This is a genomic window from uncultured Victivallis sp., from assembly GCA_944389935.1.
GTDB lineage: Bacteria > Verrucomicrobiota > Lentisphaeria > Victivallales > Victivallaceae > Victivallis.
The window spans coordinates 1-57,671 of sequence record CALXOE010000015.1 but is presented as its reverse complement, the minus strand read 5'-3'; the positions used below and the strand labels follow the sequence as shown (position 1 = coordinate 57,671).

The following is a 57,671-nucleotide window of genomic DNA, read 5'->3' as shown; positions in this document are numbered from 1 at the left end:
GATCATTTCGCCGCAGGCGACGATCAGCAGAGACAGCGGGAATGCTACGTTTATTGCGGCCAGACCGGTATCCCCGGCCCCCCAGCCGACGAAAAATCCGTCGACCAACGTGTACACTCCGGCGGTCAGCATGCTGATTGTCGACGCAATCGCATAGCGGAAAAACAATTTCCCGTTTCTGGTTTTCGAGTCGTTTCTGAACATTTTAGACCTCCGCAGGTTTTCCGGTACTTCCCTGTGAAGTACCATATAGTATAATCCGAGTTGGTATTATATGAAACTATACATCTTTTTTTCAAAAAGTCAAGTCCGTGGAATTTGACCGGAAACATCGTTAGTTCAGCCCGGCTCGGAGTTGAGAGACGGAGATGAAAGAGGTGAGGGGGGATCCGGCGAATAAAGCGGAATCGAAGAGCGGAAAAGAGAAAGCGCCGGACGCGAAGACCGCATCCGGCGCTTGAGTTTCCGTTGGAAAAAGTCACATCATGGCGGAGAGCCGATCGAAAGTGCGGCAGAGCGTTGCGATCGGAATCTGGTTGCCGATGGAGTCAACTTCGTTCTGGAGGCATCGCAGTTTCGGGGCGCGGGCGAGTGTCGACATGACGTGCTGCCAGTCGATGTTGCCGTTGCCCGGGAGGTTGTGATTATCGTACTGCCCGAAATTGTCGTGCAGATGGCAGGTCACGATGCCGGGCAGGAGTTTTTCGAGAATCCGGTCATCCCACGGAATCTCGTCCGTCCAGCCGTTCCATCCGTCCCGCGCGGCTGATTCAGGAAAGTTCATCCCTTTTGCCATGAGATTCGCGTGTCCGGCATCGTAACAGATTCCGAGGAACGGTGAGCGGAAATGGTCGAGGATCGCAAGCAGTTTTTCCGGCGTGTTGGTCGGAAACCAGATGTTCTCGATCGCGATGACGACTCCGCACGTTTCCGCCGTCGGCAGCAGCGCCTCGAGCGACTGCAGAATGCAGTTGTGATAATCGTCGAGCGAATATTCCCGGAACGGCACGTTGCCGACGTGGATCGTACAGCTCTCTGCTCCGAAGTCGCGCACGATTTTGAGCACGAGTTTCAGACGGTCGATCATCATGGGGCGTTCGTCCGCAAGCGGATTGTCGAGATCCTCATGGATGCCGAACGGCGCATGTGCGCCGCAGAACGTCAGTCCGGCTTCCCGGGCTTCTTTCCGGAGTGTTTCAGCGAACTCAAATCGCTGCATGACTCTGCGCAGCAGGCAGTCGGCCAGAACCAGATGGTCGGCTCCATTCACCGAGAATTCCTGCATCAACAGCGGACGCAGACGGTCGGAGCACTCCTGCCAACTGAAAAAATGAGAAACCGGTATTGATTTCACGATCATCCTCCCGGGATAACAAAATCAGGGCGGATGTCATCATCCGCCCCCGTTCGATCTTCAGATCAGTCCCTCGGCCTCGTCGAGTCCGAACCGGATGTTCATGCATTGAACCGCCTGACCGGACGCCCCCTTGGTCAGATTGTCGATGCAGCTTGTGACGATCACCTTGTTCGTGTGCGGATCGAGATTGTAGCCGATCTCGCAGGTGTTGGTCATAAAGACATATTTCGTGTCGCTCGTGCGCTTCGGCGGCAGGATCCGGACGAACTGTTCGCTGCCGTAGGCCTGATGGTAGACTTCGCCGATCTTCTCAAGCGTGGTGCCCGGCATGGCATCCATGACGATGGTCGAGTTGATGCCGCGATTCATCGGCGCGAGATGCGGGATGAAGTTGATCGCCATCTCGGGCAGCCCGGCCGCAAAGGCCATCTCCTGCTCGATCTCGGGCAGATGGCGATGACCGACGACGCCGTAGGCTTTCAAACTCTCGTTGCACTCCGGGAAGATGTAGGGCAGATCGACCTTGCGGCCCGCACCGGTCACGCCGGAGCAGCTTGCGACGACGATCCCTTTCGGGCTCACGAGTTTCGCCGCGAGCAGCGGGGCGGTCGGCAGGATCGAACTGGTGGGGTAACAGCCCGCACAGGCGACGAGGTCGGCGGTTTTAAGCTGTTCGCGATAGCGTTCCGGCAGTCCATAGACCGCTTTTTTCAGCAGTTCCGGAGCGGGATGATCGACCTTGTAGTACTCCTTGTACTTTTCCGGACTCTTGAGCCGGAAGTCGGCGGAGATGTCGAACACCTTGATCCCGGCATTCAGCAGCGGAATCGCATATTCGGTCGCGAGCCCGTGCGGCAGCGCGAGAATTGCGGCGTCACATTTTTTCGCGATCTCTTCGACGTTCGGTTCGCAGAACACCAGATCCGAACCCGTGAAACGCGGAAACACGGTCGAAACCGGTTCTCCGGCGCTTTTACGCGAAGTGATCGCCGTCACCTCCGCATTTCTGTGCCGCAGAAGAATCCGCAGCAGTTCCTCTCCCGCATAGCCGGAGGCTCCGAAAACAGCAACTCTGACTTTCATTTTCTGTATCCTTGCTCTCTTGAAAAAAAGGCCGCTTTCCCGGCGGCCGGTTCATTGGTCGAATTCAACGGATTTTGCCGTAAGCGTTGTCGAACCGCTCGAAAGACGCCTCGAGCGCGTCGCGCTCAAGCAGTCCGGCGTTGGCGAACTCCGCCAGGAGCTGCTTCGGGTCGATGCTCTTCGGACGGCTTTCGTGCGCGCTGGAGGCGGCGAAGTTCCCGGCGATCGCTGCCGTGAGTTCGGCGGCGAGGGCGAGGGCGTCATCCACAGCCGGTTTCGACTCCCCGGGCGACTCGATTCCCACAAGTTTTTCGAGTTCCGAGATGATCCGCTTGTGTTCTGCCGCGGCACTCTCGAACGATTTGAGGAGCTTCGCTTTCGCCTTGTCGTCGCCCGCTGCCGCCTGGCCGATCAACGCGGCAGCGGCGGCGAGTTTCGGGAAACGGTCGAGGTGGTCGATCGCGAGCCTCCCTTCGGCGAGCGGAGTTCCGGCCTTAACCTCCTCCCAGGCGGAGGCGAGCGAACGGGCAATGCTCTTCGCCAGCGTGAGTTTATCCGCGATTACGCGGGAACGGGCGGCGGCGAGGGCGTTCTCGAATTTTTCCCCGGCTTTGATCTCCTGCTGGAACGTTTTGCGGCAGCCGAGCTCCTTGAGTTCGCGCCGGATCGCCCGGTAACGCGAATCGGCCGCTGCCGCGTCTGTGAGATTGGCGGCGAGGGCATCGATTTCGGCGATGAGTTTCTTCGACTGCTCTTCGCGTCCGGCGAACACTTCACGCCGCCCGGAGAAGAACTTGTCGAGTGCGGCATTGAACTGTTCCGAGAGCTGCGGTTCGGCGCGTCCGGCGCGCCCGGCGCTCATGAATTCGCTGCGGAGCTGTTTGGCGCGCTGTACGGCGGCGGGGGAGTCCCCGGACTCGCCTGCGAGCTGTTCTGCCTCGGCGATGAGTTTGCGCTTGACTTCGGCGACCGCCTCGAACTTCGCGTTGCGCTCATCGAACCACGCGCTGCGGGCGTTGAAGAACTTGTCCGCGGATGCGCGGAATGCGGTGAACAGCGCTTTCTCCTGCGCGCCTGCGCCCGGGATGGTCTTCCATGCGGCCTGAAGTTCCTTGAATGCCGCGGCGGTCGCGTTCCACTCGGTCGAGTCGGCCAGGGCGGCGGCCTTTTCGCAAAGCTCCTGCTTGGCGGCGGCGGCCTGCTTGTGCTGCTGCCGGAGATGGGCGTAATATTCGTCGATGCGGTGCTGAAGTTTGCGTGTCGACTCCAGATAACGCGGATTGATCTCCTCGGCTTTCACTTTCGGGACGGAGCCGAGCTGTTTCCACTTTTCGCGGAGTTCCTGCAGACGCCTGGCGGCTTTCGGCAGTTCGTTTTCCGGCAGTTTATTGAGCCGGTCGAGTTCGTCGCAGAGATCCTGTTTGAGCGTAAAGCTCGCCCAGCGGGCGAGATCGAGCGTCTGATAGTGCTGTGCGAGCCGTGCATCCGCCTTGTGACGGGCGTCGTTGTACTGGTCGGCAGCATGTTTGGCGACTTTGCCGAGGGCCTTGTATGCCTCATCGATGGCGGCTTTGCGTTCCTTGAGCAGATCCATATCTTCGCCCGCGGTCAGCGCAATGAGCTCATCGGTCAGTTTGGCCGCGGCTTCGGAACGGGCGTTTTCGGCGGCCTGTTCGGCCTCCATGCGTTCCTTGAGCGGCTGGAATTTCGCCAGAAAGGCCTCTGCCGCGGACTCTTCGGAAGTGAGACCGGCGGTGCATGCCTCCCACTTCTTCCCGAGCGCTTCGACTTCGGCGGGCGTGACGAGCTCTCCCGCTGCGAGCAGAGCGTCGAGCTTCTGGTGCAGTTCGACCGATTCGTTGATTTTCGCAAGGTGTTCTCTGCGGCGCTGTTCCACGGCTGCGGCGCCCTCTTCCGCATTTTTTACCGCGGCGGCGAATCGTTTGTCGAGGATCTCGGCATATTCGGGCGGAATCTCCGGGAGGTTCTGCCATTCGGTCCGAAGTTCTTCCAGCCGGGCCGGATAATCTTCCGTCGCGCTCTGAGGCAGCGCCTCGAGTTTGCAGCACACTTCCTCCCGCTGGTGAAGTTGTTCGCGCAGTGTGTCCGACATGCCGCCGGATGCGGCCCGGGGATTTTCGATTTGTTCGCTCATGACTCCATCTTTTCCCGTTTTCGCGGCCGGACCCGATGGACGGGCGCGGCCGGTTGCAATGCTGGAAATCCGGTATCCCGGTTCCTTTTTAGAATGCTCCCGAATTTATGAACTTCATAGATTATAATCCCTTTTCTGTTTTTTTCCAACCGGGAACGGCTGCGGGACTTGATTTTTCTGCAAAAAAAATTATATTTCATTTAATTCAGTTGTAAAGTGCCGGTATTTACCTGCCGGATTTGATTTCACAGAGAGGATTGAGAGATATGTCGAAAAACATGGAATTCAAAACAGAAGTGCAACAGCTGCTGAATCTGATGATTCACTCTTTGTACTCGAACCGCGATATTTTCCTGCGCGAACTCATTGCGAACGCGGCTGACGCGATCGACAAGGCGCATTTTGAGAGCCTGACCCGGCCGGAACTCGTGCGGGACTGGCAGATTCGCCTCGCGGTGGACAAGGATGCCAAGACGCTGACGATCAGCGACAACGGCATCGGTATGACCGAGGAGGAGGTCGTCGAAAACATCGGTACGATCGCCAAGAGCGGCACGAAAGCGTTCCTCAAAATGCTCGAGGAGCAGAAAGATAACAAGGAGCCGCTGCCGGAACTGATCGGCCAGTTCGGTGTCGGATTCTATTCGGCGTTCATGGTCGCTTCCCGGGTCGAGCTGATCACGAAGAAAGCCGGCAGCGACCTTCCGGCGGTGAAGTGGTCGAGCACGGGGGAGGGCACCTACGAGATCGACGCCGCGACCCGCGACGATCAGGGTACGACGATCACGCTTTTCCTGAAAGACGACGCGCTGCAATACCTCGACAGCTGGAAGATCAGCGAAGTCGTGCGCCGTTATTCGGACTTCATCGCCTATCCGATCATTCTGCCGATGAAGAAGATCAACGAGGACAAGAGCGAGACCGTTGAGGATAAGGTGTTGAACTCCCAGAAAGCGATCTGGCTGCGCAAGCCGTCGGAGATCACCGAGGAGGAGTACAAGAGTTTCTACAGCCATCTTTCGCACATGGGCGGCGATTATCTGAAAGCGATTCACATCGCTGCGGAGGGGACGAGTGAATTCAAGGCACTGCTGTTCCTGCCGAAAGAGGCGCCGTTCAATCTCCTGATGCCGGAGATTCAGAAGCGAGGTTTGCAGCTTTACGTGAAGCGTGTGTTCATCACGGACGAGTGCAAGGAGCTGATTCCGGACTACATGCGGTTTGTGGCGGGTGTCGTCGATTCGAGTGATCTGCCGCTGAACGTGTCGCGTGAGATTCTGCAGGAGAATCCGCAGCTGCGCCGGATTGAGAAAGCGATTGTGAGCCGGCTGCTTTCGGAACTCAAGAAGATGCTTGAGAACGAGCGCGACACCTATGCGGGATTCTTCCGTGAGTTCGGCCGCATCCTGAAAGAGGGGTTGCACACGGATTACGCGAATGCCGAGAAGCTCAAGGATCTCGTGATGTACGAGTCGATGAACACGGAGCCCGGCAAGATGATTACGCTCGGCGAATACGTTGCGGCGATGCCGGAGAGCCAGAAAGAGATCTACTATATCACGGGTGAGAAGCGCGAATCGGTCGCCTCGTCGCCGGCGCTGGAGTATTTCCGGTCGCAGGGATATGATGTTCTTTTCATGACCGATCCGATCGATGACTGGATCATGCAGCAGATGTTCCAGTACCGGAAGAAGAACTTCAAGTCGGTTGCGAAAGGTGATTTCGAGGTGGAGGGTTCTGCCGATCTGCTCAAGAGTGCGCAGGAGAAGTTTGCGAAGCTGCTGGAGTTCCTGAAGACGACGCTCGGGGACAAGGTCAGCGAAGTGCGTTTTTCGGCGCGGTTGACGGACAGTCCGTGCTGTCTCATCACGGAGGGGAACGCGCTTTCTCCGCACCTGGAGCGGCTTTTCAAGGCGATGCACCAGGAGATTCCGGAGAGCAAGCGGATTCTCGAGTTGAATCCGAAACATCCGCTCATCGAGGCACTGTTCAAGGTGTACACCGCCAACGAGAACGCGCCGGAGCTCAAGACGTATGCGCGATTGCTGTTTGATCAGTCGCTGTTGACGGAGGGCAGTCCGTTGCCGGATCCGGCGGCGTTTGCGAAAGAGGTGACGAACCTGCTGTTGCGCGGACTTGGCGGCGGCAAGCCGGAGGATTCTTCCGAGAAATAATCTGGAATGCGCTTGAAAAATCGGTTTTTCGGGCGCATATTATGCAAATCCGGAGAAATGGTCGAGTGGTTTAAGGCAGCGGTCTTGAAAACCGCCGTGGCGCAAGTCACCGAGGGTTCGAATCCCTCTTTCTCCGCCAATATCGAATTCTTGGAAAGGCAGGTGGTTGTGGATGAAACAGCCGCCTGTTTTTTTTCGCGGTCTCCGAGCGCGCTTTGCTTTTTCCAGTCGGAATAGAGCCGGTAGAGATCCAGTTGTCCGTAAATGTCGTGGCGCCGCGGTAGATGACATCCCCCTGAAGCAGCTTGACATTTTTCAAAGATGGTGCTACATTAGTTCCCGCCGACGGAGAGTAGGGAGCGTCCCCGCTTGATTCTCCGGTTGACGGAGACTGGGGAGACCGTTTTCCCCCTTCTTCTTTTGAGGTCAATGCGGAGGGGTCGTTCCCCTGAGAACCATTGACTGACGTGGGGGCCGACGATGAGTCCCCATCTGTTCTTTGCCGCGAACAGAGTGATGAGAGCGTGATCAAACGTTTCCGCGTGACGATAATGAATTGAATCGCCCCCTTTGAACAGTCATGTACGTAAACCCGGTTCGGCTTCCGGAAGTTGTTCTGCATTCGTTCGATTGCCCGCTTGATTTCATCCGGCGTCGGATATATATTATTATCAGCTACCGGTTCCGTCGAGTCAGACTCGGTCAAGGAATCGGCAGTGATCGCCGACGTGTCTGACATTTCGGTTGAGGTAGACTTCGGGGACGCTGAGTCAGGTTCAACCAAGGACCCGGAGCCAACCGCCTGACCTGACGGGGCGGCGATTCCCGGCATCTGGTCCGTTGAGTCAGATTCAGCCAAGGACGCAGAGCCAGCCGCCCCATCTGACGGGGCGGCTACTCCACTTTGAAGCATACCGCCTCTTTCCTTTTCCACAGTAAACCGATCTCTGGTACCAACCCGCCTATCGTTCTCAGGAAATTGTGTAATGGCGGAGGTATCGTACTCTTTCTGGCCGATAAACTTTCCTTCCGCGCTGGTGACGACCAGGTGCATTCCCTCCGCGTAGTTCCGTACATAAATCCGGTTTCGACTCCGGAAATCGCGCAGCATCACCTGGGCTTTCGCCACTGTTTCCGCAATCCTCGGAAGCCACGGAATACGGGAGGGGTCAAGATCGCCCTGACCACGCCCCCCGGTATCCGTATCGCTCGTGATATAATGCACCAGACGCATATCACCACGCCGATCTTCTTTCAGATATACCGAATCGCCCCAGGCGTCCGTAACGGAACTCGGAAGCGCTCCATACGCCTCTTTGATGTCGGAAATAACCGGCTCCGGAAGCGCGGTAATCCGGTTCGGCAAATTTTTCGGAATCGAAAGCAGCGGAGTCTCCCCCGTTTCTTCCGGCAGAGCGTCCCGAATCGTCCGGAATTTATCCCCGACCGCCTGGAACATGATATGCTCGTCAACGCGGATATCCTGGTCGGAAAAAGCGACATAGTTGCGCACGCGGGAGCTGTCCCCGATGTAGGTTACGCCATCGATCCCAGCCCGATACAGAAACTCACTCGCGGCTTTCGGGCTGCCGAGGTTGAATGGCTTCGCAAGTTCATGATACAGAAGCTCTCCGCTTGTGGCACTTCCGTTGAAAAAGTTTTTCCCGTTTTCAGTGTATCCGAACGGCAATCCCTCCTTGACCGCCTGATCGGCGATCTTCTGAATCTGCTTTTTCGGAACTTTTTTGTCCCAGTCGAGCAGATTCTCCTCTTTCCCCGGCCAGAATGTCTGCTGATAGAGATTATGAGGAAGTCCTCCAGTTGTCAGCTCTTCCCGGGAAAGGGATGGCAGTTTCGCAATCGCCCGCTCGTATGCGTCCGCTTTTCTCTGATTGATTTCCCGGATGCGGACGCTCTTGTTTTTGGAGGCCAGTTCCTGATAGAATTTCCGCTTGCGTTCCAGTACATTTCGCAAATCAGAGCGTAACCGCTGTTCGATATCTGCCGTGCTGTGTCTTTCGGATGGCTTCATCCGCGCGCTGGACAAACCGGAAACAGCGTCCCAGATCAGCGGGTCCTCATTTTCCTCGATTTTGATCCGGTCCAGAAGCTCCAATGTTTTTTCATCACGCTCCTGATTTTTTCCGGATTCATTGCGCATTTCCGGATTGGCGTCACGCATTCTGGAGTACTCTTCGAGTCCGCTGTACGAGAGTTTTGCGTTTTGCTCCGCAAACTCCCGCACATACGTTTCGCCAAAATGAAACACGAACCAGACCAGATCCGAAACATCCTTGTCGCTGTTCGGATCATTCAGCTTTTTCCCGTCCAGATAAACCACGAGATCATTTTGAGCGGGATTCCGTTTCCGGGCAACGTCTGCTTTGGCGTACCACTCCGCCACCTCCCGGCTGCTTGATCCATACAATCCCCAGCCGAAAACCTGCTGCCCCTCTCCCGTGCCGATGTATTGGAGACTGGGCGCATCGTAGCTGGCGGCGCTTCCCGTCCAGACCGAATCAACCGAATAGACAGCTCCGGTATTCCCGCTTGACTTTTCGCCGGAAGAGGTTATATTATTGTTAGTTTGGATTCCTCGATCTTCTAGCGGTGGCTGCAACCGTTGATCGCCACTGAGCGGTTCAAGGGACTGGGTTCGTTGCTTGCTCTTGGTATGAGCTGATCCCTCATACGTCCAAATCTTATTACCCCGAAATTGATGTGAGTCTTTTTCGATCGGAAACGCCGTTACGACGGAGTAGAATCCATCCTTTTTCCGAAGTTCCAATACGCCAATATTGCGCGGCCTCGATTTCGTGACAAGTTCGAGCCGGATATTATCGCCTTGTCTGGAGGCATAAATCTGATTGGGCTTCCCGAAAACCCCGGTGAGAAAGTCGGAGAGATCATAACCGCGCGCTTCTAGTTCCGCGCCATGCTGATTCCAGAGATGAGCAAGTCCGAACCCGGCATGATTTCCGAAATGTTTCCCCTTGAGGAGTTTGATCGGCAGCGCTTCGAGTCCGAGTTCCTTTCCGGCTTCGGCCATTTCCGGAGTGATTTCTCCCCACACCTCCGACCCATCGGAAGTCAGGATCGGGGTGTTTTCGGAGATGGTTTTATCCTCCATAATCTCCCGCGCGGTGAAATCCCCATCCCTCCCGGCAATCCCGAAAACCGTCTCGCCGTTCTCGTTTACCCTGAACCGGATCATCGATTCCGGCGCGATGACTTTGCCGTTGCCGCGCCGGTTTCTCCGGGCGGCGCGCGCGGAGCGTGCGAGCAGAGTTTCGATCTCTCGGTCGGTCATGCGGACTTGCCGCGCGTGCGGGAAATGGTCGGCAATCCACATGCGGACGGATTGCAGGAACTCTTTCCACCAGTTCGGTTTCGGCGCTCCCGATTCCGCGATGGAGGCGACGTACTCTTCGGCGGCAAGCCGCTGGTCTTCCGCCGTTTCGAGGTTGACGCGGCCGCTTCCGCTCTCCTCCCCGGTTTCGACGTCGGTCGCGAAAACGCGCTCGTGGAACGGGAAATTCAGCTGCGCAACCCGGTCGAATCCTGGTTCGTTGAAGTGTTCGCGATAGATGTTGTCGAGAATTGCACGGTATAGAGGAAGAATCGCTTGTGACAAAATATTGAAATAATAACAAAGTTTTCCCTTGACATAATCTTTTGAGCTATTATAGTATAGCAGTTCTTGCAGGTGCAAGTAATAAAAAGGCTGGACAAAACAAGGAGAGTCAAATGAAAAAATTTTTCTTCCTGGCACTGTGTGCAACGGCGGCGCTGTTTTTTGCCGGCTGTACCTCCATCAACACCAGTGATGCCGGCAGCATGAACGTCTATCCTGCCACGGTCGGTCCGGTCGACAGCTATCGGCCACTGTACAAGGTCAATGAAAAGGAACGTGTCAGCGGTCAGGCTCAGGTCAATGTTTTGTTCGGTCTTTTTGCCTGGGGAGACACCTCTGCGTTCGCCGATAACGCGACTCTGGCTGCGAACGACAGCATCTGGAGTGCGCTTCTGGCCTGGCTGCCGAATGCCAAGGAGATTGCGGCCAAGGCGGCGTTCTACAATGCCTGCAAATCCAGCAAGAGCGATGCCGTCGTCGCGGCCCGTTACGAAATTCAGACCGACGATTACTTCGTGTTCAAGAAGATGAATGTCAAGGTCACTGGCTTCCCCGCGACGTTGACCGGTGTCGAGATCGTCAAGCCGATGCCGTTTTACATCAACGGCAAAGGTGAAGTTGTCGTCATGGAGAAATTTGTCGTCCCCTACAAACTTTTTGATGTGACTGCATCGAAATCGGGTTGGTTGTTCTGAGTGACGACATTGTCTCGGATGTGTTTCCAGCCCGCATCCAGATCGAAGGAGCGAAGTTTTCTCGCTCCTTTGTTTTTTTGATTCCGATCACAGGGGAGACCGATTCATGAAATTCCTGCTTTATTTTTTCTTGCTGTCGGCAGCCGCCGTTTCCGCAGTTGCCGATCAAATTCCGGGGGCGAGTCTGCCGAATGATTTTGCCGGCGAATGGGATGTCTATATCGTCAACCATCAGGAGAAAAATCTGCTGGCGGATTATCATTGCCGCATTCTGGCCGACGGTACGGTGGAATCCATCACGCCGGGAGCTGCGGAAAAAACTCTCCGGGGCAGACTGACGTATGTTCAGAAAAAGTGGACTCTTCTTCTCCCGGAAAAGAATCCCGACGCCGGAAAAGACGAGATTCAAAAAGAGAAACGCGGCTTGATCGCCTGTCGGGTCAGTCGTGACGCGATTGAATTCCAAAATGATTTTCAGCCGGATCTGATATTGCGTCTCGAGCGCCGTAATTCCGGGAATCGTCTGACTCCGGACTGGTTGGTCGGCTCCTGGTCCCTGATTCAGAAAAACCTTAAAAGCGGGGAAGAAAGAGTCGCTCCGTTTCAGCTGATCTTTTCTGCGGACGGCAGTTATTCCTTTGCCGGAAAAGACGCGGAACATCTCAACGCCGAGTATGCCGGCTCCAGCAAGATCGAAAACAACCGGCTCTATTTGAAAAATCAGTGCAGAACAGCGGACAGCCTCTGGTTCCAGACCGTCTTTTTCCGGGATCGCGACCGCCTTGTCCTGAACCGCCTCGACGTGTTTCTCCGCGCGGAAAAAGTATCTGACGCCGGCGGAAAAACGGAATAGTCTCGAGAAAAATGTGATGTGAACGGTTCATCGCGCCGGAGTCGCTCCTGAACGGCATGATCGGAATCGCCCTGAATTCCCATGAAGAAAAAAAGAAGTTTTTGCAGCCGCAGAAACTAAGAAAAGGCTCGGCAGAGGCGTCTTAATTAAAAAAAAAGACGAACAGGGACACGCATGAACCGGGATGACATGTGGAAAACTCTCTTTGCGGAATTGATTCGGGAGAAACTCGGATTGTTCCGCTCCATTTCGTTCCACATCGTCAACTCTTCCGTCGATGCGGACGATGCTGTTCAGCGCGCGTTGCTCAAGGCGTGGGAGCGGCGAACCCAGTTCCGGAATCGGCCGGATGCGCTCGCGGGATGGGTATCGCGGATTGTCGTCACGGAGAGTTACGATTTGCTGCGCCGGCGGGCGCGCGAAGCCCGCACCCGGGAGGCGTTCTCCCGACTGCAGGCCGACGGCCCGGACAACACGGCAGAACCGATGCTCGACGAACTCGACCGGGCGATCGCGGAACTGCCGGAGCTGTATCGCGAAACGGTCCATGTGGCGGTTTTGAGCGGAATCCCCGGTGCTGAGGCGGCGCGCCTGCTCGGGTGCAGCACCAACACGCTCTATCAGCGGATTCATAAAGCCAAAGCTCTGCTCCTGGAAGCGATGAGGAGATTGCAAGATGAATGAAACACGACTCAATTCCCTGTTGGAACGGAAGAAATCGGCGCAGGCGCATTTCCCGCAGAACGAAACCGAATTCGCCGAAACCCTTTTCCGACGGATTGATGAGCGCCGGAAAACCCGCCGCACCGCGTTGCTCCGGTTTGCCGCATGCTTTCTGGTTCTTTCGGTGGCGGCGGTGAGCGTGCTGCTGCTGCCGCTGACCCGGAAAGCGTTCGTCACGTACAACCCCTATACCGGACTGGCGGAGACGGTGCGGCTTTTCGGGGAGGATGCAGCGGTGCTCTTCGTGAACGATGAACTTTACACGGGGGCGCGTTCGGAGTCTCCGCCGGACAACCTGGTCATTCTCACGCTTCTGGACGGAAACGGTAAGATTATCCGGCTTTCGCTCGCCTGTTCCGATCAGGACACCATCTATCTGGACACCCCCGGAATTTCCGGCGAGATCGTCTCCTCACGCTGCGACGGGGAGACGCTGGTTCTGGATCTCGATTTGAACTGGAACGGCAGGCGGATCCGGACGGATCTGCCCGCGATTCGGCGCAGCGGCAATCATTACGACGGCCGGGAGCAGGGATGACCGCCGCAACGATGTCGCGGTATTCTCCGGAACACACATGATGAAACACTCCGCAACACTGTTCTTTCTGGTCGGCGCAATCACGCTCTGCGCCGCGCCGCTGAAGGTCGCCCTGATCGGCGAAAAAGAGCCGGTCGCGCTGCTGACGGCGGAACTCTCCGACGCGCCGGAAATCCAGCTGCTCGAACGCACGGAAATCGAAAAGATTCTGCAGGAACACCGGCTGCACGCCGCAGCGCTTTCGCCACAGGAGTTGCTTCGCTGTTTTCCGCACGCGGATTACTTCGCCGTCGTGTCGGGAAAACGGCTGATTGTGTTCAACGGAAAAAACGGATTTCTGATCCGGAGCGGAGAGTCGGAACATCCGGCGGACGATCTCCGGCGCGCGATCGCCGAAAGCCGCCGGGGAATCCCCCTCTATCTGGCCATTGTCTCCGTGCGGATGGTGGGAATTCCGCAAAAACGGGAACCGCAACTCGAGGCTCTCGTTCCGCGGCTCGAAGAGCGGCTGCTCCGGATTCCCGGAGTCCAGATTCTGGAACGTTCCCGGCTCGGACTCGTGACCGCTGAACGGGAACTGACCCGGCAGACATTCGCACTCGCCCCCTCCGCGCTGCTGCTGAGCATTGAATTCGAGGCGAAAGACGATGGCGTCAACGCGAAAGTTCTCGTCCGCGATCTCGACGGGCAACTCGCCGGACGCTGTGAGAAAAACGTGGCATTTGCCGACCCGGATGGATTTTGCGAAGCGGTGTGCGGCGAACTGCAAACCGTGTTTCAGCCGGAGCGCGAACAGCGGCGCAGCCGGCGGACGGAAGCTGCCCGGTTCTTCGAGGAGTTCTCCGCTCTGGAAATGAGCGATGCGAAATTCACGCCGGAGTGCCGGGAAAAACTCGAAGCCGCGCTGGCGCTGGCTCCGGACAATCCCCGCTACCGCTTCGCCGAAATCCGCTACCGGGCGGACGATCTCCGCAGGAACGTCCCCTGGCCGGAGCTTGCCGAAGAGTGGCCCGCGCAATGGGAACGGTGCCGGAAGTTCCGGCAGGAGTTCCCCCGAGAGACCGACTCCGGCGGCGTCATGTACACAAGTTACGTTCTGCCGGGCCTGAACCGGCGGCGCTGCCGCCCGGGAAGCGCCGAATACCGACTGGCGGAAGGGATTCTGCGCGAAATGCGCCAACTGGCGGGGGAGGAAGCGCGGCTCCGGCATCCGTGCCCGGCCACGGAAACCATCTCCACGCCCGAAGAACTGAACAACTTCAGCCGCGTCTGCCTCAGCAGCTGCCGCCTCGAATCCTACCTCTCTCTCGAACAGTGCCTGAAGGAGCAGCTGAGTCTGGAACTGCAATTTTTCCGGATCGCGGAGAAACTGCACGCCGCTCATCCGGAATGGAACAAGCAGATCGCATCGATCATCTCGCGCAACGGACACGGGCTGGCACTGGATTTTCTGAGCGCCGGAGAATTTTGCGATTCGCCGGAAATCAGACGCCGGATCATCCGCAGCCATCTGACTTCACCCCTTATGACGGAATATCTGGAGTTCATCCGGCGAAGTTCCATTCCGTTTCTTCAACGGCAGTTTCTGCTGCTGCGTTACATGCGGAAAGTGTGCGCCGTTCCGCAGGAGGATGAGGAGGAGCGCTATGCCGAGGTGTTCCGGGAGTTTTTCGCGGAGGCGAAGCATCACTTTCCCCGGATGCTCGAACCACCGTCCGGCCCGACCCACTATGGCAGCGTCGGAGCGGCAGGAATCTTTGAAAATTTCGTCGCCCAGACCACCGGCGCGCTTGCGCTCTACCGCCGGGAACTTGCCGCCTGCCGGCGGGAACACTATGCCGTCGGCGACTGGACGATGCTGGAAATGATGATCCGGCAGGGGGAGAAGCCCGAAGCGTTCGTTCCACAGGTCAAAACCCTGCGGAAATACAATTATGACCGGCTCACGAAAAACAAAACCGCCAATCTTTATGCGTCGCTCCTCTGGCGCCTCTTCGACCGGGAGGGCAATTTCCGCAGCCGGGCGGCGGAACAACTCTTCTTCGACGCGAATTGCGCCTTTCGCATCGAGACCGGGCGGTATCGGGATCTGTTCCGCTCCGGCCCCGCGTCCGGAACGATCGAAACCCTGCTAGGCTCGGCGCGCACGGACGACGAAACCTGGCTGCTGTTCCGCCGCAGCGGTGACGCCCGGATTCTGCTCGGAGCGATGCGCGACGACGGAACTGTCATTCCCTGCGTGGAAACTCCGTTGAAAAACGGAGAATTCGACGGCAACGACGATGTGATCGCCCGCCGTCCGGCTCCGTTCACCGTCAGTGAAACGCTCGCCGTGATCGGCGACAAACGGGGGAATCTGCACTGTTACGACCGGACAACGCAACAATGGACGCAGATTCCGGAGTTTCTGCCGGTGCCTCCGGTCTCGCTCGCGGTAGCTTCCGACCGGATCTGGGGACTCGGCGGCGGCAATCTCTACAAAGGGGAGTTCTGCACGCTGGTCTCCTGCGCGCCGGACGGTTCCGGCCGGAAAATCCACTTCAGCACCGCCCGCGTCGAACCGCAGAATGAACTCGACCATCTGAAGATCCGCGAGGTGAACTCCCTCCTGGAGCACGAAAACATGCTGCTCTTCGCCGTCACCACCCCGGGAAACACCATGGTCTATGCCGTTTCCCCTGTCTCCGGGGATTTCACCCGCCTCGTCCGCTTCCCCTTCTCCGGCGCCGGAATCGACATGCTGTGGCGGCAGCGGGATGAAGTCTACTGCTTCACGATGGCGCACGGAGAGCGGATCTACCGGATCGATCCGGCGCAGAAACGGGCGCAGTGGCTGTTCAACCAGAGCGGCGAACGATACCGGTTCGACGATCCGGCGGCCCGGCCGGTCGTGCTCAAGGGGGGATTCTGGCAGATGAACCGCCCCTGGTGTTTCCGCGGGAAACTTCTTTTCAGCGCGAACTGCACGCCGGGAGTGATCGATCTCGCCTCCCCGGAGCGGTCGCCGCTGCTGTGGCTGCCGGCCTGCTCCGCTCTTTTTGAACGGCCGGACGGGGTGCTGTTTCTCGGATATCAACGCTATTTCATCGTCAAGGAGAAGATATGAGGACGCTGACGCTGTCGATCTGCTGGTGTGTGCTTACGTTGGCGTTGTGCGGAACGGAAGTCGTAAACCTGTGGTCGGGGCGGCCCGTCACGCTGCCCGGTTGCGGCAAGTGGGAGATCTCCGCCGGGAACGGGCGGATTCTCGCCTCCGGCGACGGCGAAATCCGCCTGGAACTCCCGGCGCTGGAAGCCGGAACCGCTCTCGATACCGAATTGACGTTGAACGGGGAAAAACGGAAACTGCGGTTCCACTCCCCGCAGCCTCTGACCGGATGGAATCTGGTCAGCGACAACACCCTGCCGCCGCGGCAGCTGCGCCGGTTGATCGAGCTCGGAATGGGGATGCTCGCCGAGCCGCCGTCGCTGCGACCGGACGAGATCGCCGTGTCGGGCGGATTTTTCCTCTCCCCGGGCGGGACGGAGTCCCCGGGCAGTAAACTTACGCTCTGTTTCCCCGACAAACGGGATTTCCCGCTCGTGATCGGCGGAAACTGGGAGGAGTTTTCGGGGGGACGCGCTAAGAATCCCGGCGTCTTGAGCGTCTATTACGACAGAAAAGAGCTGAAACTCGATCTGAGAGGAGACTTGACGTACCTCAAACTTGAGTCTCCCGGCCGGCGAATCGTCATCATCACGCCGGATCTGGATTGGGACAACATCGATAATGTACTTTTCATCAGGCAGCTTATGGAGGAAGCAAAATGAAGAAAATCACGTTGATTCTGCTGGCGGCTCTCGCTGTTTCGGGCGTATGGGCGGAGAGTGTACAAATTCCGACCGTCGCGGTGCTGCCGTTTGAGGTGAGAGCCCGCTCCGGCGGGCAGGCCGCCGACGGCAGATCGATCGCGGAACTGGTCGGAATCGCCCTGCTGGAGACCGGTTCGGCGGAACTGGTCGAGCGCGCCGAACTCGACAAGGCTCTGGATGAACTGCAGCTCTCCGCCGTCGGACTCGTGGAGAAAGAGAGTCAGCTCAAACTCGGCAAACTCGTCGGCGCCCGGATCATCATCACCGGCTCGATGTTCCGGTCCGGCGAAAAACAGTACCTCGTCGCCAAGATTATCGGCACGGAAACCAGCCGGGTGATGGGGTGCAGTGTCTCCGGCACGGGCGAATTCGCCGAAATGACCGGGGAGATCGCACCGAAAATCGCGGCGATTCTGGAGAAACAATCGGAAAAGCTGCTGCCCGGACCGCAGAGTGTCAACTCCGTTGCGAAACAGCTGGCCGACACAGTTGCAGGCAGACAGCGCAAGGTGTTCGTCCGTGTGAAAGAGGAGATTCAGGTCGCGGTTCCCGACCCCGCGGCGGAAACCGCCCTGAAAGCGTTGCTGCTCGAACTCGGATTCGAGGTCGTGAAGCGGGAAGACCAGGCCGATTTCATCGTGACGGGCGAAGCGGTTGCCGCCCAGTCCGGATTTTACCGGAAATTCACTTCCGCCTCGGCGCGCGTGGAGCTGTCGGTCTCGGACGGCGGAAAGAAACTCCTCGCAACCGGAACGGCGAAAGAGACTCTCGCCGGCGCGACCTACGTGATCGCCGCCAAGGATTCCATCGAACAGGCGGCGCTCCGCCTCGCCGGAGAACTCTTCCCGGCCATGAAGTGATCGGACCGGGAAGCCGGCGGTGGAGAACGGCGTATTGCCGTTTCTCCCGCCGGCGGCCTTTTCTCCGAACGGCGGCTCACTTTTTCCGGCGGGATTTCTGCCGGATGGAGAAACTGCGTTCGCACAAATATGCGGTGACGCCTTGAATTCCCGTCGGGGACGCGCAGAAATTCATGCAGCTGTCCGAGGAGAGCCCCAGCTCCGCGCCGGTTGCAAAAGCGTCCTGATTCGCCGCCAGATAATCGAACTCCCAGCTGTAAACTTCCGTCTGATGCCTGATGCGATTTTTGACATCTCCGGCGGAATACTCCCGACTCGCGTTTTCCATGCCGTCGGTGATGATTACGAAAAGCACGTGTTCGGGGCGTTCGGACTCCGGCATGGCTGCCAGTTCCTGTCCCAGAGTGTCGATCGCGATGCAGACCGCATCGTTCAGAGCGGTGCAGCCGTTGCAGTGATAGTTCTCCATCAGATCGTCCTGAAACGTCGACAAATCGACGCGCTCGACGATTCGTTTCGCCCGGTCGGAGAATTGATACAGGTCAAAAACCGTTTTCCCGGGGAATTCGCGCTGTTTATTCAGAAACTCATTGAAATTTTTCTTCGTCTCGGTTTCAAGCCAGCTCATGGAGCCGGATGCGTCCAGTACGATGCAGATGTGGGTGCAGTCTTTCATGATTCCCCCCTTTTTGATTGAATTTCGTTTGCGGGCCGGTTCTGGAGATAATATGTACGCCCGCCTGTGACAAAATATGTCACAGCAACCGCGTCCGGCGGATTTTTTTCCCGAAAAATCAATCGGCGAGAGCCGCGCATCCCGCACCTGGAAACGCGGAAACGACCCGCGAAAGCGGAACGGAGAAATCGGCCGTGCCTGTCATCTGCGCACAAAACTCAAAATCCGGATCTGAGCCCGGGGATATCTCGCCCTCAGCTGGTTTTTCGCCATGGACTGGGTCAGAGCGTTGTTTAAAGTGGTGGTCGAAGTCGTCCAGGGGGCGTTCCCCTGTTTCATCTGGTATCGTACCAGATGGGAGACCGGCGTTCCCCAGGAGGCGGAGAGAATGCGGACTTTGCTGCCGGGATGCCCGGCCGAAAGCTGGTTGACCATCATCGACTCCGTCACCGCGCCGCGGAGGGAGGTGGTCACGCTCCTCCATGAACTGCTGCCCGGGGTCTGGATCTGATACTGAACCCGGACGGAGACATCCGCAGGAACGATCGCCTCCGCGGCCTTTCCCATCAGCGCACTGCCCGGGAATATCACCGCCGCCAGAATGATTCCAACCAATATTTTTTTCATGATTGCACGCCTCCTGTTCAGGTTTCAGGTTGAATCAGAGCGAAAAACAGCTATCAAAGTTACTATACAACATCGATAGCCGATTGCAAGCACCGGACGGGATTTTTCGAGGACATTCCTTCTTGTCGACCGGGGAGGGGCAAAAAAAACGGGAACCGGTTGTCCACACCGATTCCCGTCCGGATTGCCGGGATGTTCAGGAGCACTTCCCGGCTCTCCGCGGAGAATTACTGATTGCTGAAGAACTGGAATCCCGGATAAGCCTCCATTCCATGTTCCCCGAGGTCGAGTCCGCGCAGCTCCTCCTCTTCCGAGACCCGGATTCCCATCGTATGCTTGAGCACCCAGAAGATCAGGAATGCCGCAGGGAATGCCACCACGCCGACCGCCAGCACGCCGACCAGCTGCGTCCAGAAGCTGTATCCGCATTCCGGGAAAGCGAAGATGCCGACCGCAAGCGTTCCCCAGATTCCGTTGACGAGATGGACCGACAGCGCACCGACCGGGTCATCAAGCTGCAACCGGTCGAACATCAGCACTGCGGGGACCACAATCACACCGCCGACCAGGCCGATGATGATCGAGGAAGTCGGGCTCACGCAGTCCGCACCTGCCGTGATCGCCACAAGTCCGGCCAGACAGCCGTTCAAGGTCATCGAGAGATCCGGCTTGTGGAGGAAGAACATGCTGCAGAGCATCGCTCCGAGCACTCCCGCCGAGGCTCCGAACATCGTCGTGCACAGCACGAACGAGATCTTCGTCGGTTCCGCCGAGAGAATGGATCCGCCGTTGAATCCGAACCAGCCGAGCCACAGGCAGAACACACCGATCGTCGCCAGCGGCATGCTGTGACCCATGATCGGCATCGCCCGGCCGTTTACATACTTTCCGATTCTGGGCCCGAGCAGGATCACGCCCGCAAGCGCTGCCCAGCCGCCGACGCTGTGAACAAAGGTCGATCCGGCAAAATCATGGAAATTCATCCCGGCAAGCCAGCCGCCGCCCCATCCCCACGAACCGATCACCGGGTAGACGAGCATCACGTACACCAGGGTGAATACCAGGAATCCCTTGACTTTCACCCGTTCCGCCACCGCTCCCGAAACGATCGTCGCGGCGGTTGCGGCGAACATCCCCTGAAAGAAGAAGTCCGCCCAGTAGGTGAAGTGGCCGTTGTAGGCCATCGCCTCGGCGATCGTCGCGTCCGGATTCGAGCCCATCCCGAATCCCGCAAAGCCGAGGATCTTGCCGATCTTCCACGCCTCACCGGGGTACATGAGCGAGAAACCCATCACCGCGTAGGTCAGGAACCCGATCGCCGGAACGAGCGTGTTCTTGAAAAGAATGTTCGTACAGTTCTTCGCCCGGCAGAGTCCCGACTCCACCGTCGCAAAACCGAGGTGCATCAGAAAGACCAGCATACCGCCGATCAGCACCCAGAGGTTGTCAACGTAAAAAAGCGCCTGTTCCACTGTCGCTGGTTCGGCGGCCGCCTCTTCTGCTGCCGGGAGCGCCGCGGCGGCAAACAGCAATGCCGCTCCCGAAAAGATTTTCCACTTGTTTCTCATCATTTCCTGTCTCCTGCCTGTTTCATTCCGGGTTATCCGATCGCCTCCGGGCCATGTTCGCCGGTGCGGATCCGGATGCAGTCCTCCATCGGCAGAACGAAGATCTTGCCGTCTCCGATGTGGCCGGTCCGGGCTCCGGCGATGATGCCGTCGATGGTGGTTTCGACATATTCGTCGTTCACTCCGATCGCGAGTCGTACTTTCTTGAGCAGATTCACTTCGGAGATCGCACCGCGGTACGCCTCGACGTACCCTTTCTGCTGACCGCAGCCGAGTGCGTTGCTTACTGACATCTTGAAAATGCTGCGCTTGTAAAGCTCCTGCTTGACCGCATTCAGCTTTTCCGGTTTGATGTAGGCGATAATGAGTTTCATAAGCACCTCCTGGTTGTTTCGGGTTCGGCACAGTGAAAGCAAAAGGCGTGCCAAAATCTCAAAAGTGTGCTCCGGAGCGTGAAACCACGATTGCGACTCACGATGCCCCGAAACAGGGTTTTACAATTTTGTTCATATTGGAACTCGATATGACAAAAAATGTAAAACCGCTCTTTTCGCCGCGGAGGTTGAAAAAATATCGATGTCGGGCTATGTTACCACCCGGACGGAAACGCTCACACAAAGGAGGAGAGGCGGAGACGGTGGCGGAGAAACTCGGTATTTTCACCCGGTACGGAAGGCGCGGCGCATCGAGTCGTCTGCGCTATTTCGACTACAAAGACGCATTCGAGGCGGCCGGATTCTCTCCGCATTTCCACCCGTTTTTTCCGGATGCCTATCTGAAGCGGCTCTACGCGGGCAACGGAAAATCCCGTCTGCTCGCCGCGGAGGCGTTGCTGCGGCGGCTCGCAACGATGAGCGCACATCTGCCGGAGCGGCTGCTCATCGAATATGAACTGCTGCCGGAACTCGCTTTCGGGATCGAATCGCACTTCCTGCGCAACCGCCGCTACGTGTTGAATTTCGACGACAATGTCTGGCTGAAATACGAGGGCCGCGGGAGACTTGCGGAGAAATATGACCGACTCATCGCCGGTGCGGCCGGTGTGGTCTGTGCGAACGATCTCTTGCTCGAAAAGGCGCGAAAGCATAATGCGAACGTCATTAAAATTCCGACGGCGGTGAATCTGGAGTCCTACCCGGCACAGGCGCGGAAATTCCCCGATTTCACGGTCGCCTGGATCGGAACGCCGGTCACTTACGAATATCTCGAATCCCATGCCGATGCGCTCCAGTCGATGGCTCTCGCGGTGGATTTCGAGCTGCTGGTCATTGCGCGGAAAGAGCTTGCCTCGCGGGCGATTCCGGGCGTGAACATGCGGTTTGTCGACTGGTCCGCGGCGAGGGAGGGGGAACTCCTCGCCCGTTGCCATATCGGAATCATGCCGCTTCCAGCCGGAGATGCGTTCGCCGCCGGGAAGTCGGCATTCAAATTGATCGAATATCTGGCGGCGGGAGTTCCCGCCATCGCGAGTCCCGTCGGAGAAAACACGAAAGTTCTGCGGGACGGCGAAACCGGCTATCTCGCGGAAACCCCCGAAGAGTGGACCAATGCTCTGATTCGTTTGAAAGACGACACGATCCGGGGACGGTTCGCAATGAACGCCCGCCATCTGGCTTTTGAATACTCCCAGCAGAAATTCGGCCCCATCTACGCGGATTTTCTGCGCCGCGTCCTGCGCTGAAACCTCTCCCCGCAGGCAAAAAGCATCTTTTTTTCAAAACACAGCTTGACTTTATCTGTATAATTGGGTATAATATATTCAAATTATAAAATCATTTGTTCACATTTGAATAATACGGGGATTTGATGGCAGGAGACAACACCATTCCGGCGGTGGAGAAAGCTGTGGCGATCCTGAATCGGCTCGGAGAGAGCGCCGATGGGATGACGCAGGCGGAACTCGCTGCCGCTTTGAAGATCACGCCGAGCAGCTGTTACCGGATTTTGCAGACGCTGCTGGTGGCTGGTTGGATTCGGAAAACCGAGGGGAGCCGCTATGATCTCTCGTTCGGACTGCTCGGAACGGTACGCAAGCTGACGGATGGAGCGGCACATTTCCGGGCGATGATGCCGGTGCTCGAGGAGCTCGCGCAGACGACGGGTTTGTGTTGCAAGCTGTCGGTGCGGCAGGGGGAGTTTCAGATTCCGCTGCTGCGCGCCGAGTCGCCGCGGCCGATGGCGGTTTCGGGGCGGATCGGGGTGCAGTTCCCGGTTGCGGAGGGATCGGTCGGCGCGGCGCTGCTCGCTTCGACTCCGGCCGCGGAACGGGAGAAGCTCGCGCAGATCTGTGCCCGGGAGACCGGAGTGGCGGAGTCCCCGAAACTGCTGCGGGACGGGGTCGAGGCGATCCGGCGCGACGGTTACTGCTTCAACCGCGGCCGCAACCGCTGGCGGATCGATGCGATGTCCGCTCCCGTATGCAATGCCCGGGGGCGGGTGGTTGCGGCGCTGACACTGCTCGGGTACGATGAGGATTTTTCGGAAGAACGGCTCCCGTCGGTTGCGCGGGAGCTTCTCGATAAAGCGGAACAATGCGGGCGGATTTACGCACGCGCATAAAAAGAAGGAAACACTCCGGCAATGGGAAAGATCGATCCATCGACACTGAAGATCACCGACATGCGTTTTGCCGACATCGACGGCGCGCCGAAACGGTGTACGCTTCTGAAACTCTACACGAACCAGGGGCTGGTCGGTTACGGCGAAGTCCGTGACGCCTCGAGCCGCACCTACGCGGCGATGCTCAAGAGCCGCATTCTCGGAGAAAATCCGTGTAACATCGACCGGCTCTTCCGGCGGATCAAACAGTTCGGCGGCCACTCGCGGCAGGCGGGCGGCGTCTGCGGCATCGAAGTTGCGCTGTGGGATCTCGCCGGCAAGGCGTGGGGAGTGCCGGTCTGGCAGCTGCTCGGCGGGAAATTCCGCGACCGGATCCGGGTTTACTGCGACACCGACTCCGAGGGGGGCGGACGCGACATGGGCAAAGCGCTCCGGGAGCGCATGGCGCAGGGGTATACGTTCCTCAAGATGGATCTCGGGATTGAGCTGCTCATGGGGAGAGAGGGGTGTCTCTCCGCGCCGCTCGGATTCCTCGAAAAGATGCGGGAATACAAAAAAACGGTCTTTTCGACGCCGCACGGTTCGATCGATCCGCGCGCGATGCGCGGCGAGGCCTACGACCTCTTCAACACTGCGCACGGATTCACCGGCATCCATCTGACGGAAAAGGGTCTGGATTTTCTCGACGAATACATGGGGGAGGTTCGCGCCGAGATCGGGTATGAGATTCCGCTGGCGATCGACCATCTCGGGCACATTCCGGTGGAGGATTGCATCCGACTGGCGAAACGGCTTGAGAAATACAATCTCGCGTGGATGGAGGATCCGGTTCCGTGGCAGCTCACCGGCCAGTATCAGCGGATGGCGGCCGCGACGACGGTTCCGCTCGGAACGGGTGAGGACATCTATCTCAAGGAGAACTTCCGGCCGCTGCTGGAATCCGGCGCGCTCGCGATGATTCATCCGGACGTGCTGACCGCGGGCGGCATCCTGGAAACGCACAAGATCGGCGATCTTGCCGAAGAGTACGGCGTGCAGATGTCGATCCACATGGCCGAGAGTCCGATCGCGTGTCTGGCGGCGGTGCACGTTGCGGCCGCAACGCGGAACTTCATGGCGCTCGAGGTGCACTCCGTCGACGTACCGTGGTGGGCGGACCTGGTCGTGCCGCGCCTCGAGATCAAAGCCGGTGAGATCGCCGTCCCGGATGCGCCGGGGCTCGGCATCGAGGCGTTGAATGAGAAACTCATCGCGGAGAAACTCCATGCCGACTTCCCGGTCGCATGGGCCTCCACGGAAGAGTGGGATAAAGAGTGGGCCAACGATCGGCAGTGGAGCTGAAAAAAAGGGAGTGGATTTGAAATGTTCATCAAAGGGGTCAGTTTCGGGTTCATGGGGAAGAACGGCTACTACCGTTCCGAGGTCGGGCAGCGCGAGGCCGACAACATCTGTGCGACCGGTGCGAAGTGGGTCGCACTGATCGTGACGGTCGCACAGGAGCGGTACAGCTCCACGCGGATGTTTGCCGACTATGTCTACACTCCTTCCGACGTGGAACTCGCATCGATGGTGCGCAAATTTCACGCCGCCGGAGTCAAGGTTATGCTCAAGCCGATGATCGAGTGCCTCGACAGCGTCTGGCGCGGAAACATCCGTTTCCCGGAGAAGCAGATGATGATCCAGGGGATCTGCGTGGACTACTGGGCGGAGTGGTTCGGTCACTATGCCGACTGCATGGAACACTACGGCCGCTTCTGTGAAGAGAACGGAGTGGAACTCCTCTGCATCGGCTGCGAACTGCTCGGCACCGAGGATCAGGAGGCGTTCTGGCCGGGCGTGATCGACCGGGTCCGCAAAGTCTACCGCGGGCCGGTGACCTACAACGCCGACCAGCTCTGGGCAAACCGGGAGAACTGCCACGACTGGTATTCGAAACTTGATTTGCTCGGCATCAGCTTCTACACCGGGACGGAGCGGCCGAATCCGACTCCCTCCGAGATTGCCGCCGATTTGAAGGAGGCGGTGGCGCGGACTGCGGCGGTTTCGCGCAAGCTGGGAATCCCGATTTTCTTCGCCGAGTGCGGCGCACGTTCGGTGGTGGACGGTACGCGCCTGCCGTGGGCGTACACGAACAGCGGCGACTACGACGGCGCGGCGCAGGCGAACTACCTCGCCGGTGTGATCAAGGCGTTCTCCGGCTGCGACTGGTGGCGGGGACTCATGTGGTGGAAATGGGATGAGCAGCAGAAACGGCCGCACTATACGCAGCCCGGCGGGGACACCGGATTCACGATCCACGGCAAACCGGCGGAAGAAGTGTTCCGGAAGTGGTGTGCCGAATCATGAAACTTGCGATGATGCTTCCGGCGAAGCCGGATCTCAAGTGGACGCTGGCGCGTCAGGTGGGCGTGGAATACGCCGTCACGAAAGCGGCCCCGGATCTCTCCGGGCTGCCGCCGCCGTGGGAGTTCGATTCGCTGCGTGAAACCGCGCGCCGTTTCGAGGAACAGGGGTTCCGCCTCTGCGCGCTCGAGGGAGATGAGTTCGACATGAGCCGGATCAAACTCGGGCTGCCGGGGCGCGATGAGGACATCGAACACTACCGGATGCTGCTGCGCAACATGGGGCGGCTCGGAATCGGGCTGCTCTGCTACAATTTCATGGCCGGAGTCGGCTGGTTCCGAACCCGCTTCGACCGACCGGAGCGCGGCGGCGCACTCACAAGCGAGTTCAACCGTGCGGAGCTCCCGCCGGAGCCGGAAGAACCGGTCGTGACACATGAACAGATGTGGCGCAATTACGAATATTTTCTGCGCGCGGTGCTCCCGGTCGCGGAGGAGGCGGGTGTGAAACTCGGACTTCATCCCGATGATCCGCCCATTCCGCAGCTGCGCGGCTACAGCCGGATCTTCACGTCGGCCGACGCATACCGGCGCGCGCTCGCCCTTGTGGAGAGTCCGTGCCACGGCGTGACGTTCTGTCAGGCGACATTCCTGGCGATGGGGGAGGATGTCTTTGCGCTGGCGCAGGAGTTCTGCCGGAAGAAGAAGCTGTTCTTCTTCCATTTTCGCGACATCGAAGGGAGTGCGGAGCACTTTCACGAGACGTTCCATGACAACGGACCGACCGACATGCCCGCGCTGCTCGCCCTGCTGCGCGCCAACGGGTTTGACGGTCTCGTCCGTCCCGACCACACGCCGACCCTCGCGGGCGAGCGCAACGACAACCCCGGCTACGAGATGCTCGGAAATCTCTTTGCCGTCGGCTATATTCGCGGAATACTTGACACCTTGAACCTCAAATAACATAAGGATTGCAGTCATGACACACTATCAGAAGCCGCAGCTTTCCCGGGAGGAGATCGATGCCGCGTTTTCGGACGCCTACCGGGCACTCTGGAATGACGACGAACAGCGCCGGATCGACGCCGACATCGAGAAGAATCGCAAGGCCGACGGCGAGTTTCAGCTGCCGGCTTCCGCCGCCGGACGCGAGGTCCGGGCCGAACAGCTTTCTCACGACTTCATCTTCGGCGCGCACATCTTCAACTTCGATCAGCTCGGCAGCGACGAGTGCAATGCGCGTTACAAGGAGCTTTACGGGACGCTCTTCAACTCTGCGACGATCGCGTTCTACTGGAAAACGCTCGAACTGGAGGAGGGTCGTCCCCGTTTCCGCCCGGAATACCGCGATACGGCGGAGTTCTGGAACCGCTGCCCCGATCCGAAACACCAGCCGCACTGGCGGCGTCCGGCGGTCGATCCGGTTGTGGAGTTCTGTCTCTCGAAAGGAATCCGCCTGCACGGACATACGCTCGTATGGGGGAACAACCGCTGGCAGATTCCGGACTGGCTCATCAACCGGATTCCATTCAAATTTTTGAAGAAAGCGAACCTCGAACGCAATCCGAACGATGACACTCTGCTTAGTGAGGCGGCCGCCTTTGCGTTCGAGGGGATGACCGCCAGCGAGATGGAGCGGGCTCTCCCCGAGTACACGACGCTTCTGAACACGCTTATGGCGAAACGGATCATCGAGATCGCCATGCGTTACGGCGACAAAATCGACAGCTGGGACGTCGTCAACGAGAGCGCCACCGATTATGGCCGCGGCAACATGATCCCCGGTGCGAAGCTCTGCAAAAGCTGTTACGGTCCGATGCCGGGCGACTACACGTATCGCGGGTTCAAATTCGCCGAGGGCGTGTTCCCGGCGGAGGCGAAACTCAATATCAACGACTACAATCTCAGCGAAGACTACGTGAAGCAGGTTCGCAATTTGCGTGCGCGCGGCTGCAAGATCGACATCATGGGCGCGCAGATGCACCTCTTCGATCCGCAGACCTGTCAGGACATCGCCGACGGGAAGAGTCTCGTGCAGTCGCCGCGTGAAGTCCGCGAGACGATGGAACGCATCTCCCGCGCAGGATTGCCGATCCATCTTTCGGAGATCACGATCACTTCTCCCGGCGGCGACCGTCGCGGCGAGATCGTACAGGCCGGGATTGCGCGCAACCTTTACCGGCTCTGGTTCAGTCTTGAGCCGATGATGGGGATCACCTGGTGGAACGTCGTGGACGGCTGCGGGGCGCCGGGCGAACCGGCGGTCTCCGGACTCTTCACGCGGGCGATGAAGCCGAAACTCTCGTATTTCGCGTTGGAAAATCTGATTCATCACGAATGGCACACGGACACGGTCAGCAGGGCCGATGCGGAAGGAATCGTCTCATTCCGCGGTTTCCGCGGCAACTACCGGCTCAGCTGGACCGCCGCGGACGGCAGTGAGGAGTCGATGGTCTGCCATTTGAAATAACAGCAAGGAGAAAAACAATGCCCTCTCTTCAAGACATGAGACAGAAAGCAAAAGAAGCCGGACTTATGAAACTCGACCGGCTGATTGCGACTCGCCAGCACATTCCGTCGAACGATTTCCCGATTCCGGTCGCGGAGTTGTGCGAACGCTACGAAAAACTCTACACCGGCTGCATCAACGATGTTCTGCGCGAGCTGTGTTTGTTGAATCAGGCGCTGCCGTCGGACATCATGCCTTTGCGCGATGAGATGACCGTCTGCGGGGAGGCGTTCACCGTTAAGAGCGCTCCGAACGTGATGATCGAGGGCGAGATGACGTTTCGGGCGCAGATGCTCGACGACATGAAGCCCGGCGGGCTCGTGGTCTGGGATACCTCCGACGATACCGAGGCGTCGCTCTGGGGCGGCGTGATGACCGCCACGGCGATCTCGAAAGGAATCCGCGGAGCGGTGATCTCGGGCGGGATCCGCGATACAAAGCAGATCCTCGAGCAGAATTTTCCGCTCTTTTACAAATATCGCACGAGCAACGGCTCACTCGGCCGCTGCATGATCACGCACTACCAGGTTCCGGTGCGGATCGGGAAAGTGACGGTCCGTCCCGGCGACATCATTTTCGGCGACATCGACGGCGTGCTCTGCATTCCGCGTGAAATCGCGTATGATGTTCTGCTGCGCGCCGAGGGAATCGGTCGCAACGAGATCGATATCTTCTCCTGGGTTCACCAGGGGGATACGATTTCGGAGATCATCGAGAAAGGCGGGTACTTCTGATGACCGGGTCGATCGAAGCGATGTTCCGGGTGGATGGCCGCACCGCGCTCGTGACCGGTTCCTCGCGCGGAATCGGCCGCGAAATCGCGCGGACGCTTTCCCGTGCGGGGGCCTCGGTGCTCGTTCACGGCAGCCGGGAGAGCGACGCGCTCCGGGAAGCGGCGGCGGAGTGCGGCGCGGTTCCGGTCGTTGGAGACCTCACCTCGCCGCAGGGGGTCGAAGCGGTGATTCGCACATGCCGCGAGAGGGGCGTCGATCCGGATATCCTCGTATTGAACGCCTCCGTCCAGAGATATGTGGAGCTCGGAGAGTTCGACGAAGCGGAGTTTCAGCGGGAGTTTCAGGCGAACACGGCTGCGTCGTTCCGGCTCATTGAGGCGTTTTCCCCCGCGATGCGCGAAAAGCGGTGGGGACGGATCATCACGGTCGGGAGCGTGAATCAGCTCCGGCCGTCGCCCCGGCTTACGCTCTACTCCGCGACGAAAGCTGCGCAGATGAGTCTGACGGCGAATTTTGCGAAGACGCTCGCCCCGCATGGCGTGACGGTCAACTGCCTTGTGCCGGGAGTGATCCTGACCGACCGCAACACGGAGGCGCTGAAAGACGCCGCCTATCGGGAGAAAGTGCGTTCCGCCATTCCGGTCGGTTTCTTCGGCGAATCCAGTGACTGTGCGGGAGCTGCGCTGCTGCTGGCATCCGATGCCGGGCGCTATATCGCCGGGATTGAACTTCCGGTGACGGGCGGCATGCATTTGTGAATTTTGTGCGGTTCCCGGTTTGATTCCGGGGGATTTCATGCTACTTTATAAGGAGCGTAACATTCACTTATTCAAGGATCATTCATGAAACCGCATGCCATAATTCTCTGCCAGTCTGAAGAGCGTGTCCACTATGTTTATACTCCGGAACAGATCGAACGGATCGCCGGATTGACCGAATTGCGTCCCGGGGTTTTCACGGAGGAGATGCTCGCGCAGGGAGATTTCAGCGATGTTGAGCTGATTTTTTCGACCTGGGGGATGCCGGCGCTCTCCGTCGAGCAGATTGCGCGGATGCCGAAGCTCAAGGCGCTTTTCTACGCGGCCGGGGCGACGGACGGATTTGCGCGGCCGTTCTTTGAGCGCGGTGTGAAAGTGGTGAGCGCCTGGCAGGCGAACGCGATTCCGGTTGCGGAGTTCTGCTATGCGCAGATTCTGCTCGCCCTGAAAGGGTATTTCCGCAACACACGCAATTTGAAGTGTCGCGCCGACTGGGAGAAAGCGCACAAGATGGCCGGTCCCGGCTGTTACGGAGAAACCGTCGCCCTCATCGGCGCCGGCGCGATTTCCACGTTGACGAAGAAGATGCTCGAGCAGAACAAGGTCAATGTCATCGTCATTCCGTCGCGGGCGGAACATCGGACGATTTCACTTGAGGAGGCGTTCTCCCGGGCGTTCGTCGTGAGCAACCATCTGCCGAACCGGAACGACAACATCGGCGTTCTGAACGGAAAACTGTTCGAGTCGATGCGTGAGGGTGCGGTTTTCATCAACACCGGCCGCGGCGCGCAGGTCAATGAGAGCGAGCTTATTGCCGTGCTTGAGAAACGTCCGGATCTGACCGCGCTGCTCGATGTGATGCACCCGGAGCCGCCGGAGGAGGGGTCGAAACTCTACACGCTGCCGAACGTCCGGCTCACGACTCACATCGCCGGATCGATCAACGATGAAGTCCATCGCATGGCCGACTATGTGATCGAGGAGCTTGAGCGCTTTCTGGCGGGGGAGAAACTGTTGTATGAGGTTTGCGAGTCGATGCTTCTGACCAGCCGCTGACGCGGTCCGGATAACCACGGAGGAGGCGCCATGAGAAAACTCTTTTCCGCGCTCGTGTCCGCAGTTGTGCTGTTTTGCGCGGCATATGCGGCGGAGCTTGATCCGCTGCTCCGCGACGGGGCGGGGGAACTCTGGAAGATGTCCGGCGAGTCGGTCGTACGCGCCGTTCCGGACACGTTCACGTGGATGGATCAGGCGCACAGCCGCCTCCGGTTCAATGCCCGCACGAGCCGGAAAATCCTGTCGCTGTTCGGTAAAAATGTGCAGGAGGCGATTTTCGATTTCCGGGGCGGTCGGGTCGTTTCGCTGAGCGTCTCCGTCTACAACCGCGGCGATGCGGGCAATATCGGGAAGAAACCGTTCGAGAAGATGCTCGAGGAGCTGCGGGAACAGATCCAGAACGTCGCCGGCGCGAAGCTGCGCCCCATGAGCCAGAATGCGACGGTGAGCGGTTCCCGGCTGCGGTCGCTGGTCTGGAAAACGGGCCGGAGCGACATCGTGCTGCGCTGGAGTCTTTCGCGCAATCTGCCGGAGTATATTGCGGTCGACTTTTATCCGCCCGGCCGGGCTCCGAGGAGTCTGAAAGACGGGATCAAGACCACGGTCGGCAGTTCGGAACTTGAGGCGAAAGTGAAAACCGATGCCGATGGTTCGCGTTATATGCTCATTCCGATGGTCGACCAGGGGGCGAAAGGATATTGTGTCGCTGCGACGGTTGAACGGGTGCTGCGTTACTACGGGTCGAATCTCGATCAGCATGTGATTGCGAAACTTGCGGAATCCGATGCCGACCGGGGGACCAGCATCAACAAGCTCGTCGATGTGCTTGAGAGCAATCAGAACAAGCTCGGGATTCGCTTCAAGCAGCTCTACCGGTATGAGCTCGACAACTTCAACGATCTCAAGAAAGTCATCAAGGACTACAATTCGATTGCCCGGCGCAGAGATCAGAAGAAGATCGATCTGGACGACTATCTTTTCGTTGTCGGACGCAGCCGCTACCTCGATTTCGGAAGTCTGATGAAAGCGTTGGATTTCAATATCTTCCGTGAAGTCCGCATGCAGGAGAGCCGGGATTGCCGGGAGTTTTTCGAGACGGTTCGGGAGAATATCGACAATGGCGTTCCGCTGTGCTGGTCGACTTTCATCATTCCCGGGGTTGGAGATACCAACAGCTCGGAGTTCGGCATGCACATGCGCATCATCACCGGATACAACGACAAGACCGGGGAGATCATCTTCTCCGACAGCTGGGGCGCCGGACACGAGAAGAAGAGCTTGAAGAACGAGGATGCCTGGAGCATCACCGTGAATCTCGTCTCGCTTGAACCGCGCCGCAAGTGAGCCCGGAGCGGAGCAGGGAGGTGGAGAAATGCTTGGATTCATGAAAGCGGTCGCGCGCGAAGCGGGCCGTACGGCCATGACCTATTTCGAGGGAATCCGGCCGAACGATGTTCATGCGAAAGCGTCGCCGAAAGATCTGGTGTCGGCGGCGGACGTCGCCGTGGAACAGCTGATCGTCAGGCGGATTCGGGAACGGTTTCCGGGGCATGGAATATTCGGAGAGGAGTCCGGAGTCAGTAATTCCGGTTCGGAATTCTGCTGGATCATCGATCCGATTGACGGGACGCAGTCGTTCGTCAAGCATCATCCTTTTTTTGCGATTTCGATCGCGTTCTGCCGGGGGCGAAAGCCGCTTGCCGGGGTGGTTTATGCGCCTGCGCTCAACGATCTTTTCGCCGCGGAATCGGGGCAGGGGGCGGTGTGGAACGACGAACCGATCCATGCGTCGCGCTGCCCGACTCCCGGAGAAGCCGCCTGTGTGACGGGTTTCGCCTGCGTCCGGGCCGGGAGAAAGGTCAATAATCTGCCCTATTTTTCGCGGATCGTCCCGCAGGTGCGCGACATCAAGCGTTCGGGTTCGGCCGCGCTCGATCTGGCGATGACCGGTGCGGGTGTCTACGATGCGTACTGGGAGATGGCGCTGCAGCCTTACGACGTCGCCGCCGGGGCGCTGATCGCGGAGGAGGCGGGGGCGCTCGTGCGCGACCTGCGCGGCGGATTCCGGTATCCGGAACAGGGGATCATCGCCGCGAATCCGGCTCTGCTGGTGAAGTTCCTCGACTTTTTCTCGGATCTGCCGGAGAGCCTATGCTGACCAGAGAGCTGCTGCGGTTCCGGAAACGGAATGGTTTTCAGCCAGCGTTTCTCAATCCGGCCGACCCGAAACTTCTGGAATTCGCCTCGGAGCTGCTGGCGCTCTATGCGGAGGCGGCCGCGGGGAATATGCGTCGTTCCGAGCTGGAGGAGCTGGTGAGCGTGCAGCTGCAGGGCGCGCGGGATCGGAAACTCGCGGAGGGGTTGAATAAACTCATTCTCGACCGTTGTTCATTCGATCCGGTGCGGTTCATCGACTACCCGGCCGAACGGAAACGGCTTTTTCTCGCCGCCTCCGAGGCGCTGCCGCAGGCGGAGGGAAGTCTGGAACTCTACCGGGAGAAACTGCTTGCGACAGAGGGTGCGGCGGAGTTCATGGCCGCCGACATCTACGGCGATCTGCCGGACAACGAACGCATGACGGGCTGGAAAGCGCTTTATCCGGGCGAGCTTCTGAACCGTTACAATCTTGCGCTCGTGCAGGGGCTGCTGATCTATTCCGATGAGCTTGAAATTGCGGTGTCGGACTCGAATCCGGCGGAGTTGCGCCGGCTCTTCAAATATCTGCGTTTTTTCCGGCTGCTGGCTGAAATTTCGCGCCGGACGGCGGATGGTCGGTCGATGGAGATTCTGCTGCGGATTTCGGGGCCGTTTGCGATTTTCGCAAACACGCGCAAGTACGCGCTGCTGCTGGCGGAGTTTTTTCCCGCGGTCGTGAATCTCGAGAAGTGGAATCTTGCCGCGAAGATCCGGATCGGGGAGAACCGGGGGGAACTCAGACTCGACCAGAAGAGCGGGCTGGTTTCGCATTACCGCAATTTTTCGAGTTACGTTCCGGAGGAGATCCGGATGTTTCACCGTCTGTTCCGGGAGCAGTCGGAAGAGTGGCGGATCGTCGGGGAGTCGCCGTTCATCGACGGCGGCGGGCAGGAGATCGTTTTCCCGGATCTCTCGTTCCGGCGCGAATCCGACGGGCTCACGCTTCATCTGGAGCTGTTCCACCGCTGGCACCGGGGGCAGCTCGACCGGCGGCTCGAGCTTCTCGAGCGTGATCCGGAGATTCCGCTGCTCCTCGGCGTCGACCGGGCTCTCGCGGACGATGAGGCGTGGAAGTCTCTGACGGAGCAGCAGCACCCCGCTCTGGCCGGGAGGATGTTCCGTTTCCGCGATTTTCCCGGCGTGGAGCGTGTGACCCGCCTGCTCAATGCGTTCGCCGCGGCGGCGCCTGAAAGGAAAAAGACGCAGAGCTGAGGCGGCGCGGCGTTTTTGTCGACGGATTCGATCTCAATTTACCGAAGTCGGCTTGAAAAAACGGGTTTTTCATGGTATTTTAAAAGAACACGCTCTAATCAATTTCAGGAGGGTTCATAAAATGGCGGTTTACAATTTTGCGGCCGGTCCGGCGATGTTGCCGAAGCCGGTTATGGAAAAGGCTCAGGCCGAATTCACGAATTATCAGGGCAGCGGCAGCGGTCTTATGGAACTCTCTCACCGCGGCAAGCTTTTCGAGCCGGTTCTGCACCGTGCCGAAGCGAATGTCCGTGAGCTGCTGAACGTTTCCGACGACTATGCGGTTCTCTTCATTCAGGGCGGCGCGAGCATGCAGTTTGCGATGATCGCGATGAATCTCCTGAACGGCGGCGTCGCGGATTACGTCGATACCGGTGTCTGGAGCTCCAAGGCGCTGAAAGAGGCGAAGATGTTCGGGACGGTGAATGTCGTTGCGTCGAGCAAGGAGACGAAGTACGATCACATTCCGGCCGAGTCCGAGTGGAAGCGCACCGCGGACGCTGCTTACATGCACATCACGAGCAACAACACGATCGCCGGTACGCGCTACACGAAGCTGCCGAAGCCGACTCCGGGTGTTCCGCTGCTCGCTGACATGTCCAGTGACATCATGTCCCGTCCGTTCGATATGAACGACTTCGGTATGGTTTACGCCGGTGCTCAGAAGAATCTCGGTCCCTCCGGCATGGCGTTGGTCATCATGCGCAAGGATCTGGCGGCGCGCACCGACGACAGCAAGGTGCCGACGATGCTGCGTTACAGCACCTACATCGACAACGATTCGATGTTCAACACCCCGCCGACCTTTGCGATCTACATGCTCGCACTCGTGACCGACTGGCTCAAGGAGCAGGGCGGGCTGAGCGTCATGGAGAAGATCAACAACGAGAAAGCGGCCTATTTGTACGACTTCCTCGACAACTCCACGTTCTACAAGAGCCCGGTCGCGAAAGCGGACCGTTCGATCATGAACGTCGTTTTCCGTACGCCGAGCGATGAGCTCGACGCGGCTTTCGTGAAGGAGGCGAAGGAGAACGGGCTGACCGAGCTCAAGGGGCACCGTCTTGTCGGCGGCTGCCGCGCGAGCATCTACAACGCGATGCCGCTCGAGGGCGTGAAAGCGCTGGTCGAGTTCATGAAGAAGTTCGAGCTTGCGAACAAGTAAGCGGCGGAACTGCAAAAAAAGCCCGGATGCGTGAAAGCGTCCGGGCTTTTTTATGCTCAAAACAGCGGGAGCGGATAGGATTCCGCCGGTTCGACCGGGGTTTCGGGCGGCCGGTCGAGAAAGGCGTTCACCGCGATCCGGAGATCGTTTGCGTAAATGCTTCTTTTCCGCGGATCGGACTCCTGCCGGATCAGTTGAGTGACCGGGAAGACGACTGCCCGGCCGTCTCCGCGCACCACGGAGCGCATCAGTCGGTACGCGGCGCGGGTGGCGCGGGTGACGCCGTCCGCTTTTTCAAGTTCGACGGTCAGCAGCAGTGAGGTTTCGGAAATCGGATTTTTCCGGCTCTCCGGCGACTCGCCCGGATAGCCGGCGAAATTTCCGAGGGAATAGAAGAGCGGCGCGCCGCCGGTAAGATCCGCTTTCTGTACGACATGCGGATGGTTGCCGACGATCAGATCGGCGCCGAACAAGCGGAGTTGATTTGCGATGAACTCCGTGAACGGGTCGGGCAGAGGATTGTACTGGCCGCCGCAGTGCAGCAGAACGATCACGAAATCCGCATCGGCTTCGCGGCAGTTCCGAATCTGCGCCCGGAGCTGCTCAAGCTGTGGCGGCGGACACTCCCGTGTCCGGTTGAGCCGCATGGCTTCGGCGATTTTTTCGGGAGAGTCGAGCAGATGGATCGCTCCCGGCCGCGTCTCCTGAGGCTGGAGCAGATTCACCGCATACTCCTCATCATCCCGGAGAAAGATCCCGTTGGCAAAACTGTTGGTCCCGTAGGTGCAGGAGAGGAACGCCGTGCGTATGCCGTTGATCTCCCGGAGGCAGACGCGCTCACGCTCCCCGGGGGAGCGCGCGGTTCCGGTGTGGGAAATCCCCTCCCGGTCAAGAACGTCGAGCGTTCGCTTCAGCCCGGGAAGTTCGCGGTCGAGACAGTGGTTGTTCGCGGTTGAGACCAGATCGAATCCGGCGGATGCGAGCATCCGGGCGAAATCGTCGGGCGTATTGAAGGAATAGAGTTCGGAGGTGTATCCAGCTTCCTTTCCCGCGAATAGAGTTTCGAGGTTTCCCACGAGAAAATCCGCCGCGGCGAGCACCTCCGCCGCCGGTTCCAGGATCGGCCGGAATTCAAAACCGGAATCGGTTCGGCAGGCGGCGAGTTGTTCCCGGTGGCACAGAATGTCGCCCGTGAATGATAGAGAGGCCTTTTGAGTGTTCATTTTATTTTCCATTGTTTTCCGTAAGATAACGATAAACGGCTCGGGCGATGGAGGCTCCATAGGCGAGCATGGCGTTTCGGTCCACAGTGACTTCCCCGAAGTTTGCGAACGGAATCTCGATGGTCTGGGCGTTGCGCACGAACGGCAGTCCGGCGGCATAGTGCTTGATGGTTTTCCCCTGCGTGTAGTTCTGCGCGGTGTTCCACGAGGTTCCGAACGGGATGTCGTTTTTCTTGAAATAAGGGGCCTGCGGAATCCGTTCCGCTTCGAGCAGATCTGCGAAGCGATCCATCTCCCGGTCGAGGTGTTCGATTCCGGTCCCGACCATGTACGAGACTTCGTTCGTCTCACCGCCGCGGATCCACGGACAGTGCAGATCGAGCACGAATGCGGGCTTTTCACGATCGAGCAGTTTGCGCAATGCGATCGTTTCGGGATAGATTCCGGGCTCCTGGTAGTCGCGCGCATGATCGTGCGGGATGCGGTTTTTGCCCTGGTCGCCATCCTCGACGCCGTCCTTGTCCGTGAACGGAACCGCGAATACCGCAAAACGCTGCCGGAATGAACGGCCGAACGCATCGTCGGCGAGCACGGCGCGCAGGAATCCCTCGAGCGCGTGAGTCGCCATCGTCTCGCCGGCGTGGTGACGGCTGGTGAGAAGAATGGAGGTTTTCGGGTTTCCCTCACGGATCGTGAGCAGTTCCACATCGCGCCCCTTGCGGCTTTGACAGAGCGTGCCGGGATGCATCGCACCGTGATCGGAAAATTCCGCAAGAAACGTCTCCCAGTTGTTCTGCAGATACTGCATCGTCTGGCAGAAGATCAGCTCTTCCCCTGGCTCGTTGCAGGTGTATTCAAACTCCCGGTCGCTCTCATGCGTGGCGGCATCCAGCCATTTCCAGCTTTTCCCGCCGTCGCGGCTGACAGCGGGACCGCGGGTACCGACCTTGCCGCCCCGGGTGAAACGGAAACGATAGAGCCCTTTTTCCGGAAACTTCACCTTGAAACACCAGTAGAACCAGTCTGTAGACGTGTCCCGCAGTTCCACGTCGAGTTCGACATCGTGCCCGTTTACGGAAACAACCTGGATGTTTCCCGCCGGAACTTTGTTGGTAATCATGAAACCGTTCCTTTCCTTGTTCGACTCCTCCACCGTGGAGTGATTGTCCCGAATCTGCGACTGCAATTTGTCCGTCAAAAGCAAATCTCCCCCTGCAACCGCCAGAGGAAATGCCAGAATCGCAGCCATACACTTCTCTGTCAACGTCATAAGAACTCCTTTACAATAAAATCCTGTCGTTGTTCGGAATCACAGCGTATGATCCGCCTCTCTTTCCGGATGCGGGGTGCCGCTGCGTCTCTATTTCGTCTTCTTTTGTTTCGATGCGCTTCCCGTCAATATCCAGCGACATGTTATATTTCTCCGTCGATCGGTGGACAGCCGTATTTTTCCCGTACCAGAGCGATCATGGCGCGCAGCGGCGGGGAGAACGGCCGCGCCGGGTTCACGAGAAAACCGGTTTCGACTTCGCAGCCCGTGTCGAACGGAGGTACGGCGATTCCCGGCGGGAGGCTGCCGAGATAGTAGTCCGGGATGATCGAGAATCCAAGGTTGCGCTGCACATATGCGATCAGCGTGGTCGTGTACCGCGATTCAATCCGGAACCGGTTTTTTTCGAGATACGGCATTTTCCGGAAAACCGTGCTCCGGATCGAGTCGTAGGAGTGGGCGAGAAACGGCTCTTCGGTCAGCCGCTCCGGTGTGATCTCCCGGCATTGCGCGAGCGGAGAGAGCACGGAGCAGATGAGGACCAGCCGGTTACGATACATCGGCACATAAAGCAGGTCGTTTCCTCCGTATCCCTGAACGCCGAACATGATGTCGAGCGAGTCGTTCCGCAGATCCTCGAGGAAAGAATCCCGTTCCTGAACGGATGGATCAATGCGCGGATAGCGGCGCATGAGTTCCGTGATGAGCTCCGGCACCACGGCTCCGGACGTGTAGGGCCCGCAGCCGATCCGGAGCGGCCCGGAAACTTCGCCGACAAAGGCTCGAAGTTCGGCGGGGAGATTGTGGAACGCGCCGAGCAGGGCGTCGGCGCGCTGATGGAGAAACTCTCCGGCCGGAGTCGGCACCAGCCGATTGCCGCTGCGGCGGAAGAGTCGGCAGTTGAGTTCATTTTCCAGCAGCCGGAGCTGTTTGCTCACTGCGGGCTGGGTGATGAAAAGCCGGCGCGCCGCTTCGGTTACGCTGCCGCACTCCATTACTTTCCGGAAATAGTCGAGTTGTATGAAATTCATTTTCCCCTCCGGGATGTTCCATCTTCAGGTAATATATCCCGATTTGGGGAAAATGAAAATGAATTCTTTTGATCCTGTTTATAACCGTGCGGTTATGGATTGAGTTCCGGTTTCAGATCGAAGAGGCGGCACATGGCGTCGAACCGGGCGAGGGGGCCGGGGCCGAATTTTTCGAGCGAACGGCGGATGCGCGGAAGGGATTTTTCCTGCATGTCGCCGGATTTGGAGTAGAATTTGTCGGCGAGGCAGATGAGGATTTCCTCCGGGGTTTCGGGCAGGAAATCCCGCTCCGGGATTGGCAGCTGCTCTTTGCGCACTTCTTCGGCGGTGATGCCGCTGCCGGTGTGGCGTTCGCAGATGCGGGCAAATGGTTCGAGGTCGATTTCATACTGTCCGGCATATTCGCGCAGCATATTTGCGCCGATGATGCCGTGGGCGAGATAAGGCTCCGGGCCGTTGCAGAGGATTTTCGGCGCGTGACAGTGCACGATCCCGATATCGTGCAGCATGGCGCCGGTCTCGACGAGAGCGAGGTCGAGGTTCATGGCTCTGCCCGCCGGGGTGTCGGCGAGTTCGAGCGCCTTGTCGCGCACCTGCGTGCTGTGCGTGAGGAGCAGTCGGCGCAGCGGGCTCTCCTCCGGATAAAAGTGTCGGAGAATCGGACGGGGATCGATGTTGTTCATATTGCTTCGTCCTGGATGGTTTTGTTTTTTTTACTGGACAAATTCATTTTCAAACGTGTGAACTCTTTGAGCGGGAGGGATAACCCGATTCGCCGAGGCGGCGGAATACCGCCGGGGAACAGTGCATGAGTGCGGAAAAGACCCGCGTGAAGTGATAACGGTCCGCAAAGCCGCATTGTTCGGCGATCTCCTCGATCGAGCGATTGCTGTAATGCAGCAGCCGGCAGCCGTGTTCGATCCGCAGCCGCCGCGAAAGCTGCTGTGGAGACTCCCCGCAGCAGCGCCGGAAGAGACGCACGAAACTCTCCCGGGTCAATCCCGCCGCGGCAGCAAGTTCGCTGTTTTTCGGCGGATCGTCCAGACGTTCCGCGATCAGTTTCCCGGCCCGGGAGATGCGCGGATCGCCGGGCGTGACAAGCGTGAGATTTTCCGGCGGCAGTTCCAGCAGCGCCTCCAGCAGCAGAGATTCGGCGATGACCGCGCGCCGGCAGGCCATTTCCGGTTCCGGGAGCAGGCGGCGGAACTCCTCCCATCGCTCCCGCCACTCCGGCCGCAGCGGAATCCGGTGGATGCGCGGCTGCGGCGGCTGAAGCTGTTCCGGGAGATTGAAATGAATGTAGTATTGGGAAAACGGTCTCTCCGCCCGGGTCGAAAACACATGATAGCCGGGGATGAGCGTGATCTGTTCCGGCACAAGTTCGACACTGCCGCCGTCGCAGTCGAGGACTCCGCCCGGTTCCGGATTCCAGTAATAGCGCCAGAACGGCGTGTAGAGATTGCGCTGGATCCAGGGATAGATTCCCTCCGCAAAAGCGATCAGGTGAATCCTCGGACGCGGAAAATTCATCTCTTCCATGCGTAAAAATCCCCCGCTTGCAACAAACAGATACAAATTCCCGGATAATATCCATTCCTTTTCCGGAAAAATCAAGTATACTATTCTGAAAAACTGGAGGATTTCGCATGAAACTAAGTCAAGCCGCTTTCGCTCTCAAGACCGGGGGATTGAGCGACCCGATTGGAATCGATGTTCGCAATCCGGAACTTTCGTGGCGTTGTCCCGGTCCGCAGACCGCCTGGCAGATCCGCGCCGCAGCGACGGCGGAGTCGCTCGAAAACGGCCCGTATCTGTGGGACTCCGGCCGGGTCGAGGGGAAGCGAAGCCATCACCACCCCTACGGCGGCGCGCCGCTCGCGAGTCGCGAACGGGTCTGGTGGCAGGTGCGGGTCTGGTGCAGAGGGGGAGAGCCGTCCGTCTGGAGCGAACCGGCTTTCTTCGAGGCGGGTCTCCTTGAACATTCCGACTGGCAGTGTGTCTGGATCGGATTCCCCGGTGCGTGGTCCGGATGCGGGCGCTGTTTTCAGGCGAAGTTCGAGGCTCCGGAAACGGTTCGCAAAGCCCGGCTCTACATCGCCGGGCTCGGCTGGTTCGAGAGTTTTTTGAATGGCCGCCGTCTCGGAGACGCGGTGCTCGATCCCGCGCCGACCGATGAATCGAAGAGCGTGATCTACCGTGTGTTCGATCTCGGAGGAGTGCTGCAGCCCGGCGGGAATGTGCTCGCCGTCCATGCGGGCGCAGGGTGGTACGTCTCGCCGATCACGCGCTTTCAGCTTGAACTTGACGGAGAAGTCGTTTTGAAAACTCGCCCGTTCGGCTACCTCTGCGGCCCCTCCGGCGTGACCCGGAACAGCATCTACGGCGGCGAGGAGTACGACGCCCGGCTCGAACCCGATCCGGCCTGGAAACTTCCCGGCGGACCGCAGCTGCCTCCCGGCCGCGGGAGCTGTCGCGTCGCGCCGCCCGCCGGCAGGATGCGCGGCGCGATGTGCGAACCGATCCGCGAACTCATGGAGCTGCCGGTGAAGAGTTGGAATGCGCTGCCGGACGGCCGTTTCGTCGCCGATTTCGGGCAGAATTTCGCCGGATACTGCCGGCTTCGGGTCAAGGCGCCGTCCGGTACCCGGATCGCGCTGCGCTTCGGCGAGTTTCTCGACGGGGACGGCGGCGTCAATCAGGAGAATCTGCTCGGCGACCACGCCGTCGACGTCTACACCGCCTGCGGCGCGGAGGAGGGCGAGGAGTGGAAGCCGTCGTTCACGTACCACGGATTCCGCTACGTCGAGGTCATCGGGCTGCCCGGCGCGCCGGACGAACGGACGCTCACGGGAATCGTCGTCGGGACGGATTGCCGCCCGGTCGGGCGATTCCGCACCGACAACGACCTCGTGAACCGGATTGAGACGATGGTCAGGTGGACCGAACGCAGCAATCTGCACGGCGTCCCCACCGACTGCCCGCAGCGAACCGAACGCATGGGGTGGCTGAACGACATGATGGCACGTTGTGAGTGCGCGCTGTTTCACTTTGACGAAGCGAATCTGCTGCGCAAATGGCTGCGCGACATCGCCGAGGCGCAGGATCCGGAGACCGGTTTCGTGCCGATGACGGCGCCGTGCCACTGGACGCCGGACGAGGTCGATCCGGTCTGTTCGAGTTTCGTCGAAACGGCCTGGTATCTGCACCTTTACTGCGGAGAGCGGGCGCTTCTGCGCGAACTTTTCCCGCACTTTCTCGCCTGGTGCAACTGCCTCGAACATGCGGCGGAAAATCACATTCTGCTGCGGGGCGGCGAGATCGGCGACTGGGTGCCGCCGGTGGAATTCAGCGCTCCGGGGAGCTGCCGCAGCGGTCTGGTTCCGAAAGAGCTGGTCGCGACTGCGCTGTACGGGTACACCGTTTCGCTGACGGCGCGGATCGCCGCGTTTCTCGGCGAGCGAGGGGAGGCCGATCGGCTCGAACGGCAGTTCGCGGCGATTCGGGCGGCGTTTCACGGTCGCTTCCACCGCGGGGAGGGGCGTTATGAATCCGATTCGCAGGCGGCTTACTGTTACGCGCTTTACTGCGATATGGTGCCGGTGGAGCTGCGCGGGGCGGCGTTCGCCCATCTTGTTGCGCGGTTTGAGGCGGACGGCCGGAAGCTCACGACCGGGAACATCGGGACGAAATATCTGCTCGAGATCCTCTCGCACTTCGGCCGCTCCGATCTCGCGTTCGGCATGGTGAATTCGACGGAGTACCCCGGCTGGGGGTACATGCTTGCGAACGGTGCGACGACGCTCTGGGAACGGTGGGAAAACGCGACCGGCAGCGGCATGAATTCGCACAATCATCCGATGCTCGGCTCGGTCGGGAGCTGGTTTTACAAATATCCTGCCGGGATTCGCCCGCTGCCGGACTCGGACGGGTTCGACCGGTTTCTGCTCGCGCCGGACTTTGTCGCGGGGCTGAACGAGGTGGAGGCGGAATATGACTCCTTTGCCGGGATGATCCGTTCCCGTTGGAGACGGGAGGACGACCGGATCGAGTGGACGTTCTCGATCCCGCCGAACACGGAAGCCGTCGTCCGGCTGCCGGACGGGAGTTCCCGGCACTGCGGCGCGGGCGAATATCGGTTGACCATTTGACCGACATCTTCCCCCGGCGTTTGAAAATGACGGTGCGGAGTGATATATTATCGACAATATTGATGCAGAAGAAACGATCATTTCGCATGGCGCCCGGCGCCGGGAGAAAAAGTTGAAGCTCATAATCCAGATCCCCTGTTACAACGAGGCCGGGACGCTTGCGATCGCGCTGGCCGAACTGCCCCGTGAAATTCCCGGTATCGACAAGGTGGAGTTCCTGATCATCGACGACGGTTCCTCCGATGAAACCGTGGAAGTTGCCCGGGCAAACGGGGTGGATCATATTGTCCGGCACCACACGAATCTCGGATTGGCCCGTGCATTCATGACCGGATTGCAGGCGGCGCTCTCGCTCGGAGCGGACATCATCGTCAACACCGATGCGGACAACCAGTATTGCGCGGCCGATATTCCGGCTCTCGTGACGCCGATTCTCGAGGGAAAGGCGCAGTATGTGATCGGTACGCGGCCGATTTCCGGAATCGAGCACTTTTCGCCGGTCAAGAAGCTGCTGCAGAAACTCGGCAGTTTCGTGGTGCGCAAGATCTCCGGTACCAGCGTGGAGGATGCCCCAAGCGGATTCCGCGCACTCTCGCGCGATGCGGCCATGCGCATGAACGTGTTCAACCGCTACACCTACACGCTGGAAACGATCATTCAGGCGGGATACAAGAATCTGCCGATCGTCTGCGTGCCGGTCCGGGTGAATGCGGATCTGCGGCCGTCTCGGCTGGTGAAGAGCATTCCGCGTTACATCCAGCGTTCGATTTTCACGATGATCCGCATTTTCGTGGTCTACCGGCCGTTCAAGTTTTTCTTCACGATCGGGGTCATATTTTTCCTGGCGGGATTTCTGGTCGGGTGCCGTTTCCTCTGGCACTGGCTGACCGACGGCGGGCAGGGGATGATGCAGTCGCTGATTCTCGCGGCTGTTCTGATGGTGATGGGGACGGTGTTCGGCATGATGGCGTTCATGGCCGATCTGCTCTCCGTCAACCGGCAGCTGCTCGAGGACATCCAGTACCGCCAGCGGAAAGCGTGCTTTGAACCGGTTTCGCCGTCCTCCGGCGACGACGAATGAGGGGGAGTGATATGGAGCAGTTGCTTTCCCGGATCAAAACCTTTTTCGCCTCGCCCCGCTGTGTGCTGGGGCTTGCCGTCGGGATCGGTATTCTTTCGACTCTGCTGCTGATGATCGTCTCTCCCGTTTACTACCGGGATTCGGTCGTTTACATGTCGATGGTCAGCGGGTTCAAGGTCGGGGACTGGGAACATGCGTTCGATCTGGCCATGACCCCGCTGCTGCCGGCCATGGCCGGTGTTCTCGCCCGGATCGGAGTGCCGATTCCCGAGGCGACGACTCTCATAAGCTGTCTCTTCTGCATTCTGGCCGTTTTCCCGGTTTACGGGCTGTTGACTTTCTTTATGGAGCGAAAATACGCCGCATGGGGAGCGTTGTTTTTTGCTCTGATGCCGAAGATCATCCGTTACGGTTTTTCGCCGCTGCTGGATTCCGGGCGGTGGTTGTTTGTTCCGCTGGCGCTGTATTTGATCTTCTGCTTTGTCCGGCGCCGGAAATACGTGACGCTGTGCTGGCTCGGCGCGACGTTCGCCGCACTTTCCCTCGTCCGTTCCGAGGGCGTTGTTTATATGGCAATGCTTCTGGGGTTCATGGGGTTGATGCTGCTTCAGGCGGATAAATGGAAACTTTCGTTCCGCTGGATCGGCAGGTTTGTGCTGTATTGTCTGGTCGTTGCGGGGATCTGTCTGGCGCTTTGTCTGCCGCGTTTGATTCAACTGTATCAGGCCACCGGATATCCGGCTCTCGACACGCGGCAGACCTGGGGAGTCCGCGGTATCTGTCATCGTATCGCGGTCTGGACGGGCGCGGAGGAGTCCGCGGCCGGAGAGCCGGTCAGGGCATCTTCCACAACCTATGGCAGTGTCAATGACTTCGATTTCGCCTGGGTTACGGATTGGCAGTTCGAGAAACGTTTCTGGAAGAACATGCTCGACGGGTGTTACATCCCCTATCTGATTCTGGCGGTGTTCGGCATGATTCTGCTCTTCCGGCGAAAGGAGTGGAGGTTTGATGATTCGATCATGTTGCTGCTGCTTGCGGCCAATACGGTTGCATTTTTCCTGATGCGGTCGGCGGCGGGACGTTATTTTTTCATCAACGCTTTTTTTCTCATGCCGTTTACCGTGTACGGATTCCGCGAGGTTTTGGCGCTTGTCGGTCGGGCTCCCGCGAAGTTCCGGCTGCCCTGCCTGACTGCTGTGGCGCTTGTGGTGATCGGTATTCTGCAGCTCTGGAACGGGCTTGACAATCTGTTCCCGTCGAAGAACGATTACTTCAAGACGCTGGGCCGGGAACTGGCAGCGTGGCAGCAGGGGGTGACGCCGCGTTCCGGAACCCGCAACATCAATCTTCTGACCATCGGCGACGAGTATGGCTGGGGCGTTTATGCCGGGGCGAATTCGTTCGCCTACGCCCTGCGTTCCATCGATAAGACGTGGACGTTGCGGGAGATTGCCGAACAGGGACTTCCATCGGATCTGACCAATTACGTTTCGGAGAATCTCGAGGGATTTGACCGGCTTCTTCCGGATCTCGTCGTGGTGGCGAATCCGGACGATGTTCCGCCGTCGCTCATCGCTGAAATCCGGATGATTCCCGGAGTCCGGCAGCTGCATTTCCCGGAGGATCGCAAGGCGCTGTTTTTTCAACTCGGCAGATCGCATTGAGGCTTGAGCGAACATGAGTGCGAAAAAACGGATTCTGATTTTCACCTCCTCTTTCCCGAGTCCGCGCAATCCGGTTTCGGGGATTTTCGTCGAGGATCTGGCCAGATCGCTGGTGGCACACTTTGAAGTTGTCGTGCTGGCTCCGGCGTTGCCGGGAGTGGCGCGTTGTGAATGCCGGGACGGCATGAAGCTTCTGCGTTTCCGGCAGGGATTCGGCGGAATTGTGATCGCGGGGACGCCGGGCGGAATCCTTCCGGCTCTGAAGCGGAATCGGCTGCTTCTGCTCTGGCTGCCGTTTTTCCTCGCACTGGAGTTCCTGGCGCTGATGCGGACCGTGCGGCGGGAGAAGATCGACCTCATCCATGCCCACTGGCTGTTGCCGCAGGGACTTCTGGCAGCGATCTACAAGACCTTTTTCAACCGGCGGATGCGATTGCTCGTGACCTGCCACGGTTCGGATCTTCTGAAAGTCGGCGGAGGGGTTGCGGGCCGGTTGAAACGGTTCGCCTTGCGGCGGACGGATGGATTGACGGTGGTCAGCGAGCTTCTGCGGAAACGGGCAATGGAAGCCGGGTTCCGGGGTGAATGCCGCATTTTGCCCATGGGCGTGGATACGGCGGTGTTTTCTCCCGAATGCCGGGAGCCGGACATCCGGAAACGGTATGGCATCGAGGGGCGCATGATCCTTTTTGTCGGTTCGCTGATCGAATTGAAAGGGGTTCGTTCGCTTGTGCAGGCCATGCCGATTCTGCTGAAACGCATTCCGGATGCGACGCTGCTTCTGGTCGGCGGCGGCGAACTCGAACCGGAACTGCGTCGGATGGCGGCGGAACTCGGAGTCGCGGATCGGGTCATTCTGGCCGGGCCGGTACTTCATGAGGATCTGCCCGCCTATTTCGCGCAGAGCGACCTTTTTGTTCTGCCGAGTTTTTCGGAGGGGTGGCCGCTGGTGGTTATGGAGGCGCTGAGCAGCGGAGCGATCGTTGCGGTTTCCGATTTGCCGGTCTTTATGAATCACCCCGAGCGGGATCACATTTTCCGGTTGTTTCGGGCGGGGGATCCGGCTGATATTGCCGCCGTGCTGGGCGAAGCTCTGGCGGATCCACTGGGCGCTTCCCGCAGGAAAGAGCGGAGGGAGTATGCTGTCTCCGAACTTGATCTGAAGATGGTCGGAATGCGTTACGCAGATGAAATGAACAGGATTCTGGAAGCATGAAACGCAATCAGATCGTCAATCTGCTCTCTTATCTCGTGACGATCGTATTGCTGATTGTCGTCCTGCGCTTTTTTGTGAAGCCGGATCAATTCCGGGTATTGCTCGAGATCTCGTATCCGGAGCTGGCGTTGACGATTTTCCTCTCTCTCGGAGCCTATTTCTGGGGCGGACTCGAGATGTACGCGCTGCGCGGAAAATTTCATTTCGCAATGGAGAAGAAAGACATCCTGCTGCTGCCGCTGGGAATGAATCTCTGGGGGATGCTTCTGCCGTTTCAGGGGGCGATGGCCTATATGACGGTGTTTCTGAAGCGCAAATACGATGTGAAAATCTCCGAGAGCTTTTCGATTTCGATTTTTCTCTATCTCCTGAGCATTTTCTTAAGCGGTCTGCTCGGTCTGGGATTCTATTTCGCCTACGGCATTGATTCTCTGATTTTTGCGGCTGTTTCGGCGCTGTTTCTGCTTTCACCGGTTTTTGCGGTGATTGCGCATCTGATTATGGAGCGACTTCCCGCGCCGCGGATCCGTCTCATCCGGAAGGTCTGGGATTTCGGGGAAAATATTCTGCGCGGAATCCGGCAGCTCTGCTGCGACCATCGGACGGTCGCCGTTCTGCTGGCGATCTATGCCGCCCGCATGCTGAACATGCTGCTGCTCTACTGGTGGATCGTCCGGATTCTGCACTACGACGGCATCGGTATCCCGGCGCTGCTGCTGCTGAATTTGTGGAACATGCTGTCGCTGCTCATCAAATTCACGCCGAACAATCTCGGAATCTCGCAGGTGATTTCCGGCGCGTTGTTCGCCGTCATCGGACTGGATGTGGAGCAGGGAATCATGATTTCCCTGGTCTCCACGGCGATATTTTCGATCGACGCGCTTTCGTTCGGGGTGCTGGCGAATTTCTACTCCCTCGCCGAGCTGGGAAAACGCGGCCGCTAACGTTGCGCGGACCGCTTCAGCGCTTCGGTTAGCGCGATTTCGAGGACTTTCACGGTCCACTCCACGTCCGCTCCGGCGCGGTGGGCGTTCATCCCTTTCTCGCTCGGAAGCTGGAAGTAGGCGCGCAGGCTTTGCAGACTGTACGACGGCAGCCCCGGATGCGTCTTGCGCAGCAGCCGCAGCGAATCGAGCGTCTTGCCGCGCCACAGCGGCATCCCCGTCCGCGCCAGACTCTCCTGCAGAAATCCGAGGTCGAACAGCGCGTTGTGCGCCACGAGCGTACTCTCTTCGGCAAGTTCCAGAAACTGCTTGGCCGCCTCCTTGAAGTGCGGCGCATCTTTCACCATCTCGTCGGTGATGTGATGGACCGAGGTCGCGGCAGACGGAATCGGCCGGCCGGGGTTCAGCAGCGTCTGAAAACGGCGCAGCTCCCCGTCGGCCTCCACCCGGATCGCGGCGATTTCCACGATCCGGTCATTGACCGGGCTCATTCCGGTGGTCTCGACGTCGAACACCGTGAACGGCCCGAGTTCGTGCCAGATCAATTCGCGTACCCGTTCGGGTGTTTGAGCTGCCACTTCCACGCCGATTCGATGATCTGCTCGGCGGATTCGTATTTCGGCTGCCAGTGCAGCATCGACTTGATCCGGTCGCTGCAGGCGATCAGCTTCGCCGGGTCGCCCGGACGGCGCGGCGCGATTTCGTAATTGACTTTCTTGCCCGTCACTTTCTCGGCCGCGTCGATGATCTCCTTCACCGAGAGTCCGTTGCCGGTGCCGAGGTTGTAGTGGCCGCTCTCCGGCGCGGACAGCGCAAGTTCATGCGCCTGCGCAAGATCGAGGATATGGATGTAATCCCGCACGCAGGTCCCGTCCGGCGTCTCGTAGTCGTCGCCGAACACCATGAGCTTTTCGCGCTTGCCGCGGATCGTCTGAAGAATGATCGGAATCAGGTGGCTTTCCGGACGATGGTCCTCGCCGAACTTCTCCGACGCGCCCGCCGCGTTGAAGTAGCGCAGCGCCGCGTATTTCATCCCGTGGATCTGACTGTACCACTTCAGCACCTTTTCAAAGCAGAGCTTCGATTCGCCGTAGGGGTTGATCGGAATTTGGCGGTCGTTTTCGCGGATCGGAATCGACTCCGGCTGCCCGAACGTCGCGGCCGTGCTCGAAAAGACGAACATCTTCACGCCGCCCTCGACTGCCGCGTCCGCAAGGTTGATCCCCGACGCGAGGTTGTTGCGGAAATATTTCGACGGATTCTGCATCGACTCTCCGACCAGGCTGAATGCCGCGAAGTGCATCACCGCGTCGAACTCTCCCTCGCGGCACACTTTCTTGATGAGCTCGCGATCGGCGAGATTGCCGAGGATGAATTTGGCGCGCGGATCGACCGCCTCGCGATGGCCCGTGATGAGCGCATCGAAAATCGTGACGTCGTAACCGCGGTCGAGCAGATATTCGGAACAGGCGCTGCCGATGTAGCCCGCGCCCCCGGTGACCAGAACTTTCTTCATAACCAATGCCTTTCTCTGTAAACGGGAGATGATATTCCGTTCATAAAAGATACAGCGATTTTCCGGAAAATGCAAGTTTTTCCCGGCAAATGTGTCGATTTGCCGCATTCGGAAACCGCGGTCCGGTCTTTTCTGCCGGTTTTTCACCGCCGCGGCTTGACTAAGCGGAGTTGGGAGTGCATAATATCCAAAATGCAGAAACATGCGGCGGCACTCCGCCGCACCAACGGAAAAGGGGAATGCAATGGCGATTCATCCGCAGTACGCATGGAGGAAAATTTCACCCGATGACGGCGGCATTTACCTGTTCGGTTACTACGACCGCAACCCGTGGAATCATGACATGTCGCTGCATCTGGCGATGCGGATTCCGCAGGAGACGCGCCTGCCCCGGCCGGGAGAGTGCGCCGACGTCGGCGTGATCGGCCCGCACGGGTTCGAGCCGCTGGTCAAAACCCGCACCTGGTGCCACCAGCAGGGGTGCATGGAGCTGTTTCTTCCACGCCGCCCCGATTGTTTCGTGTTCAATGACTTCGACACAGAATCCGGAAAGCCGGTTGCCCGCGTTTTCCGGCTCGGACACGGGATCGTCGGCCGGTATGAGTGGCCGATTTACGCGATTTCGCCGGACGGCCGGTATGCGGTTTCGCTGAATTTCAGCCGGATTCCGCGCCGCGGTTACAGCTACGCCGATACCGCGCTCTCTCCGGATCTTCATCCCGCCGACCTTGATTCGGAGGGACTCCGGCTCATCGATCTGGAGACCGGTGCGAGCCGGATCATCGTGAGTTACCGGAGCATGATCGAACGTCATCCTTATGCATACAGTTGCGAGGGGCGTCACATCTGGCTGAATCACGCGATTTTCAACCGCGATTCGAGCCGGGTGCTCTGGCTCTTCCGGCAGTGCGACGAACCGGGTGACATGAGTCGGGGATGGATGACATTTCTGTACACAAGCTCCCTTTCCGGCGAAGATGCCGAGTGCGTTCTGCCCGAGGCGTGCTGGGCGAAGCTGATCTCCCACCAGATCTGGGGGCGCACGCCGCGCGAGATCCTCGTCGACGCGGCCTGGGGCGGCCGCGGCCATGATGCCGTCGTGTTCGACGAGGGCCGCCGCCCGTTCCTCGCGCAGAGACTCTCGGCCGGGCACGGCCGGATGTCGCATATGGTTTTCTCGCCCGACGGGCGGTACATCCTCTCGGACAGCTACCCGCAGAACGGAATCCAGACCCTGATCCTGATCGATGCGGAAAACGGTTGCCATGTCACGCTCGGAGAGTTCCGGCACGAGCGTCCCGCCGGAACTCCGGACGACGTCCGCTGCGATCTGCATCCGCGCTGGAGTCCGGACGGAAGCTGCGTCACGGTCGACTCGATCCATGACGGACGTCGGGCTATTTACCGGCTCGATTTGCCGCCCGCATTCGCGGCATTGGCCGAATTGCGCTGAAAATTGGAAAAAATCATGACTGCGGGCTTGAAAAAAAACAAATCTGGAGTATTTTAGTTTACTCATGCTCGATATAAGAATGGTTTTATCATACAACTAAATTTTGTAACAAGAGAGAGTAAAGAAAATGGCTCACACCAAATCCGCAATCAAGCGTCTGCGCACCAGCCGTCAGGCCAACCTCCGCAACCGTATGCGCACGAGCGAACTCAAGACCATCGAGAAGAAGTTCCGCGCCGCGGTCGCCGCGGGGGACGCCGCCGCCGCCGCCGAGCTCGGCAAGACGTTCTCGAGCCGCCTCGACAAGGCCGCGAAAGTCGGTACGATCCATGCGAACCGCGTTGCGAACAAGAAGTCGCAGGCCGACAAGCTGCTCAACTCGCTCGCGAAGTAAGCAAAGCGTTTCGGCAGGGCAGGGCGTTCCGCTCCGGGATGGAGGCGGGGCGCCTTTTCTGTTTCCGGAGGATTTTCAACCATGATGTACCAGGTGTTTCTGTCGATTCTCGAGACGTTCATCGTCTTCGGAGTCGGAGCGCTGGCGTGGAAGCTCAAGATGATCGAGAGCGGCGATCTGGATAAACTTTCGCGGCTCACGCTCGATCTGTTTTTCCCGATGCTGACTTTTTCGACGATCACGCGCACATTCAATCCGGACCATCTCTCCGAGCTCTGGGTGATGCCGCTGCTCGGAATCGCCATCATGCTTTTCGGGGCGGCGGTCGGATGGATTTTCAAACGTTTCATGAAATCCCGCGGTCACGGTCGTGAGGGGACGTTTCATCACATCTGCGCGATCAACAATTACGTCTTTCTGCCGATTATCGTACTGCAGAACATCTATGGCGAGCGCCACGTCGCGCTGCTGCTGCTCATGAACGTCGGTTCCACGATCGGATTCTGGACGATCGGCGTGGCGACTTTCACCGGCGGCAGCTCGTGGAAGCAGACGCTCAAAAGCATTTTTTCGATCAACATCGCCGCAGTCGTCGCTGCTCTGCTGGTCTCGTTCCTCGGGATTCCAGTGCCGGAAGCGCTCGATTACACATTCAAATATCTCGGCGACATCACGGTTCCGCTGATGCTGGTGGTAATCGGCGTGGCTCTGGTCGGGAGTTTCCGGGGCATGCTCGAGAACTGGTACGACATGCTGCTGCTTTCGGCGGTGCGTCTCGTGTTGATCCCCGTTGCCCTGCTGTTGCTGCTGCGGCTGCTGCCGCTGCCGGAAGAGGTCTGTCAGGTCACGGCGGTGGTCGCTCTGATGCCGGCGGCCTCGAGTTCCGTGCTGGTCGCCAAGCGTTACGGCGGCGATCCCGACTTCGCGGGGCGCGCGATCATTCTGACGACACTCTTTTCGCTCGGGACGATTCCGCTCCTGATGGGGATCTTTCTGTCGAGCTGACCGGCTCTTCCGGTCCGGGCGGCTGCCAGTTTTTGTATTTGTCGGCTTCGCGGCGGTTGATGTCGAGCCAGTGTCGCGGAGCCCAGAGCCATTGAACCGGTTCCTCCCGGATCAGTTTCTCGAGCGCGGTGGCGCACAACTGACTCACGGCCTGCACATCGTGCTGCTTGTTTCCGGTCGGTTCGTAGCGGATCAGGTCGCCGAGAACGAGATCGAACTCGAAGTTGCTGCCGGGCCGGCGGCGGGTGAGTTCGGGCATGATCGGAATTCCGGTCTTCAAATGCAGCAGCGCCGGAGTCATGTGGATGCGCGCCGGATGGCCGAAGAACTCGCAATCGACGCCTTCGCCGCTCGCCGCGTGCTGATCGATCAGCATTGTGATGTTGCGCCCGGCCCCGGCCGCGCGGAGGATGGGCCGGATTCCCTCGGTCTTGTCGACGAGTTCGTGGAGTTTGCCGGCGCGGTGCGCGAGGATCATCCGGCCGATGAGCGGGTTGCCGAATGAGCGCATGAAAGAGGTCATCGGCCGGTTCGCCTGTTCCGAGAACGCCGTTCCCGCGACCTCCCAGTTCCCGTAGTGCGCCGTGATGATGATGACCTGTTCGCCGGACTCTTTCCCCGGTGCGGGGGTCACGTAGTCGATTGTCTCCTGAGAGCCGGTGACGAAGATTTTGTCCTTTGAATACAACTGCTTCATCTTCACGACTTCAACGAGAAGTTTTGCGAATTCGAGGTAGGTCCTGCGCGCGAACCGGCTGGCTTCCGCCTTGTCCGTGAACATTCCGGCGTGCATGAGATGTTGAACCGTGCGGACGCGATGCCGGCGGTCGATGAGGTAGAGCAGCCGGAAGAGGAAAGTGCTGAGGGCGTATCCCGTCTTCAGCGGGAGAATATGAATGACTCCATACAGGAGGCAGAACGGAAGATATTCCGCGTAGATTCGGAACGTGCTTTTTTCTTTTTTCTTCTTCGCCATATTTCTGAATGTGGTTTCTGCTTGACTCGGTTTCTTCTATAACGTATATTAATATACATCGTTTTTCCGGAATCATCCAGTGATTCCCTGTGAATATTCGGGAAAAGCGCGAAATCAATCAGAAACAAGTCCGGACAAGGTTTCCCCCCTTTTCCGGAATATATGAGGGGGGGCCAGATGATTTATCGTTTTCAGACCAGCGAAATGGTGTGCAGCCGGATGATCGAAATCGACATCGACGAGGAGAAGGACGTGATCCGGCGCGTCGAATTCGTCGGAGGATGCCCGGGCAACCTCGCCGGGATCGGCCGCCTTGCCGTCGGCATGAAGCCGGCGGAGCTCATCGAGCGGCTGCAGGGAATCCGCTGCGGCGGCAAGCCGACCTCCTGTCCGGACCAGCTCGCGACCGCCCTGCGGGAGATCGCCCGGCAGAAACGCGCATAACGTCCGCGGTTCATTCCCGGTGTTTTTCTCCGCGGAACTGGCAAAAGAGACATTCCGCGTGTATGTTAAGGTAAAATCATCATTTTGAACTTATATTTCATGAAAGAAGGAGCGAACATGGCGCGCGAATACGATTTTTCCGCCATCGAGAAGAAATGGCAGGCATACTGGGAGAAGAACGGCACGTTCAAGGCGGTCGACTTTTCGCCGAAACCGAAGTTCTACTGCCTGGACATGTTCCCGTATCCGTCGGGAGCGGGTCTCCACGTCGGCCATCCCGAGGGGTACACCGCGACCGACATCGTCTGCCGCTACCGGCGCATGAAAGGGTACAATGTTCTGCATCCGATGGGATGGGATGCGTTCGGGCTGCCCGCCGAGCAGTACGCGATCGAAACCGGAACCCACCCCGAGATCACGACCCGGAAAAACATCGACAACTTCCGCCGCCAGATCAAGGCGCTCGGATTCTCCTACGACTGGAGCCGCGAAATCAACACCACCGAGCCCGCCTACTTCAAATGGACGCAGTGGATCTTCTCGCAGCTGCACAAGAAAGGACTTGCCTACCTCGACGAGATTCCGGTCAACTGGTGTCCGGCTCTCGGCACCGTGCTCGCGAACGAGGAGGTCATCAACGGCCTCTCCGAGCGCGGCGGCCACCCCGTGATCCGGCGGCCGATGAAGCAGTGGATGCTGCGGATTACCGAGTACGCCGAACGGTTGCTCAAGGATCTTGATGAACTGGACTGGCCCGAGGGCGTCAAGGAGATGCAGCGTAACTGGATCGGAAAATCCACCGGTGCCGAGGTGAAATTCATGACCACCGCCGGGGAATCGATCACGGTCTACACGACCCGGCCGGACACGCTTTTCGGTGCGACCTACATGGTTCTCGCTCCGGAACATCCGCTCGTGGACAAGCTGACCACTCCGGATCGGAAAGCCGCGGTCGACGCCTATCGCGAAGAGGCCGCGCGCAAAAGCGAACTTGCGCGCACCGGCGAAAATACCGAGAAAACCGGCGCTTTCACCGGCGCCTATGCGACCAATCCGGTCGACGGCCGCCAGATTCCGATCTGGATTGCGGATTATGTGCTCGTCTCCTATGGAACGGGTGCGATCATGGCGGTTCCGGCGCACGATACGCGCGACTTCGAGTTTGCGAAGACGTTCGGGCTGCCGGTCATCTGCATCATCGAACCGGACGCCGAGGCGGCCAGAGCGGAGAACGTCGACGTCGAGGCGGTTCTGCGCGGCGAAGCGTGCTGGACGGGGGAGGGGAAGCTCATCCACTCGGCCAACAACGAGGGGCTCGACCTGAACGGGCTCTCGGTTGCCGACTCGAAACCGGCCGCGACCCGCTGGCTCGAAGCGCGCGGGCTCGGAAAAGAGGCGGTCAAGTACAAATTGCGCGACTGGCTGTTCAGCCGTCAGCGTTACTGGGGTGAACCGTTCCCGATCATCCATTACGAGGACGGATCGATCGAACTGGTGAACTCCGACGAACTGCCGGTGGATCTGCCGGAGATGGAGGATTTCAAGCCGACCGGCGACGGAGAGCCGCCGCTCTCGAAAGCGAAGTCCTGGCTCAACTACACCGATCCGAAGACCGGACGCAAAGGACGGAGAGAGACGAATACCATGCCGCAGTGGGCCGGTTCCTGCTGGTACTATCTGCGCTACATCGACCCGAAGAATCCGGATCAGGCGTGGGACCCGGCGAAAGAGAAGTACTGGATGCCGGTCGATCTCTACGTCGGCGGAGCGGAGCACGCGGTGCTGCATCTGCTTTATGCGCGTTTCTGGCACAAGGTGCTGTTCGACCTCGGGCTGGTCTCGACGAAGGAGCCGTTCAAAAAGCTCATCAACCAGGGGATGATCCTCGGAATCAGCTACAAGGACAAACGCGGCGTCCTCGTCCCGACCGACCAGGTGGAATTCACCCCCGCCGGTCCGGTGCGCAAGAGCGACGGCGAGTCGCTCGTGGAGTTCCCGGCGAAAATGTCGAAGTCTCTGCGCAACGTCGTCAATCCGGACGATGTGATCCGCGATTACGGTGCGGACTCCATGCGCATGTATGAGATGTTCATGGGGCCGCTCGAGGCGACCAAGCCGTGGAGCACGAAAGGCGTCGAGGGGGTGTTCCGTTTCCTGAAACGGGCGTTCCGCATGTTCCAGGAGGCGGAAATCGTCGACGAGCCCTGCACGAAAGAGCAGGAGCGGCTGCTGCATGCGACGATCAAGAAGGTGTCGCAGGACCTCGACAGCTTCGGTTTCAACACGGCGATCAGCCAGCTGATGATCTTCCTGAACGAATTTTCAAAGCTCAAGAAGCTGCCGCGCGAAGCTGCGGAGAAGTTTGTGCTGCTGCTTTCGCCGTTTGCGCCGCACCTCGGAGAGGAGCTCTGGGAGCAGCTCGGGCACACCGAGTCGCTCGCCTATGAACCGTGGCCGTCGTGGGATGAGTCGCTGCTGAAACTCGACGAAGTCGAAATTCTCGTCCAGGTTCTCGGCAAGCCGAAAGCGCGGCTGATGATGCCGGTCGACGCGACGCAGGAGGTCGCCGAAAAGATCGCGTTCGCTTCGCCGGAAGTGCAGTCTGCGATCAACGGTCGGACGGTGCGCAAGGTCATCTTCGTTCCGAAGCGGCTGCTGAACATCGTGGTCGGGTAACCTTGCCGGCAGGGGAGGGAGTTATGAGAAAAAGTCTGATCGGGGCGGTGCTGATTCTCTGCGCCGGCTGTGCGCCGGCGCCGCAGTGGGAGACGCCCGAGCGGAGCGCGGTGGAGTCGGAACTCGAGAACGCCGCCACGCAGGTTGAGATGACCAGCGCCGCCGGTGGAATGGCGATCTTGGCGGAGAAACAGCTCGCGGAGGCGCTCGATTGGAAACTTTCGACCCTTTCCGCGCCGGAGCGCCGCGCGCTGCTGCTTGAGCAGTTCAAGTGGCAGCGTCTGATGGATCGCCGCAATGCCGAACCGATCAGCGGGGGCTCCATTGCCGCGATGCAGGAGTCTCTGCGCGAAGAGGCCCGGTTGAAAAACCGTTTCGAGGAGCTGACCGTTCCGGAAGAGGTCCGGCGTGCGTTCGTCGAAATGCGGGAGGCGCCGGTGCGGTTTCTGGGCAAGATGTTCCCGCTGAACCACGGGGAGCTGAATTTTAAGATCCCCGCGGAAAAATGGGAAAAGGGCATGCCGGAAACGGAGACGATTGCGCAGTTGAACATCCCGTTCTGCCGCGCGGTTGAGATCGGTGGCGATCGTTTTCTGGTCGGCGTGATCGAGCCGACGAATTACAATGTGGTTTCGAGTTTCGGTCTGGGGACGGAACAGAATCTGTGCATCTGGAAGAACGGGGAATTTTTTGCAAGCCATCTGATCGGGCGGCGGCTCGTCATGCTCGGGCTCGACGCTTCGCCGGAGAAAATTGAAGTATCTTTCCGGACGCGCGAGGGGGAGTTCCTGAAGAAATCATTCGCCTGGACGCCGAACTCCGACTCGCTTCAGATCAACCACTGGACGATTGAAAAAATCGACTGAATCCTTTCCTCGCCTCTGATCCGTTCAGACCGGGACACCGGGGAGCGGATGCCGGGGCGTCTCTTCTGCCCTTCCCGGGACGTCACTCCCTCTGAGCGGGGAGGGGGCGCAAAAAAAGACCGGAGCGTCTCTGTCGTTGCATCGATCGCTCCGGCGATGGCTTCGGATCAATCTTGCGGAAAGAGCCGAAATCCGACAGCAGTCCGGGCCGGACTGCTGTCGATTTCCGGCTGACTTTCGGAATCAATCGCGGTCCGCTTTCGGATGAATCAGGTAGAAACATCCTGCTGCGGCGGCGCCACCGAGCAGATTGGCCAGAATGGTCATCCAGCTGTTGCCCCAGGGGGTGCGTCTCATGCAGGCGAGCCCGACTCCGACCGCCGGACGGAACGCCCC

General features: G+C 59.0%; 50 protein-coding genes and 1 tRNA gene (1 of these 51 running past the window's edge). 34 read left to right on the top strand and 17 right to left on the bottom strand.

The features are described 5' to 3' along the window. From Q0J85_RS06615 to Q0J85_RS06600, 4 genes are all read right to left on the bottom strand, one after another. On the bottom strand, window positions 1-204 hold the beginning of the coding sequence (locus tag Q0J85_RS06615) for an MATE family efflux transporter (RefSeq protein ID WP_294479433.1). Its footprint begins 1,212 nt before the window's first position; the window shows 204 of its 1,416 coding nt (coding positions 1-204); its start codon is at window positions 202-204; the stop codon falls past the left edge of the window. Between the two features lie 274 nt (window positions 205-478). Continuing rightward, entirely contained in the window at window positions 479-1,354 is an 876-nt protein-coding gene (locus Q0J85_RS06610; protein WP_294479431.1) for a sugar phosphate isomerase/epimerase, read from the bottom strand. Window positions 1,355-1,414: 60 nt separating this feature from the next. Beyond that, window positions 1,415-2,440: an N-acetyl-gamma-glutamyl-phosphate reductase gene (gene argC, locus Q0J85_RS06605; RefSeq protein ID WP_294479429.1), complete on the bottom strand. Its 1,026-nt coding sequence runs from the start codon at window positions 2,438-2,440 to the stop codon at window positions 1,415-1,417. A gap of 64 nt (window positions 2,441-2,504) precedes the next feature. Continuing rightward, window positions 2,505-4,595, bottom strand: coding sequence for a DUF349 domain-containing protein (locus tag Q0J85_RS06600; RefSeq protein ID WP_294479427.1), 2,091 nt, complete (start codon window positions 4,593-4,595; stop codon window positions 2,505-2,507). 266 nt (window positions 4,596-4,861) lie between these two features. On the opposite strand from Q0J85_RS06600, the gene htpG reads away from it, so the two are divergent. Together htpG and Q0J85_RS06590 are read left to right on the top strand one after the other, a co-directional pair. Next, on the top strand, window positions 4,862-6,769 hold the full coding sequence (gene htpG / locus Q0J85_RS06595; RefSeq protein ID WP_294479424.1) for a molecular chaperone HtpG: 1,908 nt from the start codon (window positions 4,862-4,864) through the stop codon (window positions 6,767-6,769). A gap of 51 nt (window positions 6,770-6,820) precedes the next feature. Beyond that, window positions 6,821-6,908 (top strand) — tRNA-Ser (locus Q0J85_RS06590). Here the strand turns inward: Q0J85_RS06590 and Q0J85_RS06585 are convergent. Continuing rightward, entirely contained in the window at window positions 6,876-9,557 is a 2,682-nt protein-coding gene (locus Q0J85_RS06585) for a hypothetical protein (RefSeq protein ID WP_294479422.1), read from the bottom strand. The two genes, Q0J85_RS06590 and Q0J85_RS06585, sit on opposite strands and share 33 nt — an antisense overlap. A 162-nt stretch (window positions 9,558-9,719) precedes the next feature. Between Q0J85_RS06585 and Q0J85_RS06580 the strand changes: the two genes are divergently transcribed. The 8 genes from Q0J85_RS06580 (at window position 9,720) to Q0J85_RS06545 (ending at window position 17,924) form a co-directional block, all read left to right on the top strand. Continuing rightward, complete coding sequence (locus tag Q0J85_RS06580; RefSeq protein WP_294479420.1) at window positions 9,720-10,382, top strand: hypothetical protein; 663 nt, start codon at window positions 9,720-9,722, stop codon at window positions 10,380-10,382. Window positions 10,383-10,516: 134 nt separating this feature from the next. Then, complete coding sequence (locus Q0J85_RS06575) at window positions 10,517-11,098, top strand: hypothetical protein (RefSeq protein ID WP_294479417.1); 582 nt, start codon at window positions 10,517-10,519, stop codon at window positions 11,096-11,098. Between the two features lie 106 nt (window positions 11,099-11,204). Further along, complete coding sequence (locus Q0J85_RS06570) at window positions 11,205-11,951, top strand: hypothetical protein (protein ID WP_294479416.1); 747 nt, start codon at window positions 11,205-11,207, stop codon at window positions 11,949-11,951. A gap of 174 nt (window positions 11,952-12,125) precedes the next feature. After that, complete coding sequence (locus tag Q0J85_RS06565) at window positions 12,126-12,635, top strand: sigma-70 family RNA polymerase sigma factor (protein WP_294479414.1); 510 nt, start codon at window positions 12,126-12,128, stop codon at window positions 12,633-12,635. Further along, entirely contained in the window at window positions 12,628-13,212 is a 585-nt protein-coding gene (locus tag Q0J85_RS06560; protein WP_294479412.1) for a hypothetical protein, read from the top strand. The genes Q0J85_RS06565 and Q0J85_RS06560 overlap by 8 nt, the downstream gene beginning before the upstream one ends. A 37-nt stretch (window positions 13,213-13,249) precedes the next feature. After that, entirely contained in the window at window positions 13,250-16,318 is a 3,069-nt protein-coding gene (locus tag Q0J85_RS06555) for a hypothetical protein (RefSeq protein WP_294479410.1), read from the top strand. Continuing rightward, window positions 16,315-17,022: a hypothetical protein gene (locus Q0J85_RS06550; protein WP_294479405.1), complete on the top strand. Its 708-nt coding sequence runs from the start codon at window positions 16,315-16,317 to the stop codon at window positions 17,020-17,022. The genes Q0J85_RS06555 and Q0J85_RS06550 overlap by 4 nt, the downstream gene beginning before the upstream one ends. Next, window positions 17,019-17,924, top strand: a complete 906-nt coding sequence (locus Q0J85_RS06545; protein WP_294479402.1) for a CsgG/HfaB family protein — start codon at window positions 17,019-17,021, stop codon at window positions 17,922-17,924. The genes Q0J85_RS06550 and Q0J85_RS06545 overlap by 4 nt, the downstream gene beginning before the upstream one ends. Window positions 17,925-18,000: 76 nt before the next feature. Here Q0J85_RS06545 and Q0J85_RS06540 read toward each other — a convergent pair whose 3' ends face one another. From Q0J85_RS06540 to Q0J85_RS06525, 4 genes are all read right to left on the bottom strand, one after another. Further along, entirely contained in the window at window positions 18,001-18,600 is a 600-nt protein-coding gene (locus Q0J85_RS06540) for a vWA domain-containing protein (RefSeq protein ID WP_294479399.1), read from the bottom strand. Between the two features lie 201 nt (window positions 18,601-18,801). Then, window positions 18,802-19,227: a hypothetical protein gene (locus tag Q0J85_RS06535; protein WP_294479396.1), complete on the bottom strand. Its 426-nt coding sequence runs from the start codon at window positions 19,225-19,227 to the stop codon at window positions 18,802-18,804. 227 nt (window positions 19,228-19,454) lie between these two features. Further along, window positions 19,455-20,798, bottom strand: a complete 1,344-nt coding sequence (locus Q0J85_RS06530) for an ammonium transporter (protein WP_294479391.1) — start codon at window positions 20,796-20,798, stop codon at window positions 19,455-19,457. A gap of 29 nt (window positions 20,799-20,827) precedes the next feature. Beyond that, entirely contained in the window at window positions 20,828-21,169 is a 342-nt protein-coding gene (locus tag Q0J85_RS06525) for a P-II family nitrogen regulator (protein ID WP_294479390.1), read from the bottom strand. A 263-nt stretch (window positions 21,170-21,432) separates the two neighbouring features. On the opposite strand from Q0J85_RS06525, the gene Q0J85_RS06520 reads away from it, so the two are divergent. The 13 genes from Q0J85_RS06520 (at window position 21,433) to serC (ending at window position 35,365) form a co-directional block, all read left to right on the top strand. Continuing rightward, window positions 21,433-22,476: a glycosyltransferase gene (locus Q0J85_RS06520; RefSeq protein WP_294479388.1), complete on the top strand. Its 1,044-nt coding sequence runs from the start codon at window positions 21,433-21,435 to the stop codon at window positions 22,474-22,476. 125 nt (window positions 22,477-22,601) lie between these two features. Further along, on the top strand, window positions 22,602-23,354 hold the full coding sequence (locus Q0J85_RS06515; RefSeq protein WP_294479386.1) for an IclR family transcriptional regulator: 753 nt from the start codon (window positions 22,602-22,604) through the stop codon (window positions 23,352-23,354). Window positions 23,355-23,375: 21 nt separating this feature from the next. Continuing rightward, window positions 23,376-24,695 carry a mandelate racemase/muconate lactonizing enzyme family protein gene (locus Q0J85_RS06510; protein ID WP_294479384.1) on the top strand — a complete coding sequence of 440 codons (1,320 nt, stop codon included), beginning with the start codon at window positions 23,376-23,378 and terminating at the stop codon, window positions 24,693-24,695. A 21-nt stretch (window positions 24,696-24,716) separates the two neighbouring features. Next, on the top strand, window positions 24,717-25,700 hold the full coding sequence (locus Q0J85_RS06505) for a hypothetical protein (protein WP_294479383.1): 984 nt from the start codon (window positions 24,717-24,719) through the stop codon (window positions 25,698-25,700). Beyond that, the gene (locus Q0J85_RS06500) at window positions 25,697-26,659 is read left to right on the top strand and encodes a mannonate dehydratase (protein WP_294479381.1); all 963 of its coding nucleotides are present in this window, start codon (window positions 25,697-25,699) and stop codon (window positions 26,657-26,659) included. The genes Q0J85_RS06505 and Q0J85_RS06500 overlap by 4 nt, the downstream gene beginning before the upstream one ends. Window positions 26,660-26,675: 16 nt before the next feature. Next, a complete protein-coding gene (locus Q0J85_RS06495; protein WP_294479379.1) occupies window positions 26,676-28,166 on the top strand; it encodes an endo-1,4-beta-xylanase in 1,491 nt (496 codons plus the stop codon). 17 nt (window positions 28,167-28,183) lie between these two features. Then, a complete protein-coding gene (locus Q0J85_RS06490; RefSeq protein WP_294479378.1) occupies window positions 28,184-28,939 on the top strand; it encodes an RraA family protein in 756 nt (251 codons plus the stop codon). Then, window positions 28,939-29,697 carry an SDR family NAD(P)-dependent oxidoreductase gene (locus Q0J85_RS06485; protein ID WP_294479377.1) on the top strand — a complete coding sequence of 253 codons (759 nt, stop codon included), beginning with the start codon at window positions 28,939-28,941 and terminating at the stop codon, window positions 29,695-29,697. The genes Q0J85_RS06490 and Q0J85_RS06485 overlap by 1 nt, the downstream gene beginning before the upstream one ends. Window positions 29,698-29,781: 84 nt before the next feature. Next, window positions 29,782-30,753 (top strand): hydroxyacid dehydrogenase, encoded by a 972-nt coding sequence (locus Q0J85_RS06480; protein WP_294479375.1) that lies wholly within the window; start codon window positions 29,782-29,784, stop codon window positions 30,751-30,753. 30 nt (window positions 30,754-30,783) lie between these two features. After that, on the top strand, window positions 30,784-32,097 hold the full coding sequence (locus Q0J85_RS06475) for a C39 family peptidase (RefSeq protein ID WP_294479372.1): 1,314 nt from the start codon (window positions 30,784-30,786) through the stop codon (window positions 32,095-32,097). 28 nt (window positions 32,098-32,125) lie between these two features. Beyond that, window positions 32,126-32,911, top strand: a complete 786-nt coding sequence (locus Q0J85_RS06470; protein ID WP_294479370.1) for an inositol monophosphatase family protein — start codon at window positions 32,126-32,128, stop codon at window positions 32,909-32,911. Further along, a complete protein-coding gene (locus Q0J85_RS06465; RefSeq protein WP_294479367.1) occupies window positions 32,905-34,161 on the top strand; it encodes a DUF790 family protein in 1,257 nt (418 codons plus the stop codon). The genes Q0J85_RS06470 and Q0J85_RS06465 overlap by 7 nt, the downstream gene beginning before the upstream one ends. 121 nt (window positions 34,162-34,282) lie before the next feature. After that, on the top strand, window positions 34,283-35,365 hold the full coding sequence (gene serC, locus Q0J85_RS06460) for a 3-phosphoserine/phosphohydroxythreonine transaminase (RefSeq protein WP_294479365.1): 1,083 nt from the start codon (window positions 34,283-34,285) through the stop codon (window positions 35,363-35,365). Window positions 35,366-35,421: 56 nt separating this feature from the next. Here serC and Q0J85_RS06455 read toward each other — a convergent pair whose 3' ends face one another. From Q0J85_RS06455 to Q0J85_RS06435, 5 genes are all read right to left on the bottom strand, one after another. Next, window positions 35,422-36,588 (bottom strand): CapA family protein, encoded by a 1,167-nt coding sequence (locus Q0J85_RS06455; RefSeq protein ID WP_294479363.1) that lies wholly within the window; start codon window positions 36,586-36,588, stop codon window positions 35,422-35,424. A gap of 1 nt (window position 36,589) precedes the next feature. Beyond that, window positions 36,590-37,858: a M14 family zinc carboxypeptidase gene (locus tag Q0J85_RS06450; RefSeq protein WP_294479360.1), complete on the bottom strand. Its 1,269-nt coding sequence runs from the start codon at window positions 37,856-37,858 to the stop codon at window positions 36,590-36,592. 143 nt (window positions 37,859-38,001) lie between these two features. Continuing rightward, the gene (locus tag Q0J85_RS06445; protein ID WP_294479358.1) at window positions 38,002-38,889 is read right to left on the bottom strand and encodes a LysR family transcriptional regulator; all 888 of its coding nucleotides are present in this window, start codon (window positions 38,887-38,889) and stop codon (window positions 38,002-38,004) included. A 92-nt stretch (window positions 38,890-38,981) separates the two neighbouring features. Beyond that, a complete protein-coding gene (locus tag Q0J85_RS06440; protein ID WP_294479356.1) occupies window positions 38,982-39,572 on the bottom strand; it encodes an HD domain-containing protein in 591 nt (196 codons plus the stop codon). 49 nt (window positions 39,573-39,621) lie between these two features. Then, window positions 39,622-40,428: an AraC family transcriptional regulator gene (locus Q0J85_RS06435; protein WP_294479353.1), complete on the bottom strand. Its 807-nt coding sequence runs from the start codon at window positions 40,426-40,428 to the stop codon at window positions 39,622-39,624. A 107-nt stretch (window positions 40,429-40,535) separates the two neighbouring features. Between Q0J85_RS06435 and Q0J85_RS06430 the strand changes: the two genes are divergently transcribed. From Q0J85_RS06430 to Q0J85_RS06410, 5 genes are all read left to right on the top strand, one after another. Continuing rightward, window positions 40,536-43,037: an alpha-L-rhamnosidase gene (locus Q0J85_RS06430; RefSeq protein ID WP_294479352.1), complete on the top strand. Its 2,502-nt coding sequence runs from the start codon at window positions 40,536-40,538 to the stop codon at window positions 43,035-43,037. A gap of 112 nt (window positions 43,038-43,149) precedes the next feature. Then, window positions 43,150-44,118: a glycosyltransferase family 2 protein gene (locus Q0J85_RS06425; RefSeq protein ID WP_294479351.1), complete on the top strand. Its 969-nt coding sequence runs from the start codon at window positions 43,150-43,152 to the stop codon at window positions 44,116-44,118. Between the two features lie 11 nt (window positions 44,119-44,129). Next, entirely contained in the window at window positions 44,130-45,785 is a 1,656-nt protein-coding gene (locus Q0J85_RS06420; protein WP_294479348.1) for a glycosyltransferase family 39 protein, read from the top strand. Window positions 45,786-45,798: 13 nt separating this feature from the next. Beyond that, window positions 45,799-47,001: a glycosyltransferase gene (locus tag Q0J85_RS06415; protein WP_294479346.1), complete on the top strand. Its 1,203-nt coding sequence runs from the start codon at window positions 45,799-45,801 to the stop codon at window positions 46,999-47,001. Then, window positions 46,998-47,945: a lysylphosphatidylglycerol synthase domain-containing protein gene (locus Q0J85_RS06410; RefSeq protein WP_294479343.1), complete on the top strand. Its 948-nt coding sequence runs from the start codon at window positions 46,998-47,000 to the stop codon at window positions 47,943-47,945. The genes Q0J85_RS06415 and Q0J85_RS06410 overlap by 4 nt, the downstream gene beginning before the upstream one ends. Here the strand turns inward: Q0J85_RS06410 and Q0J85_RS06405 are convergent. Beyond that, window positions 47,942-48,523, bottom strand: a complete 582-nt coding sequence (locus Q0J85_RS06405; protein WP_294479341.1) for a PolC-type DNA polymerase III — start codon at window positions 48,521-48,523, stop codon at window positions 47,942-47,944. The two genes, Q0J85_RS06410 and Q0J85_RS06405, sit on opposite strands and share 4 nt — an antisense overlap. Continuing rightward, a complete protein-coding gene (gene galE, locus Q0J85_RS06400; protein WP_294479339.1) occupies window positions 48,487-49,461 on the bottom strand; it encodes a UDP-glucose 4-epimerase GalE in 975 nt (324 codons plus the stop codon). The genes Q0J85_RS06405 and galE overlap by 37 nt, the downstream gene beginning before the upstream one ends. A 244-nt stretch (window positions 49,462-49,705) precedes the next feature. On the opposite strand from galE, the gene Q0J85_RS06395 reads away from it, so the two are divergent. From Q0J85_RS06395 to Q0J85_RS06385, 3 genes are all read left to right on the top strand, one after another. Continuing rightward, window positions 49,706-50,914, top strand: coding sequence for a hypothetical protein (locus Q0J85_RS06395; protein ID WP_294479336.1), 1,209 nt, complete (start codon window positions 49,706-49,708; stop codon window positions 50,912-50,914). Between the two features lie 127 nt (window positions 50,915-51,041). Further along, window positions 51,042-51,308: a 30S ribosomal protein S20 gene (gene rpsT / locus Q0J85_RS06390; RefSeq protein ID WP_294479335.1), complete on the top strand. Its 267-nt coding sequence runs from the start codon at window positions 51,042-51,044 to the stop codon at window positions 51,306-51,308. Between the two features lie 81 nt (window positions 51,309-51,389). Continuing rightward, a complete protein-coding gene (locus tag Q0J85_RS06385; RefSeq protein ID WP_294479331.1) occupies window positions 51,390-52,313 on the top strand; it encodes an AEC family transporter in 924 nt (307 codons plus the stop codon). Here the strand turns inward: Q0J85_RS06385 and Q0J85_RS06380 are convergent. Next, window positions 52,246-53,289, bottom strand: a complete 1,044-nt coding sequence (locus Q0J85_RS06380; protein WP_294479328.1) for a lysophospholipid acyltransferase family protein — start codon at window positions 53,287-53,289, stop codon at window positions 52,246-52,248. The genes Q0J85_RS06385 and Q0J85_RS06380 overlap by 68 nt on opposite strands. 177 nt (window positions 53,290-53,466) lie before the next feature. Here Q0J85_RS06380 and Q0J85_RS06375 point away from each other — a divergent pair, with 177 nt between their 5' ends. The 3 genes from Q0J85_RS06375 to Q0J85_RS06365 all read left to right on the top strand — a co-directional run bounded on the left by Q0J85_RS06375 (window position 53,467) and on the right by Q0J85_RS06365 (window position 57,275). Next, complete coding sequence (locus Q0J85_RS06375; protein WP_294479324.1) at window positions 53,467-53,733, top strand: TIGR03905 family TSCPD domain-containing protein; 267 nt, start codon at window positions 53,467-53,469, stop codon at window positions 53,731-53,733. Window positions 53,734-53,850: 117 nt separating this feature from the next. Then, entirely contained in the window at window positions 53,851-56,409 is a 2,559-nt protein-coding gene (gene leuS / locus Q0J85_RS06370) for a leucine--tRNA ligase (RefSeq protein WP_294479321.1), read from the top strand. Between the two features lie 23 nt (window positions 56,410-56,432). Further along, a complete protein-coding gene (locus Q0J85_RS06365; RefSeq protein ID WP_294479319.1) occupies window positions 56,433-57,275 on the top strand; it encodes a lysozyme inhibitor LprI family protein in 843 nt (280 codons plus the stop codon). The last annotated feature ends 396 nt before the right edge of the window (window positions 57,276-57,671 follow it).

Bases quoted from the DNA above. Each gene is read 5' to 3' on its own strand.
- Q0J85_RS06380 (WP_294479328.1), bottom strand. From the start codon at position 53,289: ATGGCGAAGAAGAAAAAAGAAAAAAGCACGTTCCGAATCTACGCGGAA.
- rpsT (WP_294479335.1), top strand. From the start codon at position 51,042: ATGGCTCACACCAAATCCGCAATCAAGCGTCTGCGCACCAGCCGTCAG.
- Q0J85_RS06435 (WP_294479353.1), bottom strand. From the start codon at position 40,428: ATGGAAGAGATGAATTTTCCGCGTCCGAGGATTCACCTGATCGCTTTT.
- Q0J85_RS06420 (WP_294479348.1), top strand. From the start codon at position 44,130: ATGGAGCAGTTGCTTTCCCGGATCAAAACCTTTTTCGCCTCGCCCCGC.
- Q0J85_RS06600 (WP_294479427.1), bottom strand. From the start codon at position 4,595: ATGAGCGAACAAATCGAAAATCCCCGGGCCGCATCCGGCGGCATGTCG.
- Q0J85_RS06540 (WP_294479399.1), bottom strand. From the start codon at position 18,600: ATGAAAGACTGCACCCACATCTGCATCGTACTGGACGCATCCGGCTCC.
- Q0J85_RS06505 (WP_294479383.1), top strand. From the start codon at position 24,717: ATGTTCATCAAAGGGGTCAGTTTCGGGTTCATGGGGAAGAACGGCTAC.
- Q0J85_RS06395 (WP_294479336.1), top strand. From the start codon at position 49,706: ATGGCGATTCATCCGCAGTACGCATGGAGGAAAATTTCACCCGATGAC.
- Q0J85_RS06480 (WP_294479375.1), top strand. From the start codon at position 29,782: ATGAAACCGCATGCCATAATTCTCTGCCAGTCTGAAGAGCGTGTCCAC.
- serC (WP_294479365.1), top strand. From the start codon at position 34,283: ATGGCGGTTTACAATTTTGCGGCCGGTCCGGCGATGTTGCCGAAGCCG.
- Q0J85_RS06485 (WP_294479377.1), top strand. From the start codon at position 28,939: ATGACCGGGTCGATCGAAGCGATGTTCCGGGTGGATGGCCGCACCGCG.
- Q0J85_RS06430 (WP_294479352.1), top strand. From the start codon at position 40,536: ATGAAACTAAGTCAAGCCGCTTTCGCTCTCAAGACCGGGGGATTGAGC.
- Q0J85_RS06415 (WP_294479346.1), top strand. From the start codon at position 45,799: ATGAGTGCGAAAAAACGGATTCTGATTTTCACCTCCTCTTTCCCGAGT.
- Q0J85_RS06440 (WP_294479356.1), bottom strand. From the start codon at position 39,572: ATGAACAACATCGATCCCCGTCCGATTCTCCGACACTTTTATCCGGAG.
- Q0J85_RS06410 (WP_294479343.1), top strand. From the start codon at position 46,998: ATGAAACGCAATCAGATCGTCAATCTGCTCTCTTATCTCGTGACGATC.
- Q0J85_RS06530 (WP_294479391.1), bottom strand. From the start codon at position 20,798: ATGATGAGAAACAAGTGGAAAATCTTTTCGGGAGCGGCATTGCTGTTT.
- Q0J85_RS06475 (WP_294479372.1), top strand. From the start codon at position 30,784: ATGAGAAAACTCTTTTCCGCGCTCGTGTCCGCAGTTGTGCTGTTTTGC.
- Q0J85_RS06495 (WP_294479379.1), top strand. From the start codon at position 26,676: ATGACACACTATCAGAAGCCGCAGCTTTCCCGGGAGGAGATCGATGCC.
- Q0J85_RS06565 (WP_294479414.1), top strand. From the start codon at position 12,126: ATGAACCGGGATGACATGTGGAAAACTCTCTTTGCGGAATTGATTCGG.
- Q0J85_RS06385 (WP_294479331.1), top strand. From the start codon at position 51,390: ATGATGTACCAGGTGTTTCTGTCGATTCTCGAGACGTTCATCGTCTTC.
- Q0J85_RS06455 (WP_294479363.1), bottom strand. From the start codon at position 36,588: ATGAACACTCAAAAGGCCTCTCTATCATTCACGGGCGACATTCTGTGC.
- Q0J85_RS06365 (WP_294479319.1), top strand. From the start codon at position 56,433: ATGAGAAAAAGTCTGATCGGGGCGGTGCTGATTCTCTGCGCCGGCTGT.
- Q0J85_RS06470 (WP_294479370.1), top strand. From the start codon at position 32,126: ATGCTTGGATTCATGAAAGCGGTCGCGCGCGAAGCGGGCCGTACGGCC.
- Q0J85_RS06375 (WP_294479324.1), top strand. From the start codon at position 53,467: ATGATTTATCGTTTTCAGACCAGCGAAATGGTGTGCAGCCGGATGATC.
- Q0J85_RS06500 (WP_294479381.1), top strand. From the start codon at position 25,697: ATGAAACTTGCGATGATGCTTCCGGCGAAGCCGGATCTCAAGTGGACG.
- argC (WP_294479429.1), bottom strand. From the start codon at position 2,440: ATGAAAGTCAGAGTTGCTGTTTTCGGAGCCTCCGGCTATGCGGGAGAG.
- Q0J85_RS06580 (WP_294479420.1), top strand. From the start codon at position 9,720: ATGAGCAAGTCCGAACCCGGCATGATTTCCGAAATGTTTCCCCTTGAG.
- Q0J85_RS06465 (WP_294479367.1), top strand. From the start codon at position 32,905: ATGCTGACCAGAGAGCTGCTGCGGTTCCGGAAACGGAATGGTTTTCAG.
- Q0J85_RS06545 (WP_294479402.1), top strand. From the start codon at position 17,019: ATGAAGAAAATCACGTTGATTCTGCTGGCGGCTCTCGCTGTTTCGGGC.
- Q0J85_RS06445 (WP_294479358.1), bottom strand. From the start codon at position 38,889: ATGAATTTCATACAACTCGACTATTTCCGGAAAGTAATGGAGTGCGGC.
- Q0J85_RS06570 (WP_294479416.1), top strand. From the start codon at position 11,205: ATGAAATTCCTGCTTTATTTTTTCTTGCTGTCGGCAGCCGCCGTTTCC.
- Q0J85_RS06515 (WP_294479386.1), top strand. From the start codon at position 22,602: ATGGCAGGAGACAACACCATTCCGGCGGTGGAGAAAGCTGTGGCGATC.
- Q0J85_RS06525 (WP_294479390.1), bottom strand. From the start codon at position 21,169: ATGAAACTCATTATCGCCTACATCAAACCGGAAAAGCTGAATGCGGTC.
- Q0J85_RS06450 (WP_294479360.1), bottom strand. From the start codon at position 37,858: ATGACGTTGACAGAGAAGTGTATGGCTGCGATTCTGGCATTTCCTCTG.
- galE (WP_294479339.1), bottom strand. From the start codon at position 49,461: ATGAAGAAAGTTCTGGTCACCGGGGGCGCGGGCTACATCGGCAGCGCC.
- Q0J85_RS06575 (WP_294479417.1), top strand. From the start codon at position 10,517: ATGAAAAAATTTTTCTTCCTGGCACTGTGTGCAACGGCGGCGCTGTTT.
- Q0J85_RS06550 (WP_294479405.1), top strand. From the start codon at position 16,315: ATGAGGACGCTGACGCTGTCGATCTGCTGGTGTGTGCTTACGTTGGCG.
- leuS (WP_294479321.1), top strand. From the start codon at position 53,851: ATGGCGCGCGAATACGATTTTTCCGCCATCGAGAAGAAATGGCAGGCA.
- Q0J85_RS06555 (WP_294479410.1), top strand. From the start codon at position 13,250: ATGATGAAACACTCCGCAACACTGTTCTTTCTGGTCGGCGCAATCACG.
- Q0J85_RS06560 (WP_294479412.1), top strand. From the start codon at position 12,628: ATGAATGAAACACGACTCAATTCCCTGTTGGAACGGAAGAAATCGGCG.
- Q0J85_RS06490 (WP_294479378.1), top strand. From the start codon at position 28,184: ATGCCCTCTCTTCAAGACATGAGACAGAAAGCAAAAGAAGCCGGACTT.
- Q0J85_RS06535 (WP_294479396.1), bottom strand. From the start codon at position 19,227: ATGAAAAAAATATTGGTTGGAATCATTCTGGCGGCGGTGATATTCCCG.
- Q0J85_RS06510 (WP_294479384.1), top strand. From the start codon at position 23,376: ATGGGAAAGATCGATCCATCGACACTGAAGATCACCGACATGCGTTTT.
- htpG (WP_294479424.1), top strand. From the start codon at position 4,862: ATGTCGAAAAACATGGAATTCAAAACAGAAGTGCAACAGCTGCTGAAT.